Here is a 57,274-nt window from a genome sequence, read left to right as displayed (position 1 = left end):
TGCTGGAAACCACTGAGATGACCGAGGAGCAGATCGAATACGCGGCGCTGGCCTCGGAATCCACCGAACACCTGCTCAAAGTGATCAATGACATTCTCGATTTCTCGCGCATCGAGCGCTCGGAACTGGAGCTGGAACATATTCCGTTCAACCTCGCAGACCTGATCAGCAGCTGCGCCCAGTCGTTCCAGCACAGCGCGGTGCAACGCGGGCTAGACATGCAACTGCGGATCCCCGAAGACATGCGCACCCTTCAGGTTCAGGGCGATCCAACGCGAATCCGGCAGATTCTGGTCAATCTGGTCGGCAACGCGCTGAAGTTCACCGAACGGGGCCGCGTCACGATCGAACCGCAGTGGCAGTCCCTGGATCATGAACTGCTGTGGTTCACCTGCACCGTACGCGACAGCGGAATCGGCATCCCGCCCGTTAGCCTGGAGTTGATGTTCAACGCGTTCCAGCAGGCCGACAGTTCTATTTCAAGACGTTACGGCGGAACCGGGCTGGGGTTGCCGATTGCCCGCACCCTGGCTGAGCGGATGGGTGGCACCTTGCGCGCGCAGAGCGAAGAAGGCGTTGGCTCGGCGTTCACCCTGGAAATCCCTTTGGCGCTGTATAAGCAGCCACTGCCGGTGCTAACCCCGCGAGGGCATACCGGCGATGACCACGGCGAAGGTCGCAATGTGCTGCTGGTGGAGGACAACCCGGTCAACCGCACTGTTGTCGAAGCAATGTTGCGCAGTCTGGGCTTTACTGTCAGCGTCGTCACCGACGGTGCACAAGCAGTACGCAGTGCCGGGAATCTGACTTTCGAAGCGATTCTGATGGACTGCCGATTGCCGGTCATCGACGGCTACGAGGCCACCCGACAGATTCGTCAATTGCCCGGCTGCGCTGATGTGCCGATCATCGCCCTGACGGCCAATGCGTTGCAGGGTGATCGCGAAGCGTGTTTAACGGCGGGAATGAACGATTACCTGGCCAAGCCCTTCAAACGCACTGATCTGCAGCAAATTCTGCAGCGGTGGGTGCAGTAGAACAGGCCATTCGGCTATCTGCGACTGGCGTGAACGACGAAAGTGCGGCAGTCTTAGGCACCCGAACAGGCCCGAAAAGGGGCTTGAATAATAATTTCAGTGCACAAGTGTACATTCATGTCCTTGGTGCTGTGACTTTCACCACAACGCAATAGTCTATGAGTAGGCTGCTGACTCGAGGCATGAACGCTTCGATCGGCCGGGAAGATTCGCCCCACCCTGCCGCATGGACTATTGAGGAGCTCGCATGACCAAACAAAACGCCTTTACTCGGGAAGACCTGCTGCGCTGCAGTCGCGGTGAGCTGTTCGGCCCAGGTAACGCGCAACTGCCCGCCCCGAACATGCTGATGGTCGATCGCATCACCTTGATCAGCGAAGAAGGTGGCAAGTACGGCAAAGGTGAATTGGTCGCCGAGCTGGATATCACTCCGGACCTGTGGTTTTTCGCCTGCCACTTCGAAGGTGATCCGGTGATGCCGGGCTGCCTGGGCCTCGACGCCATGTGGCAACTGGTCGGCTTCTTCCTCGGCTGGCAAGGCCTGCCAGGCCGCGGTCGCGCCCTGGGTTCTGGCGAAGTAAAATTCTTTGGCCAGGTACTGCCAACCGCCAAGAAAGTCACCTATAACATCCATATCAAGCGCGTCCTGAAAGGCAAGCTGAACCTGGCCATTGCTGATGGTTCCGTGACCGTCGACGGCCGCGAAATCTATACTGCCGAAGGCCTTCGGGTCGGCGTTTTCACCTCCACTGACAACTTCTAAGGGTTATCCGCATGCGCCGCGTCGTTATCACTGGTCTGGGCATCGTTTCGTGCCTGGGCAATGACAAAGAGACCGTCTCCGCTAACCTGCGTGCAAGCCGCCCTGGCATCCGGTTCAACCCGGAATATGCTGAAATGGGTCTGCGTAGCCAGGTTTCCGGCTCCATTGACCTTCCCCTCGAAGAGCTGATCGATCGCAAGATCTATCGCTTCGTCGGCCATGCGGCGGCTTACGCCTACCTGGCCATGAAAGATGCCATCGCAGACTCCGGCCTGACCGAAGAGCAGGTTTCCAACGTGCGTACCGGCCTGATCGCCGGTTCCGGTGGCGCGTCGACCTTGAACCAGATGGAAGCGCTGGACATCCTGCGCGAAAAAGGCGTCAAACGCGTAGGCCCGTACCGCGTCACGCGGACCATGGGCAGCACCGTTTCGGCTTGCCTGGCGACGCCGTTCAAGATCAAGGGTGTGAATTACTCGATCTCCTCCGCGTGCGCCACCAGTGCTCACTGCATCGGTAACGCTGTGGAGCAGATCCAGTTGGGCAAGCAGGACATCGTGTTCGCCGGCGGCGGTGAAGAAGAACACTGGAGCCAATCGTTCCTGTTCGACGCCATGGGCGCCCTGTCCAGCCAGTACAACGAGACCCCGGAAAAAGCTTCCCGCGCCTACGACGCCAAGCGTGACGGTTTCGTCATCGCCGGCGGTGGCGGCATGGTCGTGGTCGAAGAGCTGGAACACGCCCTGGCCCGCGGCGCGAAGATCTACGCGGAAATCGTTGGCTACGGCGCGACCTCCGACGGCTACGACATGGTCGCCCCAAGCGGCGAAGGCGCCATCCGCTGCATGCAGATGGCCATGGCCACCGTCGACACTCCGATCGACTACCTGAACACCCACGGCACCTCGACTCCGGTCGGCGACGTCATGGAAATGAAAGGTGTGCGTGAAGTGTTCGGCGACAAGGCCCCGGCCATCAGCTCCACCAAGAGCCTGTCGGGTCACTCCCTGGGCGCCGCCGGCGTTCACGAAGCGATCTACTGCCTGCTGATGATGGAAGGCAACTTCATGGCGGGTTCCGCCAACATCGACGAACTGGACCCGGAAGTGGCAGACATGCCAATCCTGACCAAGACTCGCGAAGACGCCACCATCAACACGGTGATGAGCAACAGCTTCGGCTTCGGTGGCACCAATGCCACGCTGGTACTGAAGCGCTGGGCCGGTAAGTAATACCTCCCCCGCTACGCTGCACACAAAAACGCCCCGACTGGTTCGGGGCGTTTTTTTGCCTGTAAGAAACCAGGCATCACATCCATATGCGATTGGGCTTTTGTGGCGAGGGGGCTTGCCCCCGTTGGGTCGCGAAGCGGCCCTCAAACCTGCAATCGCTGGGTATCAGGCAAACCGTTATTTGCGACTGCTTCGCAGCCGAACGGGGGCAAGCCCCCTCGCCACAAAATCCCGCCCCTGCAGACTCTTCCTTTTCAGGCTTGAGCTGCGGTTTTTTGCCTCTTGAACATGAAACATTTGTCATGAAACTCAATGGCCTGCGACTGAATGTCGCGTATTTCGCGGGCTGCAGGACTTTTGCCGATTCTGCAAGAATGGGTTGCCGAACTCTGCCGTTTACTTAGCCAGCTAACAAAACATATAACGGAGGCCTGCACACGCCTTGCTGCAGATAACAGAGATTGGAGCTAGCAGATGACTGTAAAAGTAACTGAACGCGACGATTCACATATGTCCCATGAAGGCATCGCCGCCGGTATCCGCATCTGGGATGTACATCAACAAGACCTGTTGGTCGGGATGTTCCACTCCGAGACCGAAGCCCACAAATACAAGGCCGAACTTGAAACACTGGAGCAGCAGCGCGAAGCGCGTTCTGCATAATGACCGCATTGAAAACGACAAACCCCTGAACCAGTGAGAAATTGTGGCGAGGGAGCTTGCTCCCGCTTGAGTGCGTAGCACTCACAAAAATCGGCAATTGCTGCCAGATTTTCAGGGCCGCTACGCAGCCCAACGCGAGCAAGCTCGCTCGCCACAAAGGTTTACCACATCAGATCGTCAGGAATCTGATAGGCCGCGTACGGATCGTCTTCGGTGCTGACTTCTTCTGTCTTCACATTCAGCTGCACGATGCGCTGTGGATCGCGCTCCTGAATCTTCAGGGCCGCTTCACGAGGGATCACTTCGTAACCGCCAGCGTGATGCACGATCGCCAGCGAACCGCTGCTGAGCTTGTTGCGCATCAGCGTGTTGACGGAGATGCGCTTGACCTTCTTGTCGTCGACGAAGTTGTAGTAGTCCTCGGTGGTCAACTTGGGCAGGCGCGAGACTTCGATCAATTGCTTGACCTGGGCGGCGCGGGCCTTCGCTTCGGCTTTCTCCTGCTGCTGACGGTTCAGCTCCTGGTCGCGCTTGACCTTCTCGGCCATGGCTTCCTGAGCGGCACGCTGCTGGGAGTCATCGAGTTCAATCTGACCTTTGTGGGCCAGACGTTGCTGCTTCTGCTTCTCTTTGCCGACCTGTTTGGCCTGCTTTTGATTGACCAGCCCTGCTTTGAGCAACTGGTCGCGAAGGGAAAGGCTCATGGTGCTTATTTCTCACTTAGGCAACTGCTCAACCGCAGCTGGGCAAATTCTTTTCCTGACGTTTGGCTTCGCCCCACAAGGCGTCCAACTCTTCGAGGGTGCAATCTTCTATGGGACGGTGGGTGTCGCGCAATGCCTGTTCGATAAATCGGAAGCGTCTTTCAAACTTTGAGTTCGCACTGCGCAGTGCGGTTTCCGGATCGACCTTGAGGTGCCGAGCCAGATTGACCACGGAAAACAGCAGGTCGCCGACTTCATCTGCAATCGCTGCCGAGTCATTGTCGGCCATGGCTTCGAGCACTTCATCGAGCTCTTCGCGAACCTTGTCGAGCACCGGCAAGGCGTCCGGCCAGTCAAAACCGACCTGCCCTGCGCGCTTCTGCAGTTTTGCCGAACGGGACAGCGCCGGCAACGCAGCAGGCACATCGTCGAGCAAGGACAACTGCTGCGGCGCCGAAGACTTCTCGGCACGCTCTTCAGCCTTGATCTCTTCCCAGCGTTGCTTGACCTGCTCTTCATTCAGACGCGGGATGTCCAGCGGCGCATACAGATCACCGGTGGGGAACACGTGAGGATGACGGCGGATCAGTTTGCGCGTGATGCTATCGACCACACCATCGAACTCGAAGCGCCCTTCTTCCCGTGCCAACTGGCTGTAATACACCACCTGGAACAACAAGTCGCCCAACTCCCCCTGCAAATGATCGAAGTCCCCGCGCTCGATCGCATCGGCGACTTCGTAGGCTTCTTCCAGGGTGTGCGGGACGATGGTCGCGTAGGTTTGCTTGATGTCCCACGGGCAGCCGTACTGCGGGTCGCGCAGACGGTTCATCAGGTGCAGCAAATCTTCAAGGCTGTACATCAATCACTCTCACTGCAAAACCCTTGTGGGAGCGGCGGTGCGACGATTCGACTTGCTCGCGAAAGCGGTGTGTCAGACAACATTGATGTCGACTGACACTCCCTCTTCGCGAGCAAGCCCGCTCCCACATTAGATCGGCGCTCATCATTACGGCGTGCGGTTACGGCGGGTTTCGATGATGTTCGGTAACTGGGAAATCCGCCCCAGCAACCGCCCCAGCGCATCCAGCCCCGGAATCTCGATGGTCAGGGACATCAACGCCGTGTTGTCCTCTTTGTTCGAACGGGTGTTGACCGCCAGCACATTGATCCGCTCGTTGAGCAGCACCTGCGACACGTCACGCAGCAGACCGGAACGGTCGTAGGCGCGAATGATGATGTCCACCGGATAGGTGAGCACCGGCACCGGGCCCCAGCTGACCTGGATGATCCGCTCTGGCTCGCGTCCGGCCAGTTGCAGCACCGAGGCGCAGTCCTGACGGTGAATGCTCACGCCACGGCCCTGGGTGATGTAACCGACGATCGCATCCCCCGGCAGCGGCTGGCAGCAGCCGGCCATCTGGGTCATCAGGTTGCCGACGCCCTGGATCTGAATGTCGCCACGCTTGCCCGGTTTGTAGCCGGTGGCTTTGCGCGGGATCAGTTCCAGCTGTTCGTTGCCGCGTTCCGGCTCGACCAGTTGCTGCGCCAGATTCACCAATTGCGCCAGGCGCAAATCGCCTGCGCCCAATGCAGCGAACATGTCCTCGGCGGTCTTCATGTTGGCCTTCTCGGCCAGCTTGTCGAAGTCCACCTGCGGCAGACCGAGGCGATTGAGTTCGCGCTCGAGCAAGGTTTTACCGGCCGCGACGTTCTGATCGCGGGCCTGCAATTTGAACCAGTGAACGATCTTCGCCCGCGCCCGCGAGGTGGTGATGTAACCCAGGTTCGGGTTCAGCCAGTCGCGGCTCGGCGTGCCGTGCTTGCTGGTAATGATCTCGACCTGTTCACCGGTTTGCAGGCTGTAGTTGAGCGGTACGATCCGCCCGTTGATCTTGGCGCCGCGGCAGTTGTGACCGATTTCGGTGTGTACGCGGTAGGCGAAGTCCAGCGGTGTCGCGCCCTTCGGCAAGTCGATGGCGTGACCGTCCGGGGTGAAGATATAGACCCGGTCCGGCTCGATATCGACCCGCAGTTGTTCGGCAAGGCCACCAATATCACCCAGCTCTTCGTGCCACTCGAGCACCTGACGCAGCCAGGAGATTTTCTCTTCATAGTGGTTCGAGCCGGACTTGACGTCGGTGCCCTTGTACTTCCAGTGCGCGCACACGCCCAGCTCGGCTTCTTCGTGCATGGCATGGGTGCGGATCTGCACTTCCAGCACTTTGCCTTCAGGGCCGATCACCGCGGTGTGCAGCGAGCGGTAGCCGTTCTCTTTCGGGTTGGCGATGTAGTCGTCGAACTCTTTCGGGATGTGCCGCCACAGGGTGTGGACGATGCCGAGCGCGGTATAGCAGTCGCGCATTTCCGGCACCAGCACGCGAACCGCGCGCACGTCGTATATCTGGCTGAACTCCAGACCCTTGCGCTGCATTTTGCGCCAGATCGAATAGATGTGTTTGGCCCGACCGCTGATGTCGGCATCGACGCCGGTGGCCTGCAACTCTTCTTTGAGTTGGGTCATCACGTCGGCGATAAAGCGCTCGCGATCCAGCCGTCGCTCGTGGAGCAACTTGGCGATCTGCTTGTACTGGTCAGGCTCAAGATAGCGGAAGGACAAGTCCTCCAGCTCCCACTTGATGTGACCGATACCGAGGCGGTGGGCGAGCGGCGCGTAAATGTCGAAGACTTCACGAGCCACGCGGTTGCGCTTCTCGTCGTCGGCGGTTTTCACCGCGCGGATCGCGCAGGTGCGTTCGGCCAGTTTGATCAGCGCGACGCGCACGTCGTCGACCATGGCCACCAGCATCTTGCGCAGGTTCTCGACCTGGCCTTGAGTGCCCAGCACCAGGGATTGACGGGGGCTCAGGCTGGCGCTGATCGCCGCCATGCGCAACACGCCGTCGATGAGTTTGGCGACCACCGGACCGAAGCGCTGGCTGACCGCCGGCAACTGGATCTGGCCTTCGCGCACGCCGCGGTACAAGACTGCCGCGACCAACGAATCCTGGTCGAGTTTGAGGTCGGCGAGAATCTCGGCGATCTCAAGGCCCGTGCGGAAACTCGAGGTCCCCTCGGACCACAGATTCTTCGCCGCATTGGCTTGTTGTTCGGCCTCGCGAGCGAACTCGCAGGCTTCCTTCAAGGCTTCGCGATCCAGTGCCAGATCGACACTGACCGCATGATCGAGCCAAGCCTCGAGGTTGATACTGCCGTCAGTATTGATCGGCTGGTGTGCTCTCACCTGTACCATCTTGCTTTACCTTCCCTACGACGCAGATTCAATGCGTCAAATCGCTGACCTTCGCTACCCGTGTGCACTCGCGGGGCTAAGACGAATGCGCTTTGCACGAGCGGGTCAGTCGGACCAGACGAGCCGTCCTAGCTCGCTTCAAATAACGCCATGGCCTCGACATGTGCCGTCTGAGGAAACATATCGAGAATCCCGGCACGTTTTAACCGGTAGCCCTGCTTGATCAATTCGACTGTGTCGCGCGCCAGCGTTGCAGGGTTGCACGACACATACACCAATCGTTTGGCGCCCAGGGACGCAAGCTTGCGCACCACCTCGAAAGCGCCGTCGCGAGGTGGGTCCAAGAGTACCGCACAAAAGCCTTCATCGGCCCATTCGGCATCGGCCAAAGGCTGGGATAAATCGGCCTGAAAAAACTTTGCATTATGCAGATTATTGCTGACAGCATTCGCGGCGGCACGCTCGACCATCGCCTGCACGCCCTCCACCGCCACCACTTCGCGAACGGTTTTGGCCAGCGGCAAGGCAAAGTTGCCCAACCCACAAAACAGGTCCAGAACCCGCTCATCAGATTTCGGTGCCAACCACGCCAACGCCTGGGCCACCATCGCTTCGTTGACCCCGGCGTTGACCTGAATGAAATCTCCCGGCCGATACGCCAGGTTCAAGTCCCACTGTTCAAGGCGATAGCCCAGCGACTGATCGGCCTCGACCGGTTGCGGCTCGCCGTCACCATGCAGCCACAACTGGGCTTCATGGAACGCGCAGAATTCCTTGAGGATGGTCATGTCGGCTTCGGACAACGGCGCCATGTGCCGCAGCAATACCGCCAATGACGAACCGCTGAACAACTCCACATGCCCCAGCGCCTGAGGTTTGCTCAAGCGCCGCAGCATCTCCGGCAAGCGGGTCATGATCGGTTGCAAGGGCTGTACCAGCACCGGGCATTCGTTGATGGCGACGATGTCCTGACTGCCGGCAGCACGGAAGCCGACTTCGAGTTTTTTCGCTTTCATGTCCCAACGCACCGCCACTCGGGCGCGACGACGGTAGCCGAATTCCGGACCGCTCAACGGCGCTGCCCACTCTTCAGGTTCGACACCGGCAACCCGCGACAATTGCTCGGCGAGCATGCGCTGTTTCAGGGCGAGCTGTTCGTTGTGGGGCAAATGCTGCACGCTGCAACCGCCGCAGCGAGCGGCATGAGCGCACGGTGCCGGGCGGCGCAATTCACTGGCCTGGAACACGCGCTCGGTGCGCGCCTCGACCACTTTGCCGTGGGCACCCAAGACCCGCGCCTCGACGTCTTCACCGGCCAATGCGCCGATGACGAACCAGGTGCGACCTTCGAAAAACGCGATACCGCGACCGTCATTGGCCAGGCGCTCAATGGTCAAGCGCTGCTTTTTGCCGGTCGGGACGTGCGGGGCCTTGCTGCCGCCTGTGGGCTGGAAGCGCAGGCCTCTCTCTTGCCTGGCCATCAGTTGGGCGCGTCGAAAATGCCGGTCGACAAGTAACGGTCGCCACGGTCGCAGATGATCGCGACGATCACCGCGTTTTCAACTTCTTTGGACAGGCGCAGCATCGCCGCCACGGCACCGCCCGAAGACACACCGCAAAAGATGCCTTCTTCGCGTGCCAGACGACGGGTCACGTCTTCGGCTTCGCTTTGCGCCATGTCGACGATCCGGTCCACGCGCTCGGCCTGGTAGATCTTCGGCAGGTATTCCTGCGGCCAGCGACGGATGCCCGGAATCGCCGAACCTTCCATCGGTTGCAGCCCGATGATCTGCACGTTGTCATTCTGCTCTTTCAAGTAGCGCGAAACGCCCATGATGGTGCCGGTGGTGCCCATCGAGCTGACGAAATGAGTGATGGTGCCTTCGGTCTGGCGCCAGATTTCCGGACCGGTGGTGGTGTAGTGCGCCTCGGGGTTGTCACCGTTGGCGAACTGATCCAGCACCTTGCCGCGGCCTTCGGCTTCCATTCGCTGGGCGAGGTCGCGAGCGCCTTCCATGCCTTCTTCCTGGCTGACCAGAATCAGCTCGGCGCCATAGGCCGTCATGGCGGCTTTACGCTCGGCGCTGGAGTTGTCCGGCATGATCAGGATCATCTTGTAACCCTTGATCGCGGCAGCCATGGCCAGGGCGATCCCGGTGTTGCCCGAGGTCGCTTCGATCAGCGTATCGCCAGCGTGGATCTGCCCGCGCAATTCGGCGCGGGTGATCATCGACAGCGCCGGACGGTCCTTGACCGAACCCGCCGGGTTATTCCCTTCGAGCTTGAGCAAAAGGGTATTGCTGGTGGCGCCAGGCAGGCGCTGCAAACGGACCAGCGGAGTGTTGCCGACGCAATCGGCGATGGTTGGGTACTGCAAGGTCATGGCGTATTCGCAATCCAGACTGCGGGGGCGCCTATCATACCGGCAAACGTGCGCAGGCCATATCACGCAAAGTAAGGGGCTTATGGCGAATGGGAATAAGAGGGAGATTACCCGCTCTTCTCCTGCTCAAAATCCAGCGCATAAAACTCATGCAATTTAGCCTGCAACAACTGCTTGTCCGGTAGGCGAGTCTGGTATTCGGCAATTAACGCTGGCGACAGGCTACGGTTAAGGGCGTACTCGACCACCTCGTCATCCTTGCTGGCACAAAGCAACACACCAATGGCAGGGTTTTCGTGGGGTTTGCGCTCATTGCGATCCAGCGCTTCCAGATAGAAATCCAGCTTGCCCAAATACTCCGGCTCAAACCGACCGACCTTGAGCTCAATGGCTACCAGACAGTTGAGCCCACGGTGGAAGAACAGCAGATCCAGGGCGAAATCACGCCCGCCGACTTGCAGCGGGTATTGGGAGCCGACAAAGCAGAAGTCACGACCCAGTTCGATCAGAAATTCCTTGAGACGCGCCAGCAGCCCCTTATGCAGATCGGTTTCGGCATGGCCGCCGGGCAGATCGAGAAACTCGACCATGTAGGCATCGCGGAAAATCTCAAGCGCCGCAGGGTGAGTATGTCTTAGCACTGCGGAGGTTTTTGCCGGTTGGGTCACGCTACGCTCGAACAGTGCAGTTTTGAACTGACGCTCCAACTCGCGCTTCGACCACTTCTCCTGAACCGCCATTCGTAGATAAAACTCCCGCTCTTCCGGGAGTTTGCCCTGACTGAAGATGACCAGATTATGGGTCCAGGGTATTTGTCTCACCAGCGGTGAGACTTTCTCGTCACCCCGGTAAGTCTCGTAGAACTGACGCATGCGGAACAGATTGGGGCGAGTAAAACCACGTAACCCTGGTTGAGTCTGGGCCAGATGCTCAGCCAATTGACTGACCACAGAATCGCCCCATTCGGCTTTTTCCAGCTTGCGACTGATGTAAGCACCCACCTGCCAATACAGCTCAATCAGCTGGGTATTCACCGCCTGCATGGCTTGCTGTTTGGCACTTTGAATCAACGCAAGCACTTCATTGAAACGGTCGTCGGTTGCGGGGACGCTGGATGCATTCATGCCGAACTCCTTGAGGACGAGGAAAAACGCGAGTCTATTCCGTCGAATCAGGCATAAGGTGTCGGCAATACCCTTTAGGAAAGGTCGTACACATAAACGGGAACGCTCCGGCATGATCAGCGCGGTGGTGGCTGGGAGGGCCTCTTCGCGAGCAAGCCCGCTCCCACATTTGATCGGGGTTGATCACATATTGTTTGCTTGACACATTTCCAATGTGGGAGCGGGCTTGCTCGCGAAAGCGGTCTGACAGGCACCACCATCATCAGCTACTAAACGCATATTCAGCCGCAACCCTGCCCCGCTGTTTTCCGCCCATAGATGCCCACCCTGCCGCAGCACCGCATTCCTCGCAATGCTCAACCCCAACCCGAACCCACCATCCCCCGGTCGCGATCCATCAAGCCGGATGAACGGCGAGAAGATCCGTTCAAGATCCTCGTCCGCCACTCCACCGCCCTCGTCCTCCAGCCACAAGTGCCAGAAGTCGCCATCGCGCCGACCACCGAGCGTCACGACACCGCCCTCAGGTGAATGACGAATGGCGTTGCGCAGAATGTTTTCCAGCGCCTGGGCCAGGGTATTGAGATGGCCGCGCACCCAGCAGGATGCATCCACGGCACAGTGCAACTGACGCGCCGGCCAGCCACTTTCATAGCAGGCGTTTTCCGTGAGCATTTCCCACAAGGCCTGGACCTGGATCGCTTCATCGGGCAACGGCGCGCGCTCGGTGTCGAGCCAGGCCAGTTGCAGGGCGTCCTCGACCAGACGCTGCATGCCGTCGACTTCCCGGCCAATGCGTTCGCGCAATTGCCCCAGGTCTTGCTCGCTTTCGCTGGCCACCCGCAGCCGGCTCAGTGGCGTGCGCAATTCGTGGGACAGGTCGCGCAGCAATTGTTGTTGCAGAGCCACTGTGCTTTGCAGGCGCTCGGCCATGTGATCGAAGGCCCGGCCCAGTTCACCCAATTCATCCGAGCGATTGGTGGTGCGACTCGATAAACGCACAGTCAGTTGGTCGGCGCGCCAGGCATTGGCTTGTTCGCGCAGGCTGTTCAGCGGGACGACCAGCAATCGATACAGCCCCACGCACAGCAGCAGCGTGAACAGCCCGGGAATCACCCCATTAGTGATCACCCGCCAAAACACCCGGTAGCGTCCTGGCATAAAACGCTGAGGCAACTCGATCACCAGGCTGCCCACAGACGGGTCATTGGGAAACGGGATCTTCAGCCACGGCAGGCCCTGGTGGCGCCGACTCACCGGCCAATCCAGACCGCGCAAAAAGGTCAGGCGCTGGATTTCCTGGTTTGCCAACGGGGAACTGCTCAGGGATTGCAAGTCGCCGCCGATGACGCCGACCCAGGTCGACTCGTGCTCGCCGACACGCTGCAACCAGGCATCAATGCCTGCACTCTGCTGCTCGTTCCAGGCCCGCTCCGCCTCGGCGGCGTAGCGCGTCAGGGTGCCCCGGGCCTCGTCGGACAGGAACAGGTTTTTCTTCTCCATGTAGCGGCCCCAGGACCAGCTCAACCAGATCATCAGCAGACAGAACGCCACCAACAAACAAGCCAGTTTCCAGAACAGTGAATGCTTGCCCGGCACGTCAGACCATTTCATCGGCCGCGCTCAATACGTACCCCTTGCCCCAGACAGTACGCACTTCACGCTCGGTGTAGCCGATGGCCTTGAGCTTGCGGCGAATCTGGCTGATGTGCATGTCGAGGCTGCGGTCATGGGGCGCATAACCGCGCTGCAGTACCTGCTGATAAAGGAACGCCTTGCTCAGTACTTCATCACCGTTGCGATTCAATGTATCCAGCAACCGATATTCGCTGCGAGTCAGGCCGGCCGCGTGTTCGCCCAAAAAGACCTCGCACCGTTCATCGTCGAAACGCAGGTTGTCCATCGCCGGGGCAATCGGTGCCGGCGCCGGTCGCCGGTCAAGCGCCACCCGCCGCAGGATCGCCTCGATGCGCACCCGCAGCTCGGCCATGCTGAACGGTTTGGGCAGGTAATCGTCGGCGCCGAGGCGAAAGCCACTGATGCGATCCGCCTCCGCCCCCAGCGCCGACATCAGCACCACCGGTGTGGAATGGCTCTGGCGCAGTTGGGTCAGCACCGCCAGGCCATCCAGCCCCGGCAGCAGAATATCCATCAACACCACATCAAAGGCTTGCCGGCGCGCAATGGCCAACCCTTCCTGGCCGTTCTGACACCAGGTCACCTGAAAACCACAGCGCCCCAGATGCTCATGGACATAAGCGCCGAGCACCAGATCGTCTTCGATGGAGAGGACGCGGGGGGGAACAACAGAGATGGGAGTCATGAGTATCTGCAAATAATTCTCAGTTGCCGATTATTCAAGATCGCCTCGCCAGGGGCAACCCATGGTTTGCTCCCCAAGACCAAAGCGCGGAACTGGCCGACGAATGACGACATCAATTTTACGAGGATTGCCCGCATGCAAATCGCTACACTGCGCAGGTGGCGCGTGCCGGACGCATGTGCAGGTCAATAAACAGCTGGATGCGGGAGAGATGCGTGCTCAAGAAACTGGGAATTAAAGGCCGCGTGCTGTTGCTGACCCTGTTACCGACCACCCTGATGGCGCTGGTTCTGGGCGGCTATTTCACCTGGATGCAGCAATCGGACCTGCAATCGCAACTCATGCAGCGCGGCGAAATGATTGCCGAACAGCTGGCACCGCTGGTGGCCCCGGCCATGGGTCGCAAAGACAACGACCTGCTGGAACGCATCGCCACCCAGTTCCTGGAACAAGCCGACGTGCGCGCGGTGACGTTCCTCGCCCCCGACCGCACGACACTGGCCCATGCCGGCCCGACCATGCTCAATTCGGCGCCTTTGGGCAACGGTTCACAGATGTTGCGCCGCAGTGGCAATGACGCCACGCGCTACCTGCTGCCAGTGTTCGGCAAGCATCGCAACCTGGCCGGCGACCTGATCCCCGATGAAGCCGACCGTCTGCTGGGCTGGGTCGAACTCGAACTGTCGCACAGTGGCATGTTGCTGCGCGGTTACCGCAGTCTGTTCGCCAGCCTGCTGCTGATCGGCGGTGGCCTGGTCGGTGCGGCGCTATTGGCGTTGCGCATGGGCCGGACCATCAACCGGCCATTGAGCCAGATCCAACAAGCCGTGGCACAGCTCAAGGACGGTCACCTGGAAACCCGCCTGCCGCCCCTCGGCAGCCAGGAGCTGGATGAACTGGCGTCCGGCATCAACCGAATGGCCGGAACCCTGCAGAACGCTCAGGAAGAATTGCAAAACAGCGTCGACCAAGCTACCGAAGACGTGCGTCAGAACCTGGAAACCATCGAGATCCAGAACATCGAGCTGGACCTTGCGCGCAAGGAAGCCCTGGAGGCGAGCCGGATCAAGTCCGAGTTCCTGGCCAACATGAGCCATGAAATCCGCACGCCGCTCAACGGCATTCTCGGCTTCACCCATTTGCTGCAAAAAAGTGAATTGACCCCGCGCCAGCTCGATTACCTGGGCACCATCGAAAAATCCGCAGACAGCCTGCTGGGGATCATCAACGAAATTCTCGACTTCTCGAAAATCGAGGCCGGCAAACTGGTGCTCGACCATATTCCATTCAACCTGCGCGACCTGCTGCAAGACACCTTGACCATCCTCGCCCCGGCCGCCCATGCCAAAGAGCTTGAGCTGGTGAGCCTGGTTTATCGCGATACACCGCTGTCGCTGGTGGGCGATCCGCTGCGACTCAAGCAGATTCTCACCAACCTTGTGAGCAACGCGATCAAGTTCACCCGCGAAGGCACCATCGTCGCCCGAGCCATGCTTGAAGAAGAGTATGAAGACAGCGTGCAATTGCGCATCAGCATTCAGGACACCGGCATTGGCCTGTCGAATCAGGACGTGCGCGCCTTGTTCCAGGCCTTCAGCCAGGCCGATAATTCGCTGTCCCGGCAACCTGGCGGCACCGGCCTGGGGCTGGTGATTTCCAAACGGCTGATCGAACAGATGGGTGGCGAAATCGGCGTCGACAGCACACCGGGCGAAGGCTCGGAATTCTGGATCAGCCTGAGCCTGCCCAAAACCCGCGACGACGCCGAGGATCTGCCCGGCCCACCCTTGCTCGGACAGCGGGTGGCGGTTCTGGAAAATCATGAGCTGGCCCGTCAGGCCTTGCAGCATCAACTGGAAGACTGCGGCCTGACAGTCACGCCGTTCAACACCCTCGAAAGCCTGGCCAATGGCGTGACCGGTGCCCATCAGACCGATCAGGCCATCGGCCTGGCAGTGCTCGGAATCACCAGCAACGACATGCCGCCGGAGCGCCTCAACCAGCATATCTGGGACCTCGAACACCTGGGCTGCAGAGTGTTGGTGTTGTGCCCGACCACCGAACTGACGCTGTTCCACCTCTCGGTGCCCAACCCCCACAGCCAACTGCAGTCCAAACCGGCCTGCACGCGCAAACTGCGTCGGGCCCTGTCCGACATGGTCAACCCTCGCCAGCAGCGCAGCGACCCCGGCGAGCCGCTTTCGAGTCGCGCACCGAAGGTCCTTTGCGTCGATGACAACCCGGCCAACCTGCTGTTGGTGCAAACCCTGCTCGAAGACATGGGCGCCAAGGTGCTCGCGGTGGAAAGCGGTTACGCCGCGGTCAAGGCCGTACAGAACGAGACCTTTGACCTGGTGCTGATGGACGTCCAGATGCCCGGCATGGATGGCCGCCAAAGCACCGAAGCCATTCGTCAGTGGGAAAGCGAACGGCATTGCACACCACTGCCGATCGTCGCCCTCACTGCCCACGCGATGGCCAACGAAAAACGCGCGTTGCTGCAAAGCGGCATGGATGACTACCTGACCAAACCCATCAGCGAACGGCAACTGGCGCAGGTGGTGTTGAAATGGACCGGCCTGGCGTTGCGCAATCTGGGGCCGGAGCGCTCCAGCGAAGGCAACAACGATAATGACTTGCAGGTGCTTGATCACGACGAAGGCCTACGCCTGGCGGCGGGCAAGGCCGATCTGGCGGCGGACATGCTGGCAATGCTGCTGGCTTCCCTGGAAGCCGACCGCGAGGCCATCCGCGTCGCCCGTGAAGCCAATGACCAGAACGCGCTGATTGAGCGAGTCCATCGCCTGCATGGGGCGACCCGTTATTGCGGCGTCCCGCAATTGCGCGCCGCCTGCCAGCGCAGTGAAACCCTGCTCAAGCAACAGGACCCGAAAGCCCCCGGCGCGCTGGAAGAACTCGAACGAGCCATCAATCGCCTGGCGGCCCATGCGCGTATCAATGCCTGATGCAGCGCAATAACGCTGGGCGCCTTGAAGGCTAAGCTCAAGGCCTGTAGCAACTGCCGAACGCAGGCTTCGCCAGTTGCTACAGGTAACTTCCAGGAGGACAGCATGCGCACGATTCTTTTCAGCAGCCAGACCTACGACCGCGACAGTTTTCTGAGCGCAGACCTGCCCGCCGGCATCGAGCTGCATTTCCAGCCGGCACGACTGAGCCTCGATACAGTGGCGCTGGCGGAGCATCACGAAGTGGTCTGCGCCTTTATCAATGATGACCTCAGTGCTCCGGTACTCGAACGTCTGGCCGCGGGTGGCACACACCTGATCGCCCTGCGCTCGGCCGGTTACAACCATGTCGATCTGGCGGTAGCGAAGCGCCTGGGGTTGGCGATTGTGCGGGTTCCGGCCTACTCGCCTCACGCGGTGGCCGAACACGCGGTGGCGCTGATTCTGGCGCTCAACCGCCGACTGCACCGTGCCTACAACCGTACTCGCGAGGGGGATTTCAGCTTGCACGGGCTGACCGGTTTCGATCTCGTGGGCAAGACCGTCGGCGTAGTCGGCACCGGGCAGATCGGCGCGACCTTCGCGAAAATCATGAACGGCTTCGGCTGCCGGTTGCTGGCCTGTGATCCTTACCCGAACCCGCAGGTCGAAGCGCTCGGCGCGCGCTACCTCAGCTTGCCGCAATTGCTGGCCGAGTCGCAGATCATCAGCCTGCATTGCCCGCTCAACGAACAGAGCAAACACTTGATCAACAGCGAATCACTGGCGCACATGCAGCCCGGTGCAATGCTGATCAATACCGGGCGTGGCGGTCTGGTGGACACCCCGGCGCTGATCGACGCGTTGAAGGACGGCCAATTGGGCTATCTGGGGCTGGATGTTTATGAAGAGGAGGCGCAGCTGTTCTTCGAGGATCGCTCCGACTTGCCGCTGCAGGACGATGTGCTGGCGCGCCTGCTGACCTTTCCGAATGTAATCATCACCGCGCACCAAGCCTTCCTCACGCGCGAAGCCCTGGGCGCGATTGCCGCAACCACCCTGCAGAACATCGCGGCCTGGGCGGCCGGTTCGCCACAGAATCAGGTCGAGAGCTGATCGCTCAGGCCTTGGACATAAGGATCATCAGGGCCAGCCAGCCGAAGCCCAGCAAGCGCTGCCCCAGCGAATGCCCGCGACGCAGCAGGAACCAGACAAAAAACGGCGGCAGAAAGAAAATCATCAGTTTCAGCCAGAGTTCCACCGGACGCGGCCCGCCGGGTGCCGGCGCCGGGATCTCGGCCTCGACTTCAACCTTACGTTTGCGCCCGAAAGCGGCCGGGGTCACCCTGGGTACGTTCTCATTGGTCGGTAAGCGCCCGAAAGAAAGAGGCGCCTGCGCAGGCGTCGATGTAGCCGCTTCTGCCACCGCAGGTGCACCGCAATGAATACAAGCAGGCGCCGTGGAGCTGATGCGTTGCTTGCACTCAAAACATTCGATCAACGCCATTTCCGTTCCTTAGAGATGCAAAAGCGGCATTGTGCCATGACTCGGCAGGTCATTTGAACCAGATCGAAGGTTACATGCCCGCGCCATGCTGCGTTCATGCCCGTGCTAGCATATCGCGCATATTTGGAGGACCCATGGTCGAACACGATTTCCGCTACAGCCTGATGAACCCGCAACACACCCTCACCGAATGCCGCGCCCTTGTGCCGGGGCGTTATCAAGTCACCGGCAACGGCGGCTCGATTCGTAATAACGATGTGCTGGTAGTGACCCTAAAAGGCAGCAAGGACTTGTCCATGCGCCTGACCGTCGAAACGGTTCGCCACTTGATCAACCCGCCGGGCCAATGGGTCGCGGTGGCCAGTGGTCCGGTGTTCGGCGAACTGGCGATTCACACCTGGAATGTCAACTGCGACAGCTGCGCCAAAGAGCTGAGCTTTGAGTTCGCGGTCGACGCCAAGCTGGGCAACAAGGCGGAAAAACCGGCTGCCACTGCACGGATTGCCGAGTTGGGCTGGGCCACCGTCGGTGACAAGCACCTGTGCAAGAAGTGCCAGGAGCCTGCGTGATGAAGCGCCTTGCTCTAACCGCCATGGCCGGCGCCAGCCTGTTGGGCTGCGCCGCCGAACCGGTGCAACTGCAACACAACCGCAGCTACATTCTGGAATGGATCGGCGAGCGTCCGCTGATGGACTACAGCCATCTGACCATCACCCTCGATGAAGATGGTCGGGCCTACGGTAATGGCGGCTGCAATCACTGGTTCGCGCCGTATACCCTGCAAGGCGACAAGCTGAGCTTCGGCAAGATCGGCAGCACCCGCAAAATGTGTGCGCCAGCGTTGATGGAGCAGGAAAAACGCTTCCTGCAGGCGCTGGAAAACGTCCAGCGCTGGGACGTTTCACCGATCGACCAGATGCGCTTCTGGCCGGCGCAAGGCAAACCACTGCGTTGGTGGCTTGAAGAGGGTTGATAACCCTCGGTTGTCCGATCATTCCCACGCTCTGCGTGGGAATGCATCTAGTGACGCTCTGCGTCACAGGGACGCTCTGCGTCCCGGGCGGCGTTCCCACGCAGAGCGTGGGAACGATCATTGCCGAACACCTGCAGGAGCTGCCGAAGGCTGCGATCTTTTTCTAAACAACAACTCAATTTTTAGCCTGCAACGCCTCAAGCTTCGCCATCACCCCCGCCGCCGTTTGCTCCCCCATCAACTGTTCCCGCACCTTGCCCTTGTCATCAATGATGTAAGTCACCGGCAACGCTTCACTGCGCGGTAATTCGAAAAGGTCGGCCGGGTCCTGGGCCAGCACGGTGAAGGCGATCCCCAGTTTCTCGCTGGCACTTTTCAGCTCTTCGCCCTGCACATTGTCGAAGTTGACCCCGAACACACCGATCTTCTTGCTCTTGAGCTGCTCGGCCAGCACGTTCAACTCGGGAATCTCGGTACGACACGGGCCACACCATTCGGCCCAGTAATTGAGCACCAGCCATTGTTTGTCCAGACGTTCAGCGGCAACTTTATGGCCATTTTGGTCGGTGCCATAGTCGTTGCCGCAGCCCCCCAGCAATAACGCCCCCATGATCGCCAATGCCGCTGCCAGTCGCCTTGTCATGTCTCGATCCTTGTCAAAAATGGAATGCACCTGCGACCCATCGCCTCCCAAGGTTCTGGATTACGCGCCGCCCAGTTAGAATAGCCGCCACCTTACGCAAGATGCGACCCGCACATGACCGATCTGACGCTTTATCACAACCCGCGCTGCTCGAAATCCCGCGGTGCGCTCGAACTGCTCGAAACCCGTGGCCTGGCCCCGACTGTGGTCCGCTACCTGGAAACCCCGCTGGACGCCGCGCAAATCCAGAGCCTGCTGAGCAAGCTTGGTATCAGCGCCCGGCAATTGCTGCGCACCGGCGAGGACGAGTACAAAACCCTCAACCTGGCCGACAGCACCCTCGGCGAGGCGCAATTGATCGCCGCCATCGCCGCGCACCCGAAACTCATGGAGCGGCCGATTCTCGAAGTCGGCGACAAAGCCATCATCGGCCGCCCGCCGGAGAATGTGCTGGAGTTGCTGCCGTGAGTGCGCCGTACATTCTGGTGCTGTATTACAGCCGCAGTGGCTCGACCAATGAAATGGCCCGGCAAATTGCCCGTGGTGTCGAGCAATCCGGTATGGAAGCGCGCCTGCGCACCGTGCCGGCGATCTCCACCGAATGCGAAGCCGTGTCGCCGGACATTCCCGATGAAGGCGCGCTGTACGCCAGCCTCGACGACCTGAAAAACTGCGCCGGCCTGGCCCTCGGCAGCCCGACCCGCTTCGGCAACATGGCCGCACCTTTGAAGTACTTTCTCGATGGCACCAGCAATCTGTGGCTGACCGGCGCCCTGGTGGGCAAACCGGCCGGGGTCTTCACCTCCACCGCGAGCCTGCACGGCGGCCAGGAAACCACGCTGCTGTCGATGATGTTGCCGTTGCTGCACCACGGCATGCTGATCACCGGCCTGCCTTACAGCGAGTCGGCGCTGCTGGAAACCCGCGGTGGCGGCACGCCTTATGGCGCCAGCCATCACGCCGGGGCCGATGGCAAAAGCGGTTTGAATGAACACGAAGTTGCGCTGTGCCGCGCCTTGGGCCTGCGGTTGGCGAAGACTGCGCAAAAGTTGGTGAGCTGAGATGGCCAAAAAGCCGAAGATTCTGCCTTCCATCGAATGGCTCGAACCGCGAGTACGGGCGATGCGCGTTATCAGCCTGCTGTGCTTTTTCGGCCTGGTGGGACTGCTGTGCATCTACTACCTGATATTCGCCGACCTGCATGGCGCGCGGCCGTGGGTGATTCTGCTGATCGAACTGGTGCCGCTGCTGTTGCTGGCGCCGGGGATGATCGTCGGCAGCGCCCGCGGGCATTCGTGGATGTGTTTTGTGGTGAACCTGTATTTCATGAAAGGCGCATTGGCCGCGTATGACCCGAACCGCCAGCTGTTCGGTTTACTGGAGATGGGCGCGAGCCTGGCAGTGTTCTGCTCGGCAATGTTGTATGTGCGGTGGCGGTTTCAGTTGAACCGCAAGTTGGCGGGTGAAGGCGAAACCTCCGTCGCCTGATACACCGCTATCGCGAGCAGGCTCGCTCCCACAGGGGATTTATGAACGACGCTAATCCAATGTGGGAGCGAGCCTGCTCGCGATGCGGGCAACTCGGTCTCAATGATTCACCGTGTACGCCAGCATCATCGAAATCTGGCTCATCGGCCGCCCACCGCTCTCTTCGTGCCACTGGTTGAACGCATTCTGCACTGTGGCCATGTCCCTCAGACTAGTCGGGACCTTGTCGACGATCTTCTGCGCACTCAACGCTGCTACCACGTCGTAGCTCGGCACGAACGTGTCCTTGCCCACCATCCGCAAAAATCGCGGTGCCGATAACCCGCCCAACTGATGCCCGTGTTTTTTCAGATAGGTCCATAACCCGACGATGTCGGTCACCGGCCATTCGGCGATCAAAGCGCCAAAACTGCCCTTCTCATGGGCCACGTCCAGAATGAACTGTGCATTGCGCGGCACGCTCTTGAGCTTGCCCAGGTGGCGGATGATCCGCGCGTCCTGCATCAAGCGCTCCAGATGTTCGGCGCTCATCAGCACGACTTTTTCCGGATCGAACTTGAAGAACACTTCTTCGAACGCCGGCCACTTGGCATCCACCAGGCTGTGTTTGAGCCCGGCGCGGAATACCCGCAACGCCATGGTCGAGAGGTAGCGGTCGTCACTGATCTTGCGCAATTGCGCCGGGGTCTTGGGAACGGGCAGATGGGCTTCCAGTTCAGCCGCCGAACCGAAGCGGTTCAAGCAGTATTCGTGCAGCCACTTGTAATCGCGCATGCCCTTTCCTGATGAGTAAGTGAATAGACTCATGTGGGAGCCAGCCTGCTGGCGATAGCGGAGGGTCAGTCAATAATGATGTGTCTGACCCACCGCTATCGCCAGCAGGCTGGCTCCCACAGTGATTGTGTTTAGAGGTTTACAACGTTGACGAAGCGCGAAGCCGCGGTTTCATCGATGCGCAGGTTGGTGAAGTCGAACAAATTACGGTCCGCCAGTTGCGACGGGATTACGTTCTGCAAGCTGCGGAAAATGCTTTCGGTACGGCCCGGGGTCTTGCGTTCCCACTCCTGCAGCATCTCTTTAACCACCTGGCGTTGCAGGTTTTCCTGGGAGCCACAGAGGTTGCACGGGATGATCGGGAATTGCTTGAAGTCCGAGTAAGCCTGTATGTCTTTTTCGTTGCAGTAGGCCAGCGGACGGATCACCACGTTGCGTCCGTCATCGGCGCGCAGCTTCGGCGGCATGGCCTTGAGCGAACCGTTGAAGAACATGTTCAGGAAGAACGTCTCGACGATGTCGTCACGGTGGTGACCGAGGGCCATTTTGGTCGCGCCGATTTCATCGGCAAAGGTGTAGAGCGTGCCGCGACGCAGGCGCGAGCACAGCGAGCAGGTGGTCTTGCCTTCCGGGATCAGCTCCTTGACCACCGAATAGGTGTCTTTCTCGACGATGTGGTACTCGATGCCCAGTTCCTTGAGGTAAGCCGGCAGCACGTGCTCGGGAAAGCCCGGCTGCTTCTGGTCCATGTTCACGGCCACGATCTCGAACTTGATCGGGGCGACCTTCTGCAAATGCATCAGCACATCGAGCATGGTGTAGCTGTCTTTGCCACCGGACAGGCAGACCATGACCTTGTCGCCGTCTTCAATCATGTTGAAATCGGCGACAGCCTCACCCGCCTGGCGGCGAAGGCGCTTTTGCAGTTTGTTCTGGTTGACCGTAAGAGTGCCCATGACGCGAAATCCGTGAGGTGTGACGAAAGGCCGGCATTTTACGCAAAAACATTGCACTTGTGGCGAGGGGGCTCGCCCCCGTTCGGCTGCGCAGCAGTCGTAAAACAAACACTGCGGTTCCTCTTGGAAAATATAGTCGACTGATTGGGGGCCACTTCGTGACCCAACGGGGGCAAGCCCCCTCGCCACTGGGTTTAACAGGCACAGACCCATCGGCGATTACCCATAACATTTACAGCGCGATTTGCTCTAAGCCCCTCGCACTATTACCGGTAACTCCTTTCTATACTGCGGCATAAGGTCGCACACATATTCAGACCTGTACTTACCTGGCCACTTTGGCCCGTAAGCGCTCCGCTGGGGGGCGATGGCAACAACAAGAGGAGTGACTGGCATGATCCATCACGTAGTGGGGCTCTTCACCCACCCTGACCAGGAATGGAAAGAAATCCGTGGCGACCAGGAGGAAAGCATCAGCCACATGTACCTCACGCACACCTTGATTCTGGCGGCGATCCCTGCCGTGTCGGCGTTTATCGGCACCACGCAGGTCGGCTGGGTCATTGGTAATCGGGCGCCGGTAATGCTGACCATGGAAAGCGCGCTGTGGATGACCATCATGTCGTACCTGGCGATGCTCGGCGGTGTCGCGGTGATGGGCGCGTTCATCCACTGGATGGCTCGCACCTATGACGCCAACCCGAGCCTGGCACGCTGCGTTGCATTTGCGACCTACACCGCGACACCGCTATTTATCGGCGGTCTGGCGGCGCTGTACCCACACATGTGGCTTGGGATGATCGTCGGCACCGCGGCCATCTGCTACACGGTGTACCTGCTGTATGTGGGGCTACCCACTTTCATGAACATTCCATCAGACGAGGGATTCCTGTTTTCAAGCTCGGTGCTCGCCGTAGGACTGGTGGTGCTGGTGGCGATCATGGCGTTCACGGTGATTGTCTGGGGGCTTGGCGTGGGGCCGGTCTATACGAATTAGCAACACACCCACCAAAAACAAGATCTGCCAACACAGGCCGCCGCAAGGCGGCCTTCTACTCTCCAAGAAAGAGCAGGAGGTACGACCATTCGGCTCCTCGGCGATTCGCAAGTCCCGAGGGTTGCGGCATACTCGACGTCTCTGGAGATCCATCAAGCATGCCCGAGCAACTCAATACCCGCGTCGAAGACTGTTTCCAACAAGCCGAATCCTTTTTCAAACGACCTTTCAAACGCCCCGTGGTGAGCCTCAAGCTGCGCGGGCAAAAAGCCGGTGTCGCGCATTTGCACGAGAACCTGCTGCGTTTCAATCCGCAGCTGTACCGGGAAAACACCGAAGACTTTCTCAAGCAGACCGTGGCGCATGAAGTCGCGCACCTGATCGCCCATCAACTGTTCGGCGACCGCATCCAGCCTCATGGCGAAGAGTGGCAACTGATCATGCGCGGTGTTTACGAACTGCCGCCCAACCGCTGCCACACCTACGACGTCAAACGCCGTAGCGTGACCCGCTACATCTACAAATGCCCGTGCCCCGACAGCGATTTCCCGTTTTCGGCGCAGCGACATGGTTTGGTGAGACAGGGGCGGCGGTATTTGTGTCGGCGGTGCAGAAGCACATTGGTGTTCAGTGGCGAGATGCGGGTTGAGTGACCCACATGATCATTCCCACGCTCTGCGTGGGAATGCCGCGATGGACGCTCCGCGTCCACTGTGACGCGGAGCGTCACGGGATGCATTCCCACGCGGAGCATGGGAACGATCTATGTAACGACCCTGGCACGGCGCAACTCCGCGATCTGCTCAGCGCTATACCCCAACTCCCCCAACACCTGATCGGTATGCGCTCCCAGCGTCGCCCCAATATGCCGCGGCTCAGGCAGCCCTGCTGAAAACTTCAACGGGCAAGCCATCTGCGCCTGAGTCGAACCGTCGCCCCTCGGCACCTCAGTCACCAATTCCCGCGCTTTCAACTGCGGATGCCGCACCGCTTCGCCCAGGCTCAATACCGGCTCGACGCACGCATCGACCCCGGCGAACAGCTCACACAACTGGGCAAAGTCGTATTTTTCGAATTCAATTTTCAACGCCTCCTTGAGCGCCTGTTGCCGGGCCGGCTCGGGTGACAGCCCCTGGGCCGCCAGTTCCGGCCGGCCCAGCGCCGCGCAGAGTTGCTGCATGAACACCGGCTCCAGACTGCCCACCGACAACCAGCGTCCATCGCGTGAACGGTAGTAATCGTAGAAGCTACCCCCATTGAGCATCTGCTCTTCCCTGCCCGGCTCCACGCCACAGGCCAGGTACCCGGCACCGGCCATGGCATTCAGGCTGAAGGCGCAGTCGGTCATGCTCACATCCAGATACTGCCCCTGCCCGGTCTGCTGTCGCGCGATCACCGCCGCCAGCAAGCCGATCACCCCATGCAGCGAGCCGCCCGCGACATCCGCCACCTGCATGCCCAACGGCACCGGGCCGCTGTCGGTGCGACCGGTGTAGCTCGAAAGGCCCGCCAGCGCCAGGTAGTTGATGTCGTGCCCCGCGCGATCCTTGTAGGGGCCGGTCTGGCCATAACCGGTGATCGACACATAAATCAGCTTCGGGTTGATCGCTTTCAAGGCTTCATACCCCAAACCCAACCGGTCCATCACGCCGGGACGAAACTGCTCCAGCACGATGTCGTGGTCCTGCAGCAATTGCTTGATCACCTCCAGCGCCTCGGGCTGCTTGAGGTCCAGCGCCAGGCTGCGCTTGTTGCGATTGAGGTAGGCGTGGCTGGCCGACACGCCTTGATCATGCGGCGGCACCACCCGCAGCAGGTCCATGCGGGTCGGCGATTCGATGCGCAGCACCTCGGCGCCCATGTCTGCCAGCAGCAACGAGGCGAACGGCCCCGGCAGCAGTGTCGAAAAATCCAGAACCTTGAGTGATGCCAGTGGACCGAGCATAAGTGTTCTCCAGTGCAATCCCCCAAGCCTAGGCAGCCGAGGACGTTGCAGCAATCACCTTATGTGTCAGTGGCGGTGACCGTTGCGCTCAAATTGCAGGCATGAAAAAACCCGCCGAAGCGGGTTTTTCATGCAGCCAGAGTACTTACTTGACGCTGGCTGGGGTTGGGCCTTCAGCCACACCCAGGTCGTCTACTTCACGCTCGTCGGAGATACCGCGACCGCCGGAAGCCAGCTCGACTTGCAGCTTGTCTTCGTCCAGCTCTTTCACCCACTTGGCGACCACGATGGTGGCCACGGCGTTACCCACAAGGTTGGTCAGCGCACGGGCTTCGGACATGAAGCGGTCGATACCGAGGATCAGCGCCAGGCCGGCCACCGGCAGAGTACCCACGGCCGACAGAGTGGCTGCCAGCACGATGAAGCCACTACCAGTCACACCCGCCGCACCTTTGGAGGACAACAGCAGCACCAGCAGCAAGGTGATCTGGTGAGTCAGGTCCATCGGGGTGTCAGTCGCCTGAGCGATGAACACAGCCGCCATGGTCAGGTAGATCGAAGTACCGTCGAGGTTGAACGAGTAGCCAGTCGGGATCACCAGACCTACAACCGATTTCTGCGCACCCAGGCGTTCCATCTTGATCAGCATGCGTGGCAGCGCGGATTCCGAAGAGGAAGTACCCAGCACGATCAGTAGTTCTTCACGGATGTAGCGAATCAGTTTGATGACGCTGAAACCGTGCGCGCGGCAGATGGCGCCCAGAACCAGAACCACGAACAGGATGCAGGTGATGTAGAAGCAGATCATCAGCTGACCGAGTTGCACCAGCGAACCGACACCGTAGGCACCGATGGTGAAGGCCATCGCACCGAACGCGCCGACTGGAGCGAGCTTCATGATCATGTTGATGATGTTGAACATCACGTGAGCAAAGCGATCGATGAAGTCCAGCACCGGTTTGCCGTAGGCACCCAGGCGATGCAGGGCGAAACCGAAGATCACCGAGAACATCAGCACTTGCAGGATGTCGCCGTTGGCGAAGGCGCCGACGATGGTGTTCGGGATCACGTTGAGGACGAAAGCAATGATGCTCTGGTCTTTACCGGCCGAGATGAAGCCAGCGATTTTGCTGGTGTCCAGGGTCGTCACGTCGATGTGCATGCCGGCGCCCGGTTGCACAACGTTGACCACGACCAGGCCGATCAGCAAGGCGATGGTGGAAACGATTTCGAAATACAGCAGCGCATAGCCGCCGGTCTTGCCGACCGATTTCATGTTCTGCATGCCGGCGATACCACTGACGACGGTACAGAAGATGATCGGCGCGATGACCATTTTGATCAGTTTGATGAACCCGTCACCCAGCGGCTTGAGGGCTACACCAGTCTGCGGGTAGAAGTGACCGAGCAGGATGCCGATAGCGATGGCAACGATCACCTGGAAGTACAGGGATTTATACAGTGGCTGACGAGTCGTCATTGTAAGTTCCTCAAGAGTGCCTCAGTAACAACATCCATCTGTTGCCCCTGACACCTCAATTGCGAACCCTCCTGCACTGGAGGGATTTGTTTTGTCGAGCTGCACGCCGGCAGACCTCTGCGGCTTGTATCGCAAGCGCCGTGCCACCTTCGAAAAAAACCCCGCCAGCCTTGTGACATCAAGGGTTGCAGGTTTTTTTGGGTCACTGACCGGTCACTACGAAGTGGCGGATTTCCGCCCATCAGCCAAACCTCGTCCTGCAATTTGGCGGATATCCGCCTTGTTCATTCTCGACGGGCACCGCTACCATCCATTGCTCAGTGGACGGACCTGCCCCCTATGCGCGAACGCACCATCGCCAGCCATTTCGCCCGCGCCGCCCTCGGTGGCGCGTGTCGGCATGGCTACGACTATTCAAGTCTTTTGCAGCAACTGGGGATCAGCCCCGAGTTGCTCGAGGAGCCGCGCGCCCGAATCGCGCCCGAGCAGTTCGCCCGATTGATCCAAGGGCTGTGGCTGGCCCTGGACGACGAATACCTGGGCTTCGGGCAGGCCCCGAGCAAACCCGGCAGCTTCGCGATGATGTGCCACGCGGTGATCCACTGCCGCACGCTGGAGAAAGCGCTCAATCGCGGCTTATTGTTTTACAGCCTGTTCCCCGGTGCGCCGCGTCTGACGCTGAGCCGCGAAGGCGACAGGGTTCGCCTGAGCCTGGACGATTCGCCGCTGTGGGATCCGGACCACTTCCTCAGCGAAAGCCTGTTGGTGATCTGGCATCGGTTCGGCAGTTGGCTGATCGGCCAGCGCATTCGTCTGGAGCAGGCTACGTTCAGCTACCCGAGGCCCGAACATGGGGCCGAATACGACTTGCTGTTTTCCTGCCCGCTGAGCTTTTCCACCGTAAAGAGCACGACGGCGCAAAGCAGTCTGCTGTTTCACAGTCGCTACCTGAACATGCCGCTGTTACAGGACGAACGAACCCTCAAGCACTTTCTCGAGCGCTCCCCCGCCGACCTGCTATCGCGCCCCGACGAAGGCGACAGCCTGAGCAGCCAGCTGCGGCGCTTGCTCAGCCGCGACAGCGCGCGCTGGCCAGACCTGGAAGCCGTGGCCGCACACCTGCACATCAGCCCGCAAACCTTGCGGCGGCATTTGCGCGAAGAAGGCACGAGTTTTCAGGAATTGAAGGACCAGTTGCGGCGGGACATTGCGATTTATCACCTGGGGCGCGCGGATCTGTCGTTGCAACAGATAGCCGAACAGCTGGGGTTTTCCGAGCCGTCGGCGTTTCACCGGGCGTTCAAGAAATGGACCGGCCTTACGCCTGGGGCTTATCGCGCTCAGGAGAACTGAGTTCTAGTGATCGTTCCCACGCTCCGCGTGGGAATGCAGCCCGGGACGCTCCGCGTCCCTTCCAGAGCCGAACGCAGAGCGTCCGTTGAGGCATTCCCACGCAGAGCGTGGGAACGATCATCCTCGCTAGCCTCGCGGATCGAAGTTATCCAGCACCCGATTCACGGCCAGCTCCCCGAGCATGACCACGGATTGAATCCCCAACATCATGTTGCGATGTGGCATGTCCATCAATCCGGCGAACTCGCTGAGCATCATGCTGGCTGATGCCAGGGATTCGCAGGCGTTGACCAGCAGGGTTTCGTTATCGACCTCGGTGCCGACATGGTAAATGGTGCTGGGCTTTCGCTTGGTGTCTTTGGGAATGTCCGGTTTGAGGTAGTAATCGAGGGCGCGGTCGGCGGCTTCGTTGAGTTTTTTCGAATCGAGGGATTCGTAGGGGGATGCTGGATCGGTTTCAGGTGGGTTGGGTGTAGGTTTGAACATGGCGAAACTCCGTGATTGATTGAGCCGCCACGACCTATCGCTAAACAAGTAAAGGTGGCGGCTGTACGCAGGTTAGCGATCCGGGTCACAGAAACCCCGGGTAGACTCGAAGGTCTCCCACGCACAGCCACCATTACGCGAATTGCAGGCACTAAAAACTGCAATCAGAACTTGGGCGCTTTTGCGTCTGTGTATGGGATCGGATCGCTAAACCCGATCGCTGATTCGTCAGCGACCGGCAAAGGATAGAGCCCGCGCCCCAGGCGCACTAGCCGGCGGATTCTGGCGTAGTCGTAGGCAGCGGCGCAAGGATGTGTAGCCTGAGTGAGTGTCTGGAGATGTGTTTTAAACACCGTTGTTTATGATCGTTCCCACGCTCCGCGTCCCTTTCCAGAGCTGGAACGCGGAGCGTCCCTTGAGGCATTCCCACGCGGAGCGTGGGAACGATCAGTGACAGGATCAAACCACCGGAAAATGAATCCGGAACGCCGCCCCGCCCATTGGCGAATCCCCCAGCGTCAGCTTGGCGCTGTAGCTTTCGATGATGTCCTTGACCACCGCCAACCCGATCCCCTGCCCCGGATGCTGACGATCAAGCCGTTCGCCCCGCTGCAGAATCCGCGCACGCTGATCCGGTGGCACGCCAGGCCCGTCGTCTTCGACGCACAACTCAATCCCGCTGAGGGTTTCGCGCACGCTGATACGCACTTCGCCGAGGCACAGGCGATAGGCGTTTTCCAGCAGGTTGCCCATCATTTCCAGCAAGGCGCCTTGTTCGATCGGCACGTAACACTGCTCCGGCAGATCGAAAGCGACCCGCACCTGTTTGTCGCGGTAGACCTTGTCCAGGGTGTCGCAGAGGCTTTGCAACACCGGGCGCAGACGCACCTGGTGACGCACCAGACCGCTTTTGCGCAGGCTCGCGCGCTGCAGTTGATAGCCGATCTGCTGGCTCATGCGTTCGATCTGGGTTTGCAGCACCCAGGCCTGCTCGCGCTCTTGCGGCTTTTGCGCCATGTCTTCGCTGACCCCTTGCAATACCGTCAGCGGGGTTTTCAGGCTGTGGGCCAGGTCGTCGAGGGAATCGCGGTAACGGCTGCGCTGCTCGCGTTCGCTGTGCAACAAGCGGTTGAGCGAGCCGGTCAGGCGCAGCAATTCACGCGGGTGTTGTTCGCTGAGGCTTTCCCGGGTGCCGCTTTCGATCTGGTCCAGCTCCTGGCTCAGCCGGCGCAACGCCTGCAAGCCCCAGGTCAGGCCGATCCACAGCAAGGCGAGCAACACCAGCAAGGCTGCGCCAAAGCCCAGATAAAGGTTTTCCCGCAGGCCTTCGAGGGTGATTTCGTATTCGCGCACCGGTTGCAGGGCAACGATGCTGAACGCCGCACTTTTGCCACCCAGCAGTTTGACCTCGACGTCATAGACGAAGAACTCTTCGCCATTGGCTTCGCGAATCCTTGCGAACTCATTACCGCGTCCGTCGTAACGCGGTTTGTAGTTGATCTTCTCCTCCTGGGTGGCTTTCGAGCGCCAGACCAGATGACCTTCGCGGTCATAGATGTAGCCGAGCAAACGGCTGTCGGTGAGGTTGAAGCGCTCGTCGGGCAACTGCGCCGGCATCTGCAGGGTGTTGTTTTCCACCCGCGCGGCGGAGATCAGCGTGGTGACATCCGACGCCAGGCGCTGCTCGATGGAATCCTGCAACGCCAGGCTGAACGCGCCCTGCATCGCCGGCAGCAACGCCAGCATGAACAACACTGCCAGGATGGTGGCGGCGAGCATCAACCGAACGCGAAGGGAACGAATCAAGTGCAGCGCTCATTGAACAGGTAGCCAAGGCCACGCACGGTATCGATCGGTTTGAAGCCGGCCGGGCCTTCGAGTTTGCGGCGCAAGCGGCCGACCAGCACTTCGATCACATTCGGATCGCGCTCGCCGTCATCCGGGTAGAGCTGCTCCATCAAGCGGTCCTTGGCCACCACTTGCTGGTGATGCCGCATTAGGTACTCGAGGATTCGGTATTCGTAGGCGGTCAACGCCAGCGGTTGTTCATCGAGGGAGGCCGGCTTGCGGTTGAGGTCCAGCAGCAAGGGGCCGGCAACGATGGTCGACTGGGTGAAACCGCTGGAGCGGCGCAGCAAGGCATTGAGCCGGGCGTCCAGCTCTTCGAACTGGAACGGCTTGACCACGTAATCGTCGGCACCGGCGGCGAGGCCTTCGACTTTGTCCTGCCAGTTGCCGCGCGCGGTGAGGATCAGGATCGGAAAGGTTTTGCCCCGGGAGCGCAATTGACGAATCAGATCGAGCCCGCCCATGCCCGGCAGACCGAGGTCGATCACCGCCAGGTCATGGTTGAATTGCTCGGCCTGGTACAACGCTTCCTCGGCGTTGGCCACGGATTCGACCACGTGGCCGCTATCGGTCAGGCGGGTTTGCAGGTGATGGCGCAATAGCGCTTCATCTTCGACGACCAGCAATTTCATAACGCTCTCCTGGGCAAATCAACATCTCCAAAGACAAACTTCAATGGCTGACAAGGCGACCTGTGGGAGCGAGCCTGCTCGCGATAGCGGTGGGTCAGCCAATATTAATGCTGAAGGTACCGCCGTCATCGCGAGCAGGCTCGCTCCCACAGGTTGCGCGGCTTAACCGACTGGCCGCGAAACGTTTTTTTAGAAAGCGTAGTTGGCGGACAGGTAGGTCTGGGCGCTGCTGGTCAAGTCCAGCGAACCCTGTTTGCTGCCGCCGCGCTCGCTCATCTCGGTGCTGGCGTTGCTGCGCAGGTAACGGTAACCCAGCTCGACCGAGGTGTTTTGCGAAACTTGCTGCAGTACACCGACCTGGCCGCCAATGGCGTAACCGATATCGCTGTCGCGGCTGAAGCCTGGCGAATCCTGGGTCAGTTTGGTCAAACCAGCCGTGGCACCGCCGAACAGTTTGGTGCTGCCGCCCACCGGGTAGAACAGATCGTAGCTGCCCAGCAGGTTTTCCTGACGCAGTTTAATGCCATTGTGCGAGCCCGATACGTTGTCGTAAGTGGCGTAGTAGCGGCCCTTGCTGTCTTGCTGGCCCAGACGCACGCCCCAGGTGTTGTCCTTGCCAATCACCCCGTCGGCGTTCGGGTGGTTGAGGTTGTCGTTCAGGGCGCTGGATTTTTTAACCTTGTCGCTGGTCTGGCCAAAGGTCAGGCCGGCGAAATTGGTGGTGTCGGCGTGGGCCGCCACACTGGCGCCCATCATGGTGAAAGCCAGAAGCAGTTTTTTAAAAGTAGTCATTGGGGAGTTTCCTCATGCGCTATGTGCTTTTTGGGTACGGGGCAAGGTTACTGACCCCTCCCTGTACTGCCCCTGAACGCACTCTGAACCTGAGCTGAATCAAATCGACTACGCTGTTCTCACGATTACTAATATGGAGATTTGATCATGCGTGTGTTCCTCGCCCTCGTGTTACTGGCTCTGAGCGGGGTCAGCCAGGCCGCCATCCAGACCCAGGAAATTCCCTACCAGAGTGCCGACGGCACCAAGCTGATCGGCTATTACGCCTACGACGACGCCATCAAAGGCCCGCGCCCGGGCGTGGTGGTAGTGCATGAGTGGTGGGGCCTCAACGACTACGCCAAGCGCCGCGCCCGTGATCTGGCCGGTCTGGGCTACAGCGCGCTGGCGATTGACATGTTTGGCGACGGCAAGAACACCGAACACGCCAAGGACGCCATGGCCTTCATGCAAGCGGCATTGAAAGACAGTGCAGCGGCCAGCGAGCGGTTTCAGGCCGGGCTCGACTTGCTGAAGAAACAACCGCAAACCGATCCGAATAAACTGGCGGCCATCGGCTATTGTTTCGGCGGTAAGGTGGTGCTGGATGCGGCGCGTCAAGGCGTGCCGCTAGCGGGCGTGGTGAGTTTCCACGGCGCCCTGGTGACCAATACGCCAGCGACGCCTGGCAGCGTGAAGGCGAAAGTCCTGGTGGAGCATGGCGCCCTGGACAGCATGGTCACGGCGGAAAACGTGGCAGCGTTCAAGACGGAAATGGACAAGGCCAAAGCCGACTACACGTTCGTCACCCTCGAAGGCGCCAAGCATGGGTTCAGCAATCCCGAGGCGGATCGCCTGAGCCACGGTGACCATGGCGGGCCGGACATTGGTTACAGCAAGACCGCGGATGAGAAGTCCTGGGCGGACATGCAGGCGTTTTTCAAGAAGATATTTGGCTGACACAATGATCGTTCCCACGGTCCCCGTGGGAATGCCGCCCGGGACGCTCCGCGTCCCTTCGACGGTGTGACGCAGAGCGTCACTGGATGCGTTCCCACGCAGAGCGTGGGAACGATCAAGCTCCCAGCTACTACCCAGCCTCAAGGCAACCCGGCAAAATGCCCGTCATGAATCCCGTCCCCGCCCTACCCGTCTGCTGCACCCCACTCGACGCCCATTGGCCGCTGCCGTTTGTGCTGCCCGATACGGTCCTGTTGGGTACCCACTTCGATACCAGGCAACTGGCCAGTGATGATTTCCAGCGCAGCGCCATCGATCCGCCTGCGAGCATCCAGCGTTCGGTCGCCAAGCGCCAGGCCGAGTTTCTCGCCGGGCGAGTCTGCGCTCGGGCGGCGTTGCAACAACTGGAAGGGCTGAGCTTCATTCCCGCCATCGGCGAAGACCGCGCACCGGTATGGCCGGCGCACATCACCGGCTCGATCACCCACAGCACTGGCCGGGCCGCAGCAATAGTCGCGAACAAGGCGCACTGGCGCGGATTGGGAATGGACCTGGAAAACCTGCTCGACGCAGAGCGCGCCGAACGCCTGGCCGGGGAAATTCTCACCGGGCCTGAAATGCAGCGCATGGCTGCCGGGGCTGGCGATCAATTGGCAATGCTGGTGACGCTGACGTTTTCGGTGAAGGAGAGCCTGTTCAAGGCGCTCTACCCTATCGTGCAGAAGCGCTTCTATTTCGAACACGCCGAAGTGCTGGAGTGGAGCGCGGGCGGCGAAGTGCGGTTGCGCTTGCTGACTGACCTGTCCAGTGAATGGCGTCACGGCACTGAGCTGGATGCGCAGTTTGCGGTGATGGATGGGCAGTTGTTGAGTCTGGTCAGTATCAAGGCCTGAGGATGTGTAGCGGTCATTCTGGCCTCATCGCGAGCGGGCTCGCTCCCACAGTTGATCTCTGTTGTTCACAAAATTGTGTGTTCACAGGCGATCCAATGTGGGAGCGAGCAGGCTCGCGATGAGGCCCTCAAATACACTTACAATCTCACCGCCGCTCCTGATTCCTCGGCCAGCTCAAACTGAAACAGGCCCCGCCCAGGCTTTTGCTTTTGCCGATCAATGCTCGCCCGTCATGCCAATGGATGATTCGCCGCACAATCGATAACCCCAACCCATGCCCGCCCGAAGCGCGAGTGCGGCTGTCATCGAGGCGCAGGAACGGGGTGAAGATTTTCTCCCACGCCGTTTCCGGCACGCCCGGCCCGTCATCCTCGACATCCACCCGACAGCGCTGCTGCCCAACCTGATAACTGACGGTCACCCGTGAGTGGGCGTGGCGCATGGCATTGCTCACCAGGTTCTGCAACGCCCGGTGCAGGTAGCGTGGCTCGGCCTCGACCCAGGCGTCGTCGCAATCAGCGGCCGACAGGCACAAACCGCGCTGCACCGTGACCTCGGCGCGCAACGGCGCCAGTTCTTCGATCACCTGATTGACCAACGCATCCAGATCGATCCGCTGAAAATTCAGCGCCGGCGAACCCTGCTCCAGCCGCGCATAGGTGAGCATCTCGTCGACCAGCCGATCGAGGTCCTCGATGTCGTGGTCCATCCCTTCGCGGTATTTTTCCAGCGCCTCAGGCGTGGTGGCCGAGCCGATCATCTCCAGGCCAAAACGCAAACGCGCCACCGGCGTGCGCAGTTCATGGGACACGGCGCGCACCAGTTCTCGCTGAATCGCCAACAATTGCTGCAAGTGCTCGGCCATGCCGTTGAACGCCGAAGCCAGACGCCCCACCGAGTCCGCGCCGCGTGCCGGCACGCGGGTTTCCAGGCTGCCCTTGGCGATGCGCGTGGCAGCGGCTTCCAGCCCGCGCAAACGGCGCTCCAGTTGACGCACCAACAGATAGACGATCAAACCGATAAGGCTCAGGCCAAGGGCCGCAATCAGCACCAGCCACTCGGGCGGGTAAGGATTCATTTGATACAGCGGTCCGATTTCCAGTACCCACGGCGTACCGACCATGCCGGCAAACACCCGAATGGAATCGCCGCCCTTGCCCAGCGCCATCACCGTGTCGCCTTCGGATACGCGGCGGCTCTGATCTTCGTCCATGTCGGCCTGATCGATCGTGACCAGCCGCAGATCAAAGCCGAAACCCTTCTCTTCCTTTAACTGCGCCAGACGCTTGGGCTGCTCGGCCACCGGGTAGCGCACCAGTTCATCGGCCAACAGGTAAATGGTCGCTCGCGCCAGTTGCTCGCTGATCTGCTGGACTTCCCCGGTGAGCACCAGTTGTTCCTTGTCGCTGACCAAGCGGTAAACCTTTGCCGCGTGCGGGCCGGTCTGCTCCACCAGTGCCTGACCGCGCAGCACGCGGGTGCGCTGGGTCAGGTCGAGGTCGGTCTGGGGGAATGTCTTCAGCGCCAACGGAATCCCGAGCAAGCGCTCCCACACCAGCAAGGCCCGGTGACGCTCGGTTTCGTTCATCGGTTGCAGGTTGTCGGCCATCAACGAGAACGTGCCGTGGGCCAGACGCTCGCGGTATTGCTCGCTGCGCACCTGGTTAAGCAGGTGTAAGGCCAGCACGCCGAGCACGGCCACCAGAATCAGCGCCGCGCACATACCGCCATAAATGCGCAGGAAGATCGAGTTCACAGCGACAAGTCTGCGCAGGCTTCGGGAACGAACAGATAGCCTTTGCTGCGGATGGTTTTGATCAGCCGCGGATGCTCCGGGTCATCGCCGATCTTCGGGCGGATGCGTGAGATGCGCACGTCGATGGAACGGTCCTGGCCGTCATAACCGATACCGCGCAGCGCGGTGAATATTTCTTCGCGAGACAGAATACGCCCGGCGTTGGCCACCAGTAGCCAGAGCAAATCGAACTCGGCGCTGGTCAACTCGATGCCTTTGTCATGCAGCCAGGCCTCGCGCAACGCGTTGTCCACCACCAACGGGCCGAACTGCAGACGCCGCTGTTTTTCCGGGGCTGCTTCAGGCGCTTCGCTACGCCGCAACAAGGCCTGGATGCGCGCCAGCAGCAGGCGTGGGCGAACCGGTTTGCAGACGTAGTCATCAGCGCCGAGGTCGAGGCCGAGGATCTGATCGGTGTCATCGGTGCGTGCGGTGAGCATCAGGATCGGGCCGTCATACTTGTCGCGAACCTTGCGGCAAATGCTCAAGCCGTCTTCACCAGGGAGCATCAGGTCGAGGATTACCAGGTCCGGTTTCTCCTTGATGATGCGTGCCGCGGCAAGGGCGCCGTTGCCCTCAATCGAGACGCGCAGGCCATTGGCTTCGAGGTAGTCGCGGGTCAGTTCGGCCAGACGCTGGTCGTCCTCGACAATCAATACCTGCCAGACTTCTTGCTCCACGGTGACCTCTGCTTGCCAACATCACTTTAAAAGGAAGGATCCGCCCGTCTTTTTGTAATGATTGGGGAGGATAAGAATGCATCTGCATTGGCCGATTGTATAAACGGCGCACGTCTGGAACACAAGCGGGTAAATGCGTTCGGACCCAGCGGTTTTTTGTGATAGGGTTCGCGCCCTTAAAAATCCGAATGACTGATTTCAATCGCTGAAAATCAGTGAAAAACGGTCCGCTCCAGCTAGGTCGCGGCCTACACGCTCGTTCCACCTTTCACACACAATTTACGCACAGGTTTATCCACAGGTAGTACGTTGCAACACCCTCAAAAACGCATTATCTTGTACCTCGGCGCTAAAAAAACCCTACATGTAGGGTTTTAGCTTAAAAGCCCAACCACATTTCAGACCAGAAACTCAAGCGCTTTATTGCCTGTTTATGGTTGAACCAAGCACGATTTTACAAGCCCAAACCGCATGCGCGGATGGCACCGTTTTTTCAGGCCAGAACAGCCAGAACGGTACGGGTGTTGCAGTCAAAACTGGCACCCCAGAAAGGAATCCGGTTTCGAGCCCTGGCTCGCGGCCAAAGACTTCGGCAAGGAAGCGGCATCATTAGCCTTTTCCTACTGTCCCGAAGTTGTTATGCCCGACGCCACGTCGGTTGTAGTGCTTCAGGACAGAACGGTGGGCACCGTGATGGTGCCCAAACAAACATAGAGAATGTGGAGACAACCCCCCATGCAAACCGACACAACTCGCGAGAACCCGCAGGGCACCTTGCCGCAGGCCGCCGATTCGAATTCGGATCTGTCCGCCACCGCGCCTGGCCAACTGCGCGTGATCAAGCGAAACGGGACTGTCGTTCCTTACACCGATGACAAAATCACCGTCGCCATCACCAAAGCGTTTCTTGCAGTTGAAGGCGGCACCGCTGCCGCTTCGTCGCGCATCCACGACACCGTTGCCCGCCTGACCGAACAAGTCACCGCCACCTTCAAGCGTCGCATGCCATCGGGCGGCACCATCCACATCGAAGAAATCCAGGACCAGGTCGAACTGGCCCTGATGCGTGCCGGCGAGCAGAAAGTTGCCCGCGACTACGTGATCTACCGCGACGCCCGTTCCAAGGAACGCGCTGTACGCGCCCCTGCCGAGGACGCGGTACAGGCTCACCCGTCGATCCGCATCACCCGCGCCGATGGCAGCCTTGCACCTCTGGACATGGGTCGTCTGAACACCATCGTCACTGAAGCGTGCGAAGGTCTGGAAGAAGTCGACGGCGACCTGATCCAGCGCGAAACCCTGAAGAACCTGTACGACGGCGTGGCCCTGACCGACGTCAACACTGCTCTGGTGATGACCGCCCGTACGCTGGTCGAGCGTGAGCCGAACTACTCGTTCGTGACCGCCCGCCTGCTGATGGACACCCTGCGTGCCGAAGGCCTGAATTTCCTGGGCGTCGCCGAGAGCGCGACTCACCACGAAATGGTCGATCTGTACGCCAAGGCTCTGCCGGCGTACATCGCCAAAGGTATCGAATTCGAATTGCTGAACCCGGTTCTGGCGTCCTTCGACCTGGAAAAACTCGGCAAGGCAATCAACCACGAGCGCGATCAGCAGTTCACGTACCTGGGCCTGCAAACCCTGTACGACCGTTACTTCATCCACAAGGATGGCGTGCGTTTCGAACTGCCGCAGATTTTCTTCATGCGCGTGGCCATGGGCCTGGCAATCGAAGAAAAGAACAAAGAAGACCGTGCGATCGAGTTCTACAACCTGTTGTCGTCCTTCGACTACATGTCGTCGACCCCGACCCTGTTCAACGCCGGCACCCTGCGTCCACAGCTGTCGAGCTGCTACCTGACCACCGTGCCGGATGACCTGTCGGGCATCTACCACGCGATCCACGACAACGCCATGCTGTCGAAATTCGCTGGCGGCCTGGGTAATGACTGGACGCCGGTTCGTGCGCTGGGCTCGTACATCAAGGGCACCAACGGCAAATCCCAGGGCGTTGTACCGTTCCTGAAAGTAGTGAACGACACCGCCGTCGCCGTTAACCAGGGTGGCAAGCGCAAAGGCGCTGTGTGTGCCTACCTGGAAACCTGGCACATGGACATCGAGGAGTTCATCGAACTCCGTAAGAACACCGGTGATGACCGTCGTCGTACCCACGACATGAACACTGCCAACTGGATCCCTGACCTGTTCATGAAGCGTGTCTTCGATGACGGCCCGTGGACCCTGTTCTCGCCATCCGAAGTGCCGGATCTGCACGACCTGACCGGCAAGGCTTTCGAAGAGCGTTACGAGTACTACGAAGCCCTGTCCCAGTACCCGGGCAAGATCAAGCTGTTCAAGACCATTCAGGCCAAAGACCTGTGGCGCAAAATGCTGTCCATGCTGTTTGAAACCGGCCACCCATGGCTGACCTTCAAAGACCCGTGCAACCTGCGCAGCCCGCAGCAGCACGTGGGCGTGGTTCACAGCTCGAACCTGTGCACCGAGATCACCTTGAACACCAACAAGGACGAGATCGCCGTTTGCAACCTGGGTTCGATCAACCTGCCGAACCACATCACCAACGGCAAGCTGGACACAGCCAAGCTGGAACGCACCGTGAACACCGCTGTTCGCATGCTCGATAACGTTATCGACATCAACTACTACTCGGTGCCACAAGCGAAGAACTCCAACTTCAAGCACCGTCCGGTCGGTCTGGGCATCATGGGCTTCCAGGACGCTTTGTACCTGCAGCACATCCCTTACGGTTCCGACGCTGCCGTCGAGTTCGCCGACAAGTCGATGGAAGCGGTCAGCTACTACGCGATCCAGGCCTCCTGCGACCTGGCCGATGAGCGCGGCGCCTACGAGACGTTCCAGGGTTCGCTGTGGTCCAAAGGCATCCTGCCGCTGGATTCGCAACAGATCCTGATCGAGCAACGTGGCCAGAAGTACATCGACGTTGACCTGAACGAATCCCTGGACTGGGCACCGGTTCGCGCCCGTGTGCAGAAAGGCATTCGTAACTCCAACATCATGGCCATCGCACCGACCGCGACCATCGCCAACATCACTGGCGTGTCGCAGTCGATCGAACCGACCTACCAGAACCTCTACGTGAAATCGAACCTGTCGGGCGAATTCACCGTGATCAACCCGTACCTGGTTCGCGACCTGAAGGCTCGCGGTCTGTGGGACTCGGTCATGATCAACGACCTGAAGTACTACGACGGTTCGGTGCAGCAGATCGAGCGCATCCCGCAAGAACTCAAAGAGCTCTATGCAACTGCGTTCGAAGTGGACACCAAGTGGATCGTTGACGCGGCAAGCCGTCGTCAGAAGTGGATCGATCAGGCCCAATCGCTGAACCTGTACATCGCCGGCGCTTCGGGCAAGAAGCTGGACGTGACCTACCGCATGGCCTGGTACCGTGGTCTGAAAACCACCTACTACCTCCGTGCCCTGGCCGCGACCAGCACCGAGAAGTCGACCATCAACACCGGTAAGCTGAACGCTGTTTCCAGCGGCGGCAACCACGGTGACGACTCGGTCCTGGCAGCTCCTGCCGGCCCTGCTCCAGTGCCGAAGGCGTGCGCCATCGACGAGCCGGATTGCGAAGCTTGCCAATAAGCTGAGCCGGTGAGCGCTGAAAGGCGCTTACCTCGATAACCCCCGATGAGCCTCTGGCTTGTCGGGGGTTTTCTTTTGCCTGCTTTAAGTCAAAAGATCGCAGCCTCGCTTCGCTCGACAACTCCTATAGGGATCGCATGTCAATGTAGGAGCTGTCGAGCGAAGCGAGGCTGCGATCTGTATCTACCACCCACAAAAAAGCCCCTCTTGCGAGGGGCTCTTTGTGAAACGCTATTCGCTCACCAACATCAGGTCATCTGAATGATGGTCTGCATGATGGTGCTCTGGGTGGAGATGGTCTTGGCGTTTGCCTGGTAGTTGCTCTGGGCTTTGATCAGCTCGACCAATTCGTTGGTCAGGTTGACGTTGGACTCTTCCAGGGAGTTGGACACGACCGAACCCAGAGTGCCGGTTGTCGGCGCATCGACACCCGCCACGCCCGAGGCGAAGGTTTCTTTCCAGCGGGTACCACCGATCGGTTGCAAGCCTTGCTCGTTAGCGAAGCTGGCGACTGCAACCTGGCCGATCGCCTTGGTTTGCTGGTTGCTGAAGTTGGCGGTCATGACGCCGGTGGCGTCGATCGTCAGGCTGGAGATCTGGCCGGTGGCGTAACCATCCTGGAACTGGGCGGTACGAGCGGTTGGCGAGTTGTAAGAAGTGGTCAGCGCCATGTTGAACGCGATACCGCCAGTGGCAGCGACGGAACCGTTCGGGCCCCAGGTCACAGGAGTCGTCGCGGCGTTGGTAATGGTACCTGGCACCCAACCGGTCATTGTCAACGTGTTGCCGGTCTGGGTCCAGCCAGCACCCGCCGTCAGCGCATTGATGCTGCCATCGGAGTTGAAAGTGATGTCGGCGGTAATCGCCACTGGTGGCGTGGTAGCGGGGTTGGCCGGGGAACGACCATCCATGTAGGTGTGGACACGCCAGGCGTTGGTACCCGTTTTCACGTAGTACTGATCCATGGTGTGCTCGTTACCCTGGCTATCGTAGACCTTGGTGGAAATGGTCTTGTTATAGCTGTTGGTATCGGTCGGGCTGAACGTGGCCACGGTCGGTAATGTTTCCGCCGAATTCAGGTTCATCGTCTGATCGACCTTGGTGGTCGGGTTTGGCTTGAGGCTCGACGTATCAATCTTCAAGTCAGTCAACACACCGTTGATGATCTTGCCGTTGGCATCAACGCCATAACCCTGCAAACGGTTGCCGTTGTTATCGACCACATAGTTTTCAGCATCAGTCTTGAACGCACCGGCACGGGTGTAGCTCAGGGAGCCGTTGTCGCTGAGGATGAAGAAGCCGTTGCCCTGGATGCCCATGTCCAGCACGTTGCCGGTGTTGTTCACGTCGCCCTGGCCGAACTGCTGGGAAACGTTGGCCAGACGCACGCCGTTGCCGACGGTCTTGCTGCCGGTACCCAGGCGAGTGGCCGAGTACACGTCTTCGAATTCTGCACGGGAGGATTTGAAACCGGTGGTCGCGACGTTGGCGATGTTGTTGCCGGTCACGTCCAGTTGTTTGTTGGCTGCATAGAGACCGCTAAGGCCGATATTGAAAGACATATTCCACTCCTTGTGCCGTGTTAGTCGGCTCTATATACCAATGGTTTGTACTTTGGACAGGGCAACGCTGCCCATGCCTGCTAGGTTCAGCATCAACTCACCGCCGGTCTGGCTGATGGTCACGCTGTTAACGGTCGCTGGCAGATAAGTAATCAGCGATGTCGCCTTGCTGTCGATGGTGGCCGTTGCGCCGAAGGTGTAAGTACCCGCCGGTGCCACCGCGCCAGCATCGTCCTTGCCGTCCCAGATAAAACTGGCGTTACCGGCACTTTGACTGCCCAACTCGAGCGTACGGATGGTCTTGCCTTCCGAGTTGGTGATCTTGACGGTGGCAGCGGCAACCGAGGTTGGCACCACGACGGTACCGTTAAGGCTCTTGGAGGTGTCGACCATGGTTTTGTCGGTCTGCGCAATGACGGAGCGCCCCACCAGCGAAGAAGCCTGCAAGGCTTGCGAGGAGCTGTAGCTGCTGGCAAGGCCGCTGACCGTATCGTTCAGCGTGGTGATACCTTCCAGGCTACTGAACTGCGCCAACTGTGCCACGAACTCGCTGTTATCCTGAGGATCGAGCGGGTTCTGGTTTTTCAGCTGAGTCACCAACAGTTGCAGGAACGCGTCCTTGCCCAATGCCTGGCCGCCGGTAGCGGCCGAGGTCAGGCTGTCTTTGGTGGTAGTGGTCTGGACCGAAGAGTTGGCCAGAACATCGCTGATAACGCTCATACGAATCGCCCCTTATCACTGACCGAGGGTCAGGACCTTCTGCATCATGGTTTTGGCGGTATTCATCATTTCGGCGTTGGTCTGGAACGAACGGCTCGCGGAAATCATGTCGGCCATTTCTTCGACGACATTGACGTTCGGGTAATAGACGTAGCCCTTGCCATCAGCAGCCGGATGGTTCGGCTCGTAGCGCGCTTCAAGGTTGCTCTGGTCTTCGACCACGCCCAGCACTTGCACGCCTTGACCGGCAGCGTCCTGGTTCTGGAACAGCGAATCGCTGCCGCCGCTCTGGCCGCCCTGGAACATGGTGGCGAATACCGGGTGGCGGGCACGGTAGGTCTGGTCGATGCTCGACGAGACGGTCTCGGCGTTGGCGATGTTCGAGGCGACGGTGTTCAGACGAGTGGTCTGGGCACTCATGCCGCTACCGGCAATGTTGAAAACACTGGCAAGGGACATGACTTACTCTCCACGCAGGGCTGATACCAGCCCTTTGAATTTACTGTTGAGCAGGGTGAAGCTGGCCTGGAAGTTAACCGCGTTTTCCGCGTAGTTCGACTGTTCCAGTTGGGCGTCCACGGTGTTCTGGTCGATCGACGGTTGCATCGGCGTGCGATACATCAGCGACTCGTCGCCATTGCCCATGCCTTCAGCTTCGATGTGACGGCTGTTGGTCATGTTCAAGGCGAACTTGCCGTTTTTGGTTTTCTCGTTTTGCTCGGCGAGCACTTTCGAGAAATCCAGATCCCGAGCCTTGTAGTTCGGGGTGTCGGCGTTGGCGATGTTGTTGGCCAGGACTTCGGCACGCTGAGCGCGGAAGCCCAGGGCTTGTTCATGGATACCGAGCGCTTTATCGAAGCTGATGCTCATGTCGGGAAACCTTCGGGTGACCTGATTTTTCGTAACATGGACATAGCAAGCGGCGTGCCAATTCAAAAAAGCCCGTAAACCGGGGCTTTGCGCGCGGTGGCAAGCCGGCAATGCCAGAAAAGCGGCAACCGATTTCCGCCGCCTGCCGCTTTTCTGCCGCTTATCACCATCGCCAGAACAACAACTGCCCCCTTGTGGGAGCTGACTGTGGCGAGGGGGCTTGCCCCCGTTTGAGTGCGTAGCACTCATAGGATTTTGGCTACATCAGAGATTTTAGGTCTGCTTCGCAGCCCAACGGGGGCAAGCCCCCTCGCCACAGCCCGCTCCCACAGGGGTTGTGGTGATTTTGAGAGATAATTACGGGCATAAAAAAACGGGAGCCCCCTGAGGACTCCCGTTTTTTTATGCCGTCAACGAATCACTTCGCCTGATAAATGATCCCCGGGCTGCACTGGACCATCTGGTAATGGTCCGGCAAACCGTTCAGCGCCTCGGACGCGCCAAGGAACAGATAACCGCCCGGCTTCAGCGTGCTGTGGATGCGCAACAGGATGTCTTTCTTCACCTCGGCGGAGAAGTAGATCAGCACGTTGCGGCAGAACACGATGTCAAACTTGCCCAGGCTCGCATAGCTGTCCAGCAGGTTGAACGAGCGAAATTCCACCCGACTCTTGATCGGCGCCTTGATCGCCCAACGTCCCGGCCCTTTCGGGTCGAAGTAACGCTGAAGGCGCTCGGGCGACAGACCGCGGCCGATGGCCAGGCTGTCGTACTCGCCGGTCTTGCAGTTGGTCAGCATGGTGCCGGACAGGTCAGTGGCAACGATCTGCACGCCCATCTTCAACTGGCCCATGTTGACCCGTTCGAACTCATCGATGGACATCGACAGAGAATACGGTTCCTGACCCGACGAACACGCCGCCGACCAGATCCGCAGGCGCTGGCCGGGGCTTGCCTTGATCGCTGCAGGCAAGACCTTGTTCTTCAAGACTTCAAACGGATAGGTGTCACGAAACCACAAGGTTTCGTTGGTGGTCATGGCATCCACCACCATCTCGCGCAAACCACTGCGCGGCTGAGTCTGGATGCGCTGAACCAGCTCACCCAGAGATTTGATGCCCTGCTGTTCCATCAGTTTGTTGAGACGGCTCGAGACCAGGTATTGCTTGTTTTCACCGAGCAAAATGCCACAGGCTTTTTCCAGGAATACCCGGAACTGTTCAAAATCCAAATTACCCGTAGACAAAGATGCCGCCTCTTAAATCGTGTTGACCGCCAGGGACAGAAGGCCCCTAGCTGTTATCTGCTGCTTTGATCCGGTCGACTACCCGGGATGCCAGGTCATCAGGACGGAATTTGGCCAGAAAGTCATCGGCACCGACCTTCTTGACCATCGCCTGATTGAACACACCCGACAACGAAGTGTGCAGGATGATATGCAGCTTTTGCATGCGCGGATCACTGCGGATTTCGGCCGTCAGGGTGTACCCGTCCATCTCCGGCATCTCGATGTCGGAGATCATCATCAGGAACTCTTCTTCCGGCTTCTTGCCCTCATCGACCAGCTTGCGCAGGTAATCCAGCGCTTGCCGACCGTCGTTCAACGCCACCACTTCGACGCCGACGGTTTGCAGGCAACGGGTCACCTGCTTACGCGCCACCGATGAGTCGTCGACCGTTAGCACGCGCAAGGACAACGCCTTGTGCTGAGTATCGACATCCACCACGCCCACCGAAATCGCTTCCGGTGTCGGTGACACTTCCGCCAGCACCTTCTCGACGTCGATGATTTCGACTAACTGATTGTCGACCCGAGTCACCGCCGTCAAGTAATGATCGCGCCCGGTGCCCTTGGGTGGCGGATGAATCTCCTCCCAGTTCATGTTGACGATGCGCTCTACTGATCGAACCAGGAAACCCTGAGTCTTGGTGTTGTACTCCGTGATGATCACGAAGGGATTGCTTTGATCTTTCAGCGCTCCGGAACCGGTCGCCATCGCCAGATCCAGAATCGGAATGGTCGCCCCCCGAATATTCGCCACACCGCACACGACAGGACTGGACTTGGGCATCAGGGTCAGTTTGGGGCATTGCAGCACCTCACGAACCTTGAACACGTTGATCCCATACAGCTGCTGGCCGTCGAGACGGAACAACAACAGCTCAAGGCGATTCTGCCCCACCAGTTGCGTGCGCTGGTTCACCGAATCCATTACACCAGCCATGCCCAGACTCCTACACCAACGCTAAGTGTGTTGCGACGCACATTCTTCACTAAACGGCACGGCGCTTGCTTTTTAACTCTTATGAACACAGAACCGACATTTTTCCGACACCTGACATCAGCCTGCCGCAGATTGCTCTGCGCGATGTCGGCCGTTTGCCTGTTCAACGCTGGCAGCCCTGCCCTTGCTGACGCGGTTACCTTGCCTGACATGCTTATCGGCGTCACTCAGGGCTTTCTTGAATTCACCGTAGAAGACTATCTGGCCACCAGTCAAACGCAAGGACGCTACGAAATCGAGGTCAACCAGCTCGATCCGCGCCTGCGCATGCCTATGTGCGACAAGGAATTGACAGCCACCCTCGAGAGCCCCGCGAGGCCTCTGGGCCGGGTTACGGTCAAGGTTCGCTGCGACGGCACCTCCCCCTGGACAGTCTTCGTACCCGCTCAAGTACGGCTGTTTCGCGACATCGTGACCACCACCCGTCCGCTCAAGCGCACAGGGATTATCGAGCCTCAGGACGTGACCCTGCGAGAGCGCGATATCAGCCTGATAAATCAGGGTTTTCTGACTTCCGTCGATCAAGCGATCGGACAAAAACTGACCCGACCAATGGTCGCTGATCAGGTGATTACCTTGGTGCATCTCGAACAGGCGGAAGTCATTCGCAAGGGCGATCAGGTGGTGATTACCGCCCGCAGTGGTACGCTCAGTGTACGTATGCCGGGTGAAGCGCTGTCCAATGGCGGCATGAGCGAACAGATTCGCGTGAAAAACCTTAACTCCCAGCGGGTTATCAAGGCGCAAGTCACCGCGCCCGGGCAGGTGGAAGTTTCTATGTGAGCGGCCACGTAGTTTGTGAAGAGATGGCGCGCCACTGGGCTGTTGCCTAAACTGTGCCGCATGCAGGACACACGCTGGCGCATGCACGCTCATTGATAAATGGGCCTAAAGTTTTCACAAGAAGAGCCGAAAACATGGCAAGCGTCCAAATACCCAGAGGTTTTTTGTCATGGTCATCGATTTCAGTCGTTTAAACAGCTCCTCGTCACTTACGGGCAGTACACGTACCAGCGCCGCGAAGGAAACCGCCGAAGCCGGCCAATCCGCACCGCTGAATACCCCGGCCGAACAGGCCAGTACCACCAAAAGCGGGGAGTCGGTACACCTCAGCAATGAGGCTCAACAGTTGCAGAAGGTCACTGACAAGCTGCGCGATCAGCCTGCCGTCGACAACGCCCGCGTGGCCGAGTTGAAAGCAGCGATTGCCGATGGCAGCTATAAAGTCGACAGCAACCGTGTAGCCAGCAAACTGCTCAACTTCGAAGCCCAGCGCTAGGCCACGGCCGCGCCAGGCTTTTGGACGCTTAAAACCCAAGGCCAGCCATGCACGACACTAATTTACTGCAACTGATCATCGACGACTTTGCCCCGGCGCAACACTTGCTGGAGCTGCTGCAAACCGAGTCCCTCGCGCTGCACGGTCGCGACATGCCACTGCTCGAAGAGATTCTGGCGCAGAAACAGGCATTGATCATTTTGCTTGAGCAGCATGGCCGCAAGCGCAGTGAAATCCTCGCCAGCCTCAACCTGCCGACCAATCGCCAAGGCCTGGAGCAACTTGCCAGCCATTCGAGCATTGGCGATCAGTTGCTGGCACAGAGCGACGTGCTGACCGACCTCCTGGCCCAGTGCCAGGCCGCCAACGTTAACAATGGCCAGTCGATTCTGGTGCAGCAGGCCGCCACGGCCAACCAGCTGAAAATCCTCACCGGCGGCGAGCCGCCAGCGCTCTATGATGCCCGCGGTTCAACCTCCAGGCTCGCAAAGCCACGCCCGCTCAGTCAGGCTTGAGCCTTTCAATGAGCACGCTCTATCAAGACGCGAAACATGCTGGCAGAATGCTAGCCAGTAGTCATATTTGTCTGGAGATTGATGCCCCGTGTTCAATGCCTTAAACGCGGAAGATGCTCCGCAGCCACCCAAGGTGCTCACTACGCCCCTGGAAATCTCCGGCAATCTGCGTCAGCTGCAAGACAGCCATGACCCGCTGATCATCACGTTCCATGAGCGCAGCCAGCGCTTCCAGAGTTATCTGGTGGACATCGACCGTGACAGCAACATGATCGCCCTGGACGAAATGATTCCGCGCGATGGCGAACGTTTTCTGCTGGCCGGCGAACCGTTCAAGGTCGAAGGCTTCCACGACGGCGTACGCATCGCCTGGGAAAGCAATGGCCCGCTGACCATCGACGACTCCGGCGATGGCCGCTGCTACCGTGGCGCGCTGCCCGATGAGGTGGTTTATCACCAGCGCCGCAATGCTTTCCGCGCCGCGTTGAAGCTGGCGCAGCTGGTCAACGTCGATCTGGGTGGCGACAAACTCAAATCGGCCATCAGCGGCAAACTGCTGGACATCTCCGCCACCGGCTGCAAATTGCGCTTCGAGGGCGACATCACCGCCAGCCTGCAACTGGGCCAGGTCTACGACCGCTTCGTCGCTGCCCTGCCCTTCGGCAGCATGACGGCACCGGTCGAACTGCGTTACCTGCACTTCGAAGAAAAGATCAACACCACCTTCGCCGGCGTGCGTTTTCACAACATGAGCGGCCTGGTGCAGCGCCAGGTCGAGCGGTTCGTCTATCAGCTTCAGCGCGAAGCACGGCGTTTCGATAAAGACGACTTCTGATACGCCACGCCCATAAAAAACGGGCAGTCCCTTGCGGTGACTGCCCGTTTTTTTATGCCTTGATCAAGGCCTTGCTTCGGTAAAGCTTTGCTCGCGACCTGTGTCAGGGTCTTCGGGCTCCGAATCCGTTTCAGGCGCTGATTCGGGTTCTGCATCCGGATTGAAATCAGCCTCCGGGTTGACAGGGTTCTGCATCTGATCCTGCACTACCTGTTCATCGACTCGCGGGTCCAGGCAAGCGACCAATGGCGAGCTCGACATACTGTCCGGCATGGCTACGTGATGCAGCGGAGCATCGTCCACCTGATGCAGGTTGGTGACCGCTTTGGGGCGAATTCGCCACACCAGCACCAGCGCAAAGAAGCTGAAGAAGGCATAGAGCATCTGACTGCCGAACAGCTTCATCAACACCCCGGCTACCAACGGTCCGATACTCGCGCCGACACCATAAGTCACCAGCAGCATCGCCGTCAGCGACACCCGACGATCACCCTCGACGTGGTCGTTGGAGAACGCCACCGCCAACGGGTACAGGCAGAACTGCACCAACGAGCAGAGGAACCCGGCAATGAACAGCACCTCCAGCGGCACCTGCCGCATGATCGCCAGCGGCAACGCAGCCAGCGCCAGGCTAAACGCGAAACAGCGGATCAACAGCGCCCGGTCATAGCGGTCCGACAGCCACCCCAACGGCCACTGCACCACCAGGCCTGCAAAAATGCAGCTACCCATGAACAGACCGACCTGTTCGGTGGACAGCCCTTGCTGCGAGGCATACAGCGGCGCCAGACCGTAGAATGAACCGACGATCAAACCCGACCCCAACACCGTGCTCAACGACTGTGGCACGCGCTTGATGAAGAAGCGTGGTTCCATCGGCGCCGGGTGCAAAGGCGCCGGGTGAATCCGCCGCGTCAGGGCCACCGGTACCAGGCAAAGGGCGAAACACAGTGCGACCAGCATCAGCAGTTCCAGGCCCAGGCCCGGGTGCATGACCAGAATCAGCTGACCCAGCACCAGCCCCAGGTACGAAGCGATCATGTAGCCGCTGAACACCACGCCACGCTTATTGGCTTCTGCCTGCTCATTGAGCCAGCTTTCGATCACCATGTACTGGCACATCATGCCCAGGCCGACGATCACCCGCAGGAACAGCCACGCGGGCAGCCAGTCCACCAAGCCATGGCCCAGCACTGCCGCGCCGACGATCCCGGCGCAGGCTGAATAAGCTCGAATATGCCCGACCCGGGCAATCAGCCGATGGCCGATCTTGCCGCCCAGCACCAGGCCGAAATAGTTGGCCGCCATCAACGCACCGACCCACAGGCTATCGACTTTATCGGCCGCCAGGCGCAGGGCAAGGTAAGTACTCAACAGGCCCGAGCCGATCAACATCATCAGCGAGGCGAAATAAAGCCCCCGAAAAGATTTCAAGATTTGGCGCATCGGCGTTCCGAGCGGCTCCTTGCAGTGAGTATCGGGCTATCGACAAACGATAGCCCGACGGCGACGGGTCGTCAGGCCTGGGCTGCTAGAACACGCCGTTCCCAGGGAGTAATTTCATCAAAGAAGCTGGTCAACTCCATGGTCTTCGAAGCGATGTAGCCTTCGATGAACTCCTTGCCGAACAGTTCCTTCGCCAATTGGCTACGTTTCAGACGTTCAAGAGCGGCATGCAAGGTACACGGCAACGAAAGATTATCCGGCACAACGAACTCACCCTGGATCGGCTCGCTCGGCTCCAGTTTGTTCTCGATGCCATATAACCCCGCGGCCAGGCTCGCGGCGATCGCCAGATACGGATTGGCATCGGCCCCCGGCAAGCGGTTTTCGACCCGACGAGCGACCGGTGAACTGGCCGGAATGCGCAATCCGGCCGCGCGATTATCGTGGGACCAGCAGGCATTGTTCGGCGATGCGAAAGGATGGCACAGACGCTGATAGGAGTTCACGTTCGGCGCAAACAGCGCAGTGAAATCCGCCATGCCGGCCTGCTGGCCACCGATGAAATGACGGAAGGTCGCGGTCGGCTCGCCGGCTTTGTCGCTGAACACGTTACGCCCGGTGCCGATCTCGACGATGCTTTGGTGAATATGCATCGAACTGCCCGGCGTGTGCGCCAACGGCTTGGCCATGCAGACCACGGTCAGCCCATGTTTGAGCGCCACTTCTTTGAGCAGATGCTTGAACAACAAGGTCTGGTCGGCCAACAGTAGCGGATCGCCGTGCAGCAGGTTGATCTCGAACTGGCTGACACCCATCTCGTGCATGAAGGTATCGCGCGGCAAGCCCAACGCCGCCATGCATTCGTAGACTTCATTGAAGAACGGCCGCAAGCCGTTATTGGAACTGACGCTGAACGCCGAATGACCGTCCTCGCGACGACCGTCCAGGCCCAGTGGTGGCTGGAAGGGTTGCTTCGGGTCAGGGTTGGGCGCAAAGACGAAGAACTCCAGCTCGGTCGCCACCACCGGCGCCAGACCAAGAGCGGCGTATCGAGCGATCACGGCCTTGAGTTGACCGCGGGTCGACAACGGGGAGCTCTCGCCAGTCAGTTCGTCCGCATCACAAATGGCCAGCGCCCGAGGCTGCTGGCTCCAGGGCAAGCGGTGGATCTGCGCGGGATCAGGCACCAGCGCCAGGTCGCCATCATCGCTGCCATAAAAACGCGCTGGCGGATAACCGCCCATGATGCATTGCAGCAGCACTCCCCGCGCCATCTGCAAACGCCGCCCTTCAAGAAATCCTTCGGCGGTCATCACCTTGCCGCGCGGTACGCCGTTCAGGTCCGGCGTGACACATTCAATCTCATCAATGCCCGTCAATCGCTGCGCGAGTGAACGATGGCCATCGGTTGTCATGACGCAATCCTTGTTGTTGTACGAGCCGCGAACGGCGACCCGTACAAAATAGGCTTCGGCTGTTCGGAATATCAAGCAGCGTCAAACAAAAAGGTGCAGGAACCGCCGAAGGCTGCGATCTTTTGACTTTGCTTTTTAAACACAAGATCAAAAAATCGCAGCCTTCGGCAGCTCCTACGGGGATTGTGTCTGTCAGGGGAGATACAGGCTGAACACGCCGCCGCCCAAGGGGCCGCCATTGCTGATTTCGGTGCGTCCGCCCACGCCGTTGCGCTGATGCAAGGCGGCAATCCGTCCGGCAAAGTACAGGCCCAGGCCGGTGCTGCCACTGCTGTGGTTGATGCCCTGCACGTAATCGGCCTGACGCTCGATCATCTCGGGCGGATAACCCTCACCATCGTCATTGATGGTCAGCACCAGTTGCCCGGCCTCATCGCTGACGCTGATCAACAAGGCATGGCGGGTGTAACGAATGGCATTGTTGATGCAGTTGGCGAGTACCGAGGCAATCAGTTCCCGATCGAAGAAACCCAGTGGGCTCAACGGGTCCACTTCATAGCTCGCGATAATGCCGCGGCTGGCGAACACTTCCTGATGAGCCGCCAGTTGCGCCTCAATGAAATCATCCAGCTCATGGTAGGCCGGCTGCAACGGCATCTGGTTGACGCCGAGTTTGTACAGCCCCAGCAACTGCACCAGCATGCCATTGAGGTGGGCGAACTCGAAGTCGATCACGCCCTGCTCCGGGGTGTGTTGCTCGGGATCGGGCAAGCGCGCCAGCCATTGGCTGTGCGCCTGCATCAGCATGGCCAGGGAGTTCTTCATGTCATGCACGGTGGAGGCAATCACCGTGGAAAAGTCGAGTGACGGTTCGCTGTCGATCATTCGCCGAACGCCTTGATTTTCAGTTTCTGGTAGCGCGGATAACGCGCGTCGGTATCGGGCATCAGGCCGACGGTTTTCAGGCAGGCCCGACATTCTTCCAGTTCGGCCGACGGCACGCTGGTGTCGGTACCATGCAACAGCGACTGCGCCATGTTCAGGGCAATACTGATGTTCTTCGGCTGCAACGCCAGGGCTTTGCGGAATACATCCCGGGCTTCCACCAGGTTCCCGGTTTTGTACACCCGCACGCCCTGACGGTTAAGGTCGGCGGCCGCGTTGCCGGAGTTGAGGATGGTCGGGTCATCAGTCAGTTTGGCGATGCCTTTCATCACGGTCGGATCGTCGCCGTAGATTTCCGCACAGTTTTTCAGCATCGAAGCGCCGGCACTCGCCTGCCCCAACATTTGCAGCTGCTTGGCCACCAGCAGCGCCGCTTCGGCGCTCATGAACTGCTCCATGCCATCGAGGCGCATCATCGCCTGCTCAGTGAGCTTCTCGGCGGTTTCGGCATCGTTGAGCAACAGGCTGGTGGCCTTCATCAGACGCGCACGAATCTGCAAGCCGGGGTCGGAAGGGTTCTCCTTCGCCACCGCACTCAGCGTTGTGTTGATTTCAAGACGGGTCCGGGTATCCAGGCCCTTTTCGCTGCCTTTGCTAATCAGGGCATGGGCCAGGCCGAGGTTGCTTTCCGCATCCTTGAAACGTGACTGCGCCCCTTGGGCCACCGCCTGGCGATAGGCTTTGGAAGCGGTATCGAAATCCTCGTTGGCCATTGCCAGCTTGCCCAGCAACGCTTGCCGGCGCACCGCCAGCGGCGACAGGCGAATAGCCTCTTCCAGGACTCTCTGCGCCCCCTTGGTGTCGCCTTCGGCGACCAGCACATCGGCCATGCCGTCGTAGAGGGCCGGCATCATCGGAAAAACTTTCAGGGCTTTTTCATAAATGCCTTTGGCCTGGCTGACCTGGCCGCGCTTGAACAGCAACTGGCCCAACCCGGCAAATGCCCATGGCAATGGTCGATCGGCAATGATGCCGTCATAGAGGCGTTCCAGCGCTTCGTTCTGGTTCAAATCGCGCAACGCATCGGCGCGGTAACGCAGGCACAGCGGCGAATACCGAATGTCCTGTTTGCACAGGGCAATGCAGGCATTGAGCACTTCAACCGGTTTGCCCCGGTCAAGGGCTTGCAGGATCGGTTTGAGCAACGTTTTGCGCTGCTCCAGCCGTTCCAGGCGCTGGGCCAGGCCGGAACGGTTGAACGGCTTGGTCAGGTAAGCGTCGGGCTCATGCTCCAGTGCGCTGAGCACCATGGCCTGGCTGGTTTCGGCAGTGACCATGACAAACACGCTTTCATGGCTGATCAGTTTCTCGATCATCAGGTCTTCGAGTACCTGCTGACCGTTCTTCTTGCCGTCGCCCAGGTGGAAATCCTGCAGGATGAAATCGTAGGACTTCTGCGAGCACATGCGCAGCGCCTGTTCACCGGTATCGGCGGTGTCGACGTCCTTGACGCCCAGCTCCCGCAGCATGGACCTGACGGAACTGCGGAAATCCGAGAAATCATCGACGATCAGGAAGCTTTTTTGGTGATACGACAGCATCGAAGATTTCCAGGCAAGTTAAGAAGAACAACCTAAAGGCAGTTACACGGATGAACTCAGCGTCGCGGCCGTTTTTCGGGCGCGCAGATGATAGCGGGAGGCCATAGGCTATCAAGCGATTTCGCACAATTCCGTGATCACACGTGCCGACCGTCAGCGACGAAACTCACACGGCCGATCGGGTTATCGGCCAGTAGTCGCGTTCCCTTGAAGCGGCAAGAGTGCAATTGCGCATTTGGCTGTCATGACAGCTCTCCATGTAAGTCGTCGGGTGGTTCGGGTGTAAAAAATCCCGCCAAAGCAAATGCCCTGGCGGGCGTTTTTAACAGCTGAATACTGAGATCTGATGGAGTTTCAGGGCCGGTACAATTCAGCCAGACCATGCCCCACTTGGGTTTCAGCTCATTCGAGCCGTGCCAGTGTCGAGTGCCCGAACCCCTTTCCCGTCCTCTTCGCCAAAAACAAATCGACATAATATTGACACCTAAATACCCGCCTGTCGGAATATTGGCACGTCGTACTGTTAGCTGCGGTTAACACCTTTACAAAGCCTGCCCCCACAACTAAACACACATCAAACTGATATCAGGAAAGGCCGTATCCCTGAGTCGGTGCTCTCTCAAAACACGGCCTCATCCAGCCATTATTTCAGGAGTCCCTGCCACATGGGTGCTCTCAGTCTATTGCGTGCCATGTGCAGCGCAGCCCCAGCCTCGGGCTCACATTCGCCCGACCTGCCCTGCGATCCGCTCCTCAAGCGCGGCGAACTTTTCCATCTTCGCAATACCCGCGCGCCTCTGCCGGCAGCGCCTGGCCCGTCAGGCCGGCGATGTCCGGCGGCCGCCTCGCACCACTCTTGAACGACCTGAGCGGTGCAAGAACGGGACTTCTTCCTGCTAGCAGTCCCTAGCGATTCTAAAAACAAAAAAATGGCATTTCCGGGAGAAAGACATGGCAACCACCACAACGACTAGCGACGGCACCGTTACTTCGCTTTCCAACACTCCGCAGGCGCAAGACGACATATTCACGACCGGTGTTATTGGCACGAGCACCGCGGCCATCACCGAAGACCTGCTGGGCGTCGTGTACCTGGACGTCATGTCCAATGACCTCGGCGGCAGCGCAAAGACACTGTGGTCACTCGATGACGCGACCAGTCTTTCTACCGCCACCAAGATTTATGCGCCGGCCGACCTCCTGATCCAGGACACGGGCAGAATTGAGGCGACAAGTACTGACACCAGTTTCAACGGGGCAAAGATCTGGATTACCTCGGATGGCAAAATCGGCTACGACGCCGCTACGTTGTCGACTGCTTTCAAGGCACAACTTCAGTCGCTGGCGGGTGGAGGGACTCTGACGGACACCTTTACCTATGCGATTCGTCTCGGCAACGGCACGCTCAGCTGGGCCACTGCGCAGGTGCAGTTCGCAGGTGCGAATGACAGCGTGACGATGAGCATAGGTGTGCAGGCCGGCACAGTAACCGAAGATGCGACCACGACATCGAGCTCGACCGATTCGCTGAGTGCGACAGGCACTATTGCCTTTAGCGATGTTGACCTGAGCGACACGCATACCGCTTCTTTCGTGGCTGCGGGAGACAACGCCACCGCGCTGGGCAATTTCACCCTTGCATCAGTAACTGAAGCGGCCAACGCAGCCGACGGCACGGTTAACTGGACTTACACCCTGAATAATGCGGCAGCCCAATCCCTGGCCCAGGGGCAAACAGTTACTGAAACCTATGTGGTCACCATCAATGACGGGCATGGTTCGTCGACCACGCAGAATGTGACGATCACCATCACCGGCACCAACGACGAGGTGCAGATCACCAGCGGCGTACAAGCCGGCGATGCCGGGGAAGACAGCGGCGACTACGCAGCCAGCGGCAACATCACCTTCACCGACGTCGACCTGATCGATACCCACAGCGTCACCGTCACGCCGGGCGCTTCCGGCTATCTGGGCAGTTTCACCACTAATCCACTGAGCGACAGCACCGGCACGGGCAGTGGTTCGCTGGGTTGGAACTTCGCGGTGAACAACACCGCCCTGCAGTTCCTCGGCGAAGGCCAGATCGTCACCCAAACCTATAACGTGGCGATTGGCGACGGCGCGGTGCAGACCGTCACCATTACTATCACCGGTACTAACGATCGGCCGACGCTGACGATCGCCGACAGCAGCGGCGCAATGAACGAAGGTAATGGCACCGCCACGCTGAGCGACAGCGGTGCACTGAGTTTTGCCGATGTGGACAACATCGACGTGGTGACTGTGTCGCACACCTCCAACGGCAACATCGCCTGGAGCGGCGGCACGCTCAATGCGGGCGTGGCTTCGGCACTGGTGGCCGGTTTCTCGGTCGATCAGAACAGCTGGGACTACAGCAGCAACCAGAACCTCGACTTCCTCGGTGCGGGTGAAACCATCACCTTCTCGTACACGGTGGTTGCCACCGACAACAGTGGCGCGGCTAATGCTGCTTCGGCGACGCAGACTGTGACCATCACCCTCACTGGCACCAATGACGCACCCGTACTCAGCTTCGTGACGGGCAACGATGCCGGCGCGGTAAAGGAAGACACCACGCTCAGCATGAGTGGCCAGTTCAGTTCGGCCGACATCGATCACGATGCCACGACCAGTTGGAGCATTGTCGGTAGCAATACCGGCAGCTACGGCTCGATCGCCGTGGACAGCACCGGCCAGTGGACGTACACCCTGGCCAATGGCAGCGATGGCGTTGCCAGTGCCGTGCAATCGTTGAAGGCGGGCGAGAGTCACAATGAAGTGTTCACCGTGCAGGTCAGCGATGGCCTCGGCGGTGTCGACACTCAGCTGGTGACCGTTACCGTCAGCGGCACTAACGACGCCCCGGTACTCAGTTTCGTGACGGGCAACGATGCCGGCGCGGTAAAGGAAGACAGCACCCTCAGCGTCAGCGGCCAGTTCAGTTCGGCCGACATCGATCACGATGCCACGACCAGTTGGACCATCAATGGCTCGGCTACGGGAACCTACGGCTCGATCGCCGTCGACAGCACCGGCCAGTGGACGTACACCCTGGCCAATGGCACCGATGGCATCGCCAGTGCCGTGCAATCATTGAAGGCTGGCGAAAGTCACGATGAAGTGTTCACCGTGCAGGTCAGCGATGGCCTTGGCGGTGTCGACACCCAGCTGGTGACTGTCACCGTCACCGGCAGCAACGACGCACCCGTGCTCAGCTTCGCGACCGGCAATGATGCCGGCGCGGTAAAGGAAGACAGCACCCTCAGCATGAGTGGCCAGTTCAGTTCGGCCGACATCGATCACGACGCCACGACCAGTTGGAGCATTGTCGGTAGCAATACCGGCAGCTACGGCTCGATCGCCGTGGACAGCACCGGCCAGTGGACGTACACCCTGGCCAATGGCACCGACGGTGTCGCCAGTGCCGTGCAATCGTTGAAGGCTGGCGAGAGTCACAATGAAGTGTTCACCGTGCAGGTCAGCGATGGCCTCGGCGGCATCGATACTCAGCTGGTGACCGTTACCGTCAGCGGCACTAACGACGCCCCGGTACTCAGTTTCGTGACGGGCAACGATGCCGGCGCGGTAAAGGAAGACAG

The 57,274-nt window shown here is 59.5% G+C and carries 52 protein-coding genes (1 of these 52 cut by a window edge); 22 read left to right on the top strand and 30 right to left on the bottom strand.

Going from position 1 to position 57,274, the window contains the following annotated elements:
- From ACZ9IM_RS27105 to ACZ9IM_RS27090, 4 genes are all read left to right on the top strand, one after another.
- Positions 1-1,037, top strand: the 3' portion of a protein-coding gene (locus ACZ9IM_RS27105; RefSeq protein WP_427625975.1) for an ATP-binding protein. Its footprint begins 865 nt before the window's first position; only the last 1,037 of its 1,902 coding nucleotides appear in the window; the start codon falls outside the window, past its left edge; it ends in the stop codon at positions 1,035-1,037.
- A 247-nt stretch (positions 1,038-1,284) separates the two neighbouring features.
- Positions 1,285-1,800 carry a 3-hydroxyacyl-[acyl-carrier-protein] dehydratase FabA gene (gene fabA, locus ACZ9IM_RS27100; RefSeq protein WP_003179264.1) on the top strand — a complete coding sequence of 172 codons (516 nt, stop codon included), beginning with the start codon at positions 1,285-1,287 and terminating at the stop codon, positions 1,798-1,800.
- Between the two features lie 11 nt (positions 1,801-1,811).
- Positions 1,812-3,032 (top strand): beta-ketoacyl-ACP synthase I, encoded by a 1,221-nt coding sequence (fabB, locus tag ACZ9IM_RS27095; protein WP_123495910.1) that lies wholly within the window; start codon positions 1,812-1,814, stop codon positions 3,030-3,032.
- Between the two features lie 474 nt (positions 3,033-3,506).
- Entirely contained in the window at positions 3,507-3,695 is a 189-nt protein-coding gene (locus ACZ9IM_RS27090) for a hypothetical protein (protein ID WP_008011665.1), read from the top strand.
- 161 nt (positions 3,696-3,856) lie between these two features.
- On the opposite strand, the gene ACZ9IM_RS27085 is transcribed toward ACZ9IM_RS27090, so the two are convergent.
- From ACZ9IM_RS27085 to ACZ9IM_RS27050, 8 genes are all read right to left on the bottom strand, one after another.
- Complete coding sequence (locus ACZ9IM_RS27085) at positions 3,857-4,399, bottom strand: DUF2058 domain-containing protein (protein ID WP_008074959.1); 543 nt, start codon at positions 4,397-4,399, stop codon at positions 3,857-3,859.
- Positions 4,400-4,427: 28 nt separating this feature from the next.
- The gene (gene mazG, locus ACZ9IM_RS27080; protein ID WP_429547669.1) at positions 4,428-5,261 is read right to left on the bottom strand and encodes a nucleoside triphosphate pyrophosphohydrolase; all 834 of its coding nucleotides are present in this window, start codon (positions 5,259-5,261) and stop codon (positions 4,428-4,430) included.
- Positions 5,262-5,408: 147 nt separating this feature from the next.
- Entirely contained in the window at positions 5,409-7,652 is a 2,244-nt protein-coding gene (relA, locus tag ACZ9IM_RS27075; RefSeq protein ID WP_123495904.1) for a GTP diphosphokinase, read from the bottom strand.
- Positions 7,653-7,780: 128 nt separating this feature from the next.
- Entirely contained in the window at positions 7,781-9,133 is a 1,353-nt protein-coding gene (gene rlmD, locus ACZ9IM_RS27070; protein WP_476225453.1) for a 23S rRNA (uracil(1939)-C(5))-methyltransferase RlmD, read from the bottom strand.
- Positions 9,133-10,035, bottom strand: a complete 903-nt coding sequence (cysM, locus tag ACZ9IM_RS27065) for a cysteine synthase CysM (RefSeq protein ID WP_007899067.1) — start codon at positions 10,033-10,035, stop codon at positions 9,133-9,135. Before cysM ends, rlmD begins: the two co-directional genes overlap by 1 nt.
- Before the next feature lie 107 nt (positions 10,036-10,142).
- Positions 10,143-11,159, bottom strand: coding sequence for a PDDEXK nuclease domain-containing protein (locus tag ACZ9IM_RS27060; RefSeq protein ID WP_476225451.1), 1,017 nt, complete (start codon positions 11,157-11,159; stop codon positions 10,143-10,145).
- A gap of 183 nt (positions 11,160-11,342) precedes the next feature.
- Entirely contained in the window at positions 11,343-12,773 is a 1,431-nt protein-coding gene (locus ACZ9IM_RS27055) for a histidine kinase sensor domain-containing protein (RefSeq protein WP_427625971.1), read from the bottom strand.
- Positions 12,760-13,482 carry a response regulator transcription factor gene (locus ACZ9IM_RS27050; protein ID WP_476225450.1) on the bottom strand — a complete coding sequence of 241 codons (723 nt, stop codon included), beginning with the start codon at positions 13,480-13,482 and terminating at the stop codon, positions 12,760-12,762. The genes ACZ9IM_RS27055 and ACZ9IM_RS27050 overlap by 14 nt, the downstream gene beginning before the upstream one ends.
- Positions 13,483-13,697: 215 nt before the next feature.
- On the opposite strand from ACZ9IM_RS27050, the gene ACZ9IM_RS27045 reads away from it, so the two are divergent.
- Together ACZ9IM_RS27045 and ACZ9IM_RS27040 are read left to right on the top strand one after the other, a co-directional pair.
- The gene (locus ACZ9IM_RS27045) at positions 13,698-16,448 is read left to right on the top strand and encodes a response regulator (RefSeq protein WP_427625969.1); all 2,751 of its coding nucleotides are present in this window, start codon (positions 13,698-13,700) and stop codon (positions 16,446-16,448) included.
- Positions 16,449-16,553: 105 nt separating this feature from the next.
- Positions 16,554-17,543, top strand: a complete 990-nt coding sequence (locus tag ACZ9IM_RS27040) for a 2-hydroxyacid dehydrogenase (protein WP_427625968.1) — start codon at positions 16,554-16,556, stop codon at positions 17,541-17,543.
- A gap of 4 nt (positions 17,544-17,547) precedes the next feature.
- Here ACZ9IM_RS27040 and ACZ9IM_RS27035 read toward each other — a convergent pair whose 3' ends face one another.
- A complete protein-coding gene (locus ACZ9IM_RS27035; RefSeq protein ID WP_427625967.1) occupies positions 17,548-17,934 on the bottom strand; it encodes a hypothetical protein in 387 nt (128 codons plus the stop codon).
- 134 nt (positions 17,935-18,068) lie between these two features.
- Here ACZ9IM_RS27035 and ACZ9IM_RS27030 point away from each other — a divergent pair, with 134 nt between their 5' ends.
- Together ACZ9IM_RS27030 and ACZ9IM_RS27025 are read left to right on the top strand one after the other, a co-directional pair.
- The gene (locus ACZ9IM_RS27030; RefSeq protein WP_008074971.1) at positions 18,069-18,503 is read left to right on the top strand and encodes a hypothetical protein; all 435 of its coding nucleotides are present in this window, start codon (positions 18,069-18,071) and stop codon (positions 18,501-18,503) included.
- Positions 18,503-18,907 carry an META domain-containing protein gene (locus ACZ9IM_RS27025; RefSeq protein WP_008074973.1) on the top strand — a complete coding sequence of 135 codons (405 nt, stop codon included), beginning with the start codon at positions 18,503-18,505 and terminating at the stop codon, positions 18,905-18,907. The genes ACZ9IM_RS27030 and ACZ9IM_RS27025 overlap by 1 nt, the downstream gene beginning before the upstream one ends.
- A gap of 175 nt (positions 18,908-19,082) precedes the next feature.
- Here the strand turns inward: ACZ9IM_RS27025 and ACZ9IM_RS27020 are convergent, their stop codons facing one another.
- Entirely contained in the window at positions 19,083-19,550 is a 468-nt protein-coding gene (locus ACZ9IM_RS27020; RefSeq protein ID WP_427625966.1) for a TlpA family protein disulfide reductase, read from the bottom strand.
- 114 nt (positions 19,551-19,664) lie between these two features.
- Here ACZ9IM_RS27020 and arsC point away from each other — a divergent pair, with 114 nt between their 5' ends.
- From arsC to ACZ9IM_RS27005, 3 genes are read left to right on the top strand one after another with little or no spacing between them, the layout of a single operon-like run.
- Positions 19,665-20,018, top strand: a complete 354-nt coding sequence (arsC, locus tag ACZ9IM_RS27015) for an arsenate reductase (glutaredoxin) (RefSeq protein ID WP_427625965.1) — start codon at positions 19,665-19,667, stop codon at positions 20,016-20,018.
- Positions 20,015-20,611, top strand: a complete 597-nt coding sequence (gene wrbA / locus ACZ9IM_RS27010) for an NAD(P)H:quinone oxidoreductase (protein ID WP_008011647.1) — start codon at positions 20,015-20,017, stop codon at positions 20,609-20,611. Before arsC ends, wrbA begins: the two co-directional genes overlap by 4 nt.
- A 1-nt stretch (position 20,612) precedes the next feature.
- Complete coding sequence (locus tag ACZ9IM_RS27005) at positions 20,613-21,038, top strand: DUF2069 domain-containing protein (protein ID WP_008074979.1); 426 nt, start codon at positions 20,613-20,615, stop codon at positions 21,036-21,038.
- A 99-nt stretch (positions 21,039-21,137) separates the two neighbouring features.
- Here ACZ9IM_RS27005 and ACZ9IM_RS27000 read toward each other — a convergent pair whose 3' ends face one another.
- Together ACZ9IM_RS27000 and ttcA are read right to left on the bottom strand one after the other, a co-directional pair.
- The gene (locus tag ACZ9IM_RS27000; RefSeq protein WP_063342855.1) at positions 21,138-21,812 is read right to left on the bottom strand and encodes a DNA-3-methyladenine glycosylase I; all 675 of its coding nucleotides are present in this window, start codon (positions 21,810-21,812) and stop codon (positions 21,138-21,140) included.
- A 131-nt stretch (positions 21,813-21,943) separates the two neighbouring features.
- On the bottom strand, positions 21,944-22,768 hold the full coding sequence (gene ttcA, locus ACZ9IM_RS26995; RefSeq protein WP_008074984.1) for a tRNA 2-thiocytidine(32) synthetase TtcA: 825 nt from the start codon (positions 22,766-22,768) through the stop codon (positions 21,944-21,946).
- A 394-nt stretch (positions 22,769-23,162) separates the two neighbouring features.
- On the opposite strand from ttcA, the gene ACZ9IM_RS26990 reads away from it, so the two are divergent.
- Positions 23,163-23,765, top strand: coding sequence for a Yip1 family protein (locus tag ACZ9IM_RS26990; RefSeq protein WP_030131100.1), 603 nt, complete (start codon positions 23,163-23,165; stop codon positions 23,763-23,765).
- Between the two features lie 158 nt (positions 23,766-23,923).
- A complete protein-coding gene (locus ACZ9IM_RS26985; RefSeq protein ID WP_008074985.1) occupies positions 23,924-24,418 on the top strand; it encodes a SprT family zinc-dependent metalloprotease in 495 nt (164 codons plus the stop codon).
- A gap of 110 nt (positions 24,419-24,528) precedes the next feature.
- Here ACZ9IM_RS26985 and ACZ9IM_RS26980 read toward each other — a convergent pair whose 3' ends face one another.
- Positions 24,529-25,710: a CaiB/BaiF CoA transferase family protein gene (locus tag ACZ9IM_RS26980; protein WP_476225447.1), complete on the bottom strand. Its 1,182-nt coding sequence runs from the start codon at positions 25,708-25,710 to the stop codon at positions 24,529-24,531.
- Between the two features lie 145 nt (positions 25,711-25,855).
- Positions 25,856-27,190 carry a dicarboxylate/amino acid:cation symporter gene (locus ACZ9IM_RS26975; protein ID WP_038979460.1) on the bottom strand — a complete coding sequence of 445 codons (1,335 nt, stop codon included), beginning with the start codon at positions 27,188-27,190 and terminating at the stop codon, positions 25,856-25,858.
- A gap of 339 nt (positions 27,191-27,529) precedes the next feature.
- Here ACZ9IM_RS26975 and ACZ9IM_RS26970 point away from each other — a divergent pair, with 339 nt between their 5' ends.
- Positions 27,530-28,543 carry an AraC family transcriptional regulator gene (locus ACZ9IM_RS26970; RefSeq protein ID WP_427625962.1) on the top strand — a complete coding sequence of 338 codons (1,014 nt, stop codon included), beginning with the start codon at positions 27,530-27,532 and terminating at the stop codon, positions 28,541-28,543.
- Between the two features lie 126 nt (positions 28,544-28,669).
- Here the strand turns inward: ACZ9IM_RS26970 and ACZ9IM_RS26965 are convergent, their stop codons facing one another.
- The 4 genes from ACZ9IM_RS26965 to ACZ9IM_RS26950 all read right to left on the bottom strand — a co-directional run bounded on the left by ACZ9IM_RS26965 (position 28,670) and on the right by ACZ9IM_RS26950 (position 32,301).
- A complete protein-coding gene (locus ACZ9IM_RS26965; protein ID WP_427625961.1) occupies positions 28,670-29,029 on the bottom strand; it encodes a DUF6124 family protein in 360 nt (119 codons plus the stop codon).
- Positions 29,030-29,488: 459 nt separating this feature from the next.
- Entirely contained in the window at positions 29,489-30,835 is a 1,347-nt protein-coding gene (locus tag ACZ9IM_RS26960) for an ATP-binding protein (RefSeq protein ID WP_476225446.1), read from the bottom strand.
- Positions 30,832-31,509 (bottom strand): response regulator, encoded by a 678-nt coding sequence (locus ACZ9IM_RS26955; RefSeq protein WP_476225445.1) that lies wholly within the window; start codon positions 31,507-31,509, stop codon positions 30,832-30,834. The genes ACZ9IM_RS26960 and ACZ9IM_RS26955 overlap by 4 nt, the downstream gene beginning before the upstream one ends.
- A gap of 189 nt (positions 31,510-31,698) precedes the next feature.
- Positions 31,699-32,301: a hypothetical protein gene (locus tag ACZ9IM_RS26950; protein WP_052966606.1), complete on the bottom strand. Its 603-nt coding sequence runs from the start codon at positions 32,299-32,301 to the stop codon at positions 31,699-31,701.
- 147 nt (positions 32,302-32,448) lie between these two features.
- On the opposite strand from ACZ9IM_RS26950, the gene ACZ9IM_RS26945 reads away from it, so the two are divergent.
- Both ACZ9IM_RS26945 and ACZ9IM_RS26940 read left to right on the top strand, forming a co-directional pair.
- Positions 32,449-33,240 (top strand): dienelactone hydrolase family protein, encoded by a 792-nt coding sequence (locus ACZ9IM_RS26945; RefSeq protein ID WP_476225444.1) that lies wholly within the window; start codon positions 32,449-32,451, stop codon positions 33,238-33,240.
- 167 nt (positions 33,241-33,407) lie between these two features.
- Positions 33,408-34,133 (top strand): 4'-phosphopantetheinyl transferase family protein, encoded by a 726-nt coding sequence (locus ACZ9IM_RS26940; protein WP_476225442.1) that lies wholly within the window; start codon positions 33,408-33,410, stop codon positions 34,131-34,133.
- A gap of 145 nt (positions 34,134-34,278) precedes the next feature.
- Here the strand turns inward: ACZ9IM_RS26940 and ACZ9IM_RS26935 are convergent, their stop codons facing one another.
- Both ACZ9IM_RS26935 and ACZ9IM_RS26930 read right to left on the bottom strand, forming a co-directional pair.
- Entirely contained in the window at positions 34,279-35,889 is a 1,611-nt protein-coding gene (locus ACZ9IM_RS26935) for an ATP-binding protein (protein WP_008071764.1), read from the bottom strand.
- Complete coding sequence (locus ACZ9IM_RS26930) at positions 35,886-36,608, bottom strand: response regulator (RefSeq protein ID WP_427625958.1); 723 nt, start codon at positions 36,606-36,608, stop codon at positions 35,886-35,888. Before ACZ9IM_RS26930 ends, ACZ9IM_RS26935 begins: the two co-directional genes overlap by 4 nt.
- 735 nt (positions 36,609-37,343) lie before the next feature.
- Between ACZ9IM_RS26930 and ACZ9IM_RS26925 the strand changes: the two genes are divergently transcribed.
- Positions 37,344-40,238, top strand: a complete 2,895-nt coding sequence (locus ACZ9IM_RS26925; RefSeq protein ID WP_123495860.1) for a ribonucleoside-diphosphate reductase subunit alpha — start codon at positions 37,344-37,346, stop codon at positions 40,236-40,238.
- 248 nt (positions 40,239-40,486) lie between these two features.
- Here the strand turns inward: ACZ9IM_RS26925 and flgE are convergent, their stop codons facing one another.
- The 6 genes from flgE to ACZ9IM_RS26895 all read right to left on the bottom strand — a co-directional run bounded on the left by flgE (position 40,487) and on the right by ACZ9IM_RS26895 (position 45,615).
- Positions 40,487-41,800 carry a flagellar hook protein FlgE gene (flgE, locus tag ACZ9IM_RS26920; protein WP_476225441.1) on the bottom strand — a complete coding sequence of 438 codons (1,314 nt, stop codon included), beginning with the start codon at positions 41,798-41,800 and terminating at the stop codon, positions 40,487-40,489.
- A 30-nt stretch (positions 41,801-41,830) separates the two neighbouring features.
- Positions 41,831-42,520, bottom strand: a complete 690-nt coding sequence (gene flgD / locus ACZ9IM_RS26915) for a flagellar hook assembly protein FlgD (RefSeq protein ID WP_427625956.1) — start codon at positions 42,518-42,520, stop codon at positions 41,831-41,833.
- Positions 42,521-42,535: 15 nt separating this feature from the next.
- On the bottom strand, positions 42,536-42,979 hold the full coding sequence (gene flgC, locus ACZ9IM_RS26910; RefSeq protein ID WP_008071781.1) for a flagellar basal body rod protein FlgC: 444 nt from the start codon (positions 42,977-42,979) through the stop codon (positions 42,536-42,538).
- A gap of 3 nt (positions 42,980-42,982) precedes the next feature.
- Positions 42,983-43,390: a flagellar basal body rod protein FlgB gene (gene flgB, locus ACZ9IM_RS26905; RefSeq protein WP_095634357.1), complete on the bottom strand. Its 408-nt coding sequence runs from the start codon at positions 43,388-43,390 to the stop codon at positions 42,983-42,985.
- A gap of 418 nt (positions 43,391-43,808) precedes the next feature.
- On the bottom strand, positions 43,809-44,636 hold the full coding sequence (gene cheR / locus ACZ9IM_RS26900) for a protein-glutamate O-methyltransferase CheR (protein ID WP_008071786.1): 828 nt from the start codon (positions 44,634-44,636) through the stop codon (positions 43,809-43,811).
- A gap of 46 nt (positions 44,637-44,682) precedes the next feature.
- A complete protein-coding gene (locus tag ACZ9IM_RS26895; RefSeq protein WP_063342844.1) occupies positions 44,683-45,615 on the bottom strand; it encodes a chemotaxis protein CheV in 933 nt (310 codons plus the stop codon).
- A gap of 81 nt (positions 45,616-45,696) precedes the next feature.
- On the opposite strand from ACZ9IM_RS26895, the gene flgA reads away from it, so the two are divergent.
- From flgA to ACZ9IM_RS26875, 4 genes are all read left to right on the top strand, one after another.
- Positions 45,697-46,458: a flagellar basal body P-ring formation chaperone FlgA gene (flgA, locus tag ACZ9IM_RS26890; RefSeq protein ID WP_427625954.1), complete on the top strand. Its 762-nt coding sequence runs from the start codon at positions 45,697-45,699 to the stop codon at positions 46,456-46,458.
- Positions 46,459-46,627: 169 nt separating this feature from the next.
- Positions 46,628-46,954: a flagellar biosynthesis anti-sigma factor FlgM gene (gene flgM, locus ACZ9IM_RS26885; RefSeq protein ID WP_123495850.1), complete on the top strand. Its 327-nt coding sequence runs from the start codon at positions 46,628-46,630 to the stop codon at positions 46,952-46,954.
- Positions 46,955-47,001: 47 nt separating this feature from the next.
- Positions 47,002-47,469, top strand: coding sequence for a flagella synthesis protein FlgN (locus ACZ9IM_RS26880; protein WP_427625953.1), 468 nt, complete (start codon positions 47,002-47,004; stop codon positions 47,467-47,469).
- A gap of 88 nt (positions 47,470-47,557) precedes the next feature.
- Positions 47,558-48,304, top strand: coding sequence for a flagellar brake protein (locus ACZ9IM_RS26875; protein WP_008071799.1), 747 nt, complete (start codon positions 47,558-47,560; stop codon positions 48,302-48,304).
- Between the two features lie 63 nt (positions 48,305-48,367).
- Here the strand turns inward: ACZ9IM_RS26875 and ACZ9IM_RS26870 are convergent, their stop codons facing one another.
- The 4 genes from ACZ9IM_RS26870 to ACZ9IM_RS26855 all read right to left on the bottom strand — a co-directional run bounded on the left by ACZ9IM_RS26870 (position 48,368) and on the right by ACZ9IM_RS26855 (position 53,651).
- Entirely contained in the window at positions 48,368-49,750 is a 1,383-nt protein-coding gene (locus ACZ9IM_RS26870) for an MFS transporter (RefSeq protein WP_008071802.1), read from the bottom strand.
- Positions 49,751-49,821: 71 nt separating this feature from the next.
- Positions 49,822-51,063 (bottom strand): glutamine synthetase family protein, encoded by a 1,242-nt coding sequence (locus ACZ9IM_RS26865; protein ID WP_427625994.1) that lies wholly within the window; start codon positions 51,061-51,063, stop codon positions 49,822-49,824.
- Between the two features lie 294 nt (positions 51,064-51,357).
- Positions 51,358-52,050 (bottom strand): sensor histidine kinase, encoded by a 693-nt coding sequence (locus tag ACZ9IM_RS26860; protein WP_427625952.1) that lies wholly within the window; start codon positions 52,048-52,050, stop codon positions 51,358-51,360.
- A complete protein-coding gene (locus ACZ9IM_RS26855; protein WP_008071807.1) occupies positions 52,047-53,651 on the bottom strand; it encodes a tetratricopeptide repeat-containing response regulator in 1,605 nt (534 codons plus the stop codon). The genes ACZ9IM_RS26860 and ACZ9IM_RS26855 overlap by 4 nt, the downstream gene beginning before the upstream one ends.
- Positions 53,652-54,602: 951 nt before the next feature.
- Here ACZ9IM_RS26855 and ACZ9IM_RS26850 point away from each other — a divergent pair.
- On the top strand, positions 54,603-57,274 hold a 2,672-nt coding region (locus tag ACZ9IM_RS26850; RefSeq protein ID WP_476225438.1), incomplete at its 3' end, for a beta strand repeat-containing protein.

This window comes from Pseudomonas sp. TE12508, from assembly GCF_056279485.1.
Note: the sequence above shows the minus strand (reverse complement) of the source record. Positions and strands in the feature narration are given on the sequence as shown.

Excerpts from the sequence above, each read along its gene's own strand:
- fabA (WP_003179264.1), top strand. The coding sequence starts at position 1,285 with ATGACCAAACAAAACGCCTTTACTCGGGAAGACCTGCTGCGCTGCAGT.
- fabB (WP_123495910.1), top strand. The coding sequence starts at position 1,812 with ATGCGCCGCGTCGTTATCACTGGTCTGGGCATCGTTTCGTGCCTGGGC.
- ACZ9IM_RS27090 (WP_008011665.1), top strand. The coding sequence starts at position 3,507 with ATGACTGTAAAAGTAACTGAACGCGACGATTCACATATGTCCCATGAA.
- ACZ9IM_RS27085 (WP_008074959.1), bottom strand. The coding sequence starts at position 4,399 with ATGAGCCTTTCCCTTCGCGACCAGTTGCTCAAAGCAGGGCTGGTCAAT.
- mazG (WP_429547669.1), bottom strand. The coding sequence starts at position 5,261 with ATGTACAGCCTTGAAGATTTGCTGCACCTGATGAACCGTCTGCGCGAC.
- relA (WP_123495904.1), bottom strand. The coding sequence starts at position 7,652 with ATGGTACAGGTGAGAGCACACCAGCCGATCAATACTGACGGCAGTATC.
- rlmD (WP_476225453.1), bottom strand. The coding sequence starts at position 9,133 with ATGGCCAGGCAAGAGAGAGGCCTGCGCTTCCAGCCCACAGGCGGCAGC.
- cysM (WP_007899067.1), bottom strand. The coding sequence starts at position 10,035 with ATGACCTTGCAGTACCCAACCATCGCCGATTGCGTCGGCAACACTCCG.
- ACZ9IM_RS27060 (WP_476225451.1), bottom strand. The coding sequence starts at position 11,159 with ATGAATGCATCCAGCGTCCCCGCAACCGACGACCGTTTCAATGAAGTG.
- ACZ9IM_RS27055 (WP_427625971.1), bottom strand. The coding sequence starts at position 12,773 with ATGAAATGGTCTGACGTGCCGGGCAAGCATTCACTGTTCTGGAAACTG.
- ACZ9IM_RS27050 (WP_476225450.1), bottom strand. The coding sequence starts at position 13,482 with ATGACTCCCATCTCTGTTGTTCCCCCCCGCGTCCTCTCCATCGAAGAC.
- ACZ9IM_RS27040 (WP_427625968.1), top strand. The coding sequence starts at position 16,554 with ATGCGCACGATTCTTTTCAGCAGCCAGACCTACGACCGCGACAGTTTT.
- ACZ9IM_RS27035 (WP_427625967.1), bottom strand. The coding sequence starts at position 17,934 with ATGGCGTTGATCGAATGTTTTGAGTGCAAGCAACGCATCAGCTCCACG.
- ACZ9IM_RS27030 (WP_008074971.1), top strand. The coding sequence starts at position 18,069 with ATGGTCGAACACGATTTCCGCTACAGCCTGATGAACCCGCAACACACC.
- ACZ9IM_RS27025 (WP_008074973.1), top strand. The coding sequence starts at position 18,503 with ATGAAGCGCCTTGCTCTAACCGCCATGGCCGGCGCCAGCCTGTTGGGC.
- ACZ9IM_RS27020 (WP_427625966.1), bottom strand. The coding sequence starts at position 19,550 with ATGACAAGGCGACTGGCAGCGGCATTGGCGATCATGGGGGCGTTATTG.
- arsC (WP_427625965.1), top strand. The coding sequence starts at position 19,665 with ATGACCGATCTGACGCTTTATCACAACCCGCGCTGCTCGAAATCCCGC.
- ACZ9IM_RS27005 (WP_008074979.1), top strand. The coding sequence starts at position 20,613 with ATGGCCAAAAAGCCGAAGATTCTGCCTTCCATCGAATGGCTCGAACCG.
- ACZ9IM_RS27000 (WP_063342855.1), bottom strand. The coding sequence starts at position 21,812 with ATGCGCGATTACAAGTGGCTGCACGAATACTGCTTGAACCGCTTCGGT.
- ttcA (WP_008074984.1), bottom strand. The coding sequence starts at position 22,768 with ATGGGCACTCTTACGGTCAACCAGAACAAACTGCAAAAGCGCCTTCGC.
- ACZ9IM_RS26990 (WP_030131100.1), top strand. The coding sequence starts at position 23,163 with ATGATCCATCACGTAGTGGGGCTCTTCACCCACCCTGACCAGGAATGG.
- ACZ9IM_RS26985 (WP_008074985.1), top strand. The coding sequence starts at position 23,924 with ATGCCCGAGCAACTCAATACCCGCGTCGAAGACTGTTTCCAACAAGCC.
- ACZ9IM_RS26980 (WP_476225447.1), bottom strand. The coding sequence starts at position 25,710 with ATGCTCGGTCCACTGGCATCACTCAAGGTTCTGGATTTTTCGACACTG.
- ACZ9IM_RS26975 (WP_038979460.1), bottom strand. The coding sequence starts at position 27,190 with ATGACGACTCGTCAGCCACTGTATAAATCCCTGTACTTCCAGGTGATC.
- ACZ9IM_RS26970 (WP_427625962.1), top strand. The coding sequence starts at position 27,530 with ATGCGCGAACGCACCATCGCCAGCCATTTCGCCCGCGCCGCCCTCGGT.
- ACZ9IM_RS26965 (WP_427625961.1), bottom strand. The coding sequence starts at position 29,029 with ATGTTCAAACCTACACCCAACCCACCTGAAACCGATCCAGCATCCCCC.
- ACZ9IM_RS26955 (WP_476225445.1), bottom strand. The coding sequence starts at position 31,509 with ATGAAATTGCTGGTCGTCGAAGATGAAGCGCTATTGCGCCATCACCTG.
- ACZ9IM_RS26950 (WP_052966606.1), bottom strand. The coding sequence starts at position 32,301 with ATGACTACTTTTAAAAAACTGCTTCTGGCTTTCACCATGATGGGCGCC.
- ACZ9IM_RS26945 (WP_476225444.1), top strand. The coding sequence starts at position 32,449 with ATGCGTGTGTTCCTCGCCCTCGTGTTACTGGCTCTGAGCGGGGTCAGC.
- ACZ9IM_RS26940 (WP_476225442.1), top strand. The coding sequence starts at position 33,408 with ATGAATCCCGTCCCCGCCCTACCCGTCTGCTGCACCCCACTCGACGCC.
- ACZ9IM_RS26925 (WP_123495860.1), top strand. The coding sequence starts at position 37,344 with ATGCAAACCGACACAACTCGCGAGAACCCGCAGGGCACCTTGCCGCAG.
- flgE (WP_476225441.1), bottom strand. The coding sequence starts at position 41,800 with ATGTCTTTCAATATCGGCCTTAGCGGTCTCTATGCAGCCAACAAACAA.
- flgD (WP_427625956.1), bottom strand. The coding sequence starts at position 42,520 with ATGAGCGTTATCAGCGATGTTCTGGCCAACTCTTCGGTCCAGACCACT.
- flgC (WP_008071781.1), bottom strand. The coding sequence starts at position 42,979 with ATGTCCCTTGCCAGTGTTTTCAACATTGCCGGTAGCGGCATGAGTGCC.
- flgB (WP_095634357.1), bottom strand. The coding sequence starts at position 43,390 with ATGAGCATCAGCTTCGATAAAGCGCTCGGTATCCATGAACAAGCCCTG.
- ACZ9IM_RS26895 (WP_063342844.1), bottom strand. The coding sequence starts at position 45,615 with ATGGCTGGTGTAATGGATTCGGTGAACCAGCGCACGCAACTGGTGGGG.
- flgA (WP_427625954.1), top strand. The coding sequence starts at position 45,697 with ATGAACACAGAACCGACATTTTTCCGACACCTGACATCAGCCTGCCGC.
- flgM (WP_123495850.1), top strand. The coding sequence starts at position 46,628 with ATGGTCATCGATTTCAGTCGTTTAAACAGCTCCTCGTCACTTACGGGC.
- ACZ9IM_RS26880 (WP_427625953.1), top strand. The coding sequence starts at position 47,002 with ATGCACGACACTAATTTACTGCAACTGATCATCGACGACTTTGCCCCG.
- ACZ9IM_RS26870 (WP_008071802.1), bottom strand. The coding sequence starts at position 49,750 with ATGCGCCAAATCTTGAAATCTTTTCGGGGGCTTTATTTCGCCTCGCTG.
- ACZ9IM_RS26865 (WP_427625994.1), bottom strand. The coding sequence starts at position 51,063 with ATGACCGCCGAAGGATTTCTTGAAGGGCGGCGTTTGCAGATGGCGCGG.
- ACZ9IM_RS26860 (WP_427625952.1), bottom strand. The coding sequence starts at position 52,050 with ATGATCGACAGCGAACCGTCACTCGACTTTTCCACGGTGATTGCCTCC.
- ACZ9IM_RS26855 (WP_008071807.1), bottom strand. The coding sequence starts at position 53,651 with ATGCTGTCGTATCACCAAAAAAGCTTCCTGATCGTCGATGATTTCTCG.